Source organism: Variovorax sp. AB1(2024), from assembly GCF_037482385.2.
Taxonomy (GTDB): Bacteria; Pseudomonadota; Gammaproteobacteria; order Burkholderiales; family Burkholderiaceae_C; genus Variovorax.
This window is the reverse complement of sequence record NZ_JBBHKP020000001.1, coordinates 1070001-1126868: the sequence shown is the minus strand read 5'-3', so window position 1 is coordinate 1126868 and position 56868 is coordinate 1070001. Positions and strand designations below refer to the sequence as shown.

The following is a 56868-nucleotide window of genomic DNA, read 5'->3' as shown; positions in this document are numbered from 1 at the left end:
TGCACCTGGTGCTCCACGCCCGCCGGGTTGATCATCAAGCCCGCGTCATGCCCCACCACCACGCGGCGCACATGCACCTCGCCGGTCTTGCGGTTGACCTCCACGTCGGCCACCCATGCGGCCCACGCCGCGCCGAAGCCCGGCCACTTGCTGTGGATGTAGCGCGCATAGGCAAAGCCCTGGCCGAACAGGATGTCGCCGCCCTCGCCCAGCCCGCCGTCGGCGTTCTCCTGAGGCCCGGTGCGCATGCGCCAGCCGGCCTTCTGCGCGGTGGCCTGCACCAGCTCGGTCGCGCGCGGGTCCTGCAGGTAGCGCAGGCGGAACTGCACCGGGTCGACACCCGCCGCCGTGGCAAGCTCGTCGATGTACGACTCGTGCGCGAACGAGCTCGGCAATGCCGACACGCCGCGCAGCCATGAGGCGCGCACGATCGGCGCCATGTCGTTCACCTTCACGCGCAGGTTGTCGTAGCTGTACGGCGGGCGCGCGGTGCGGTCGCCCATCTCGTAGGCCTGCGCCACCGGCTCGATGGTCCGCGTGAGCAGCAGCGCCAGCGTGGGCGCGCCGTTCGACGGATACGAAGTCTCGAAGTCGTAGGCGGCAACGCGCCCGTCGGCCATGAGGCCGCCGTCGATCTCCATCAGCTGCGCGGCGCCCTTGGGCTCCCACACATGCTCCTGCTCGCGCGTGAGCTGCACCCGCACGGGCGCACCCACGGCGCGCGCGAGCAGCGCGGCATCGGCGGCCACGTCGTCGGCGCCGTTGCGGCCGTAGCAGCCGGCCGCCTCCATGCGGACCACGTCGACCTGGACGTCTTCCACTCCCATGAGCTTCGCGAGATCGGCGCGCAGCACGTGCGGGTTCTGCGAACCGGCCCAGCAGCGCAGCTGCATGCCGCTGCCGTCGGCGGGCTGCCACTCGGCCAGCGCGCACGACGGGCCGATGGACGCGTGCATCTGGTACGGCCACACGTAGGTGCGGTGCATCGGCTGCGCGGCGGCGGCGATGGCGCCATCGACATCGCCTTCGTCGACCAGCAGCCGCTGCGTCGATGGGTTGTCGCGCAGCGCCTGCGCCACGTCGCCCAGGTCGGGCATGCCGGGCCACGGCTTCCAGGTGACGCGCAGCTCGCGCAGTGCCTGTTCGGCATGCTCTTCGCGCTCGGCCACGATGCCGACGAAGTCGCGGATGACCACCACCGCGCGGATGCCGGGGATGTGCCCGATCGACGACTCGTCGACCGCCTCCAGCGTGTTGCCGATGAACTCGCCGTGGTCCGCGCCCGCGTAGGGCGGGCGCACCACGCGGCCGTGCAGCATGCCCGGCACGCGCATGTCGTGCACGAACACCGGCTCGCCGGCAAGCTTGGCCGGAATGTCGACGCGCGCCTGCCGCGTGCCGACCACGCGATAGTCGGCGGGGTCCTTGGGCTGTGCCTTGGCATCGAGCCGCAACACGGTGCGCTCGCCCGCGACGAGATCGGCGTAGCCGACGTGGCGGTCCGGCGCTTCGGCGACACGCACGATGCCGTTGCGCACCTGCAGCGCATCGGCAGGCACGCCGAGCCGTTCGGCGGCGCGCGCCAGCAGCCATGCGCGCGCCTGCGCGGCCGCAAGGCGCAACGGCTGCGCATGGATCTGGATCGACGCGCTGGCGATGGTCGCGCCCTGGTTGGGCGCGCGCGCGGTGTCGCCGAGCATCATGCGCACGCAGGGCATGCCGAGGTCGAGCTCCTCGGCCACGATCTGCGCGAGCGCGGTCTGGATGCCGGTGCCCAGGTCGACGTGGCCGTTGAGCGCCGAGGCGCTGCCGTCGTCCCACACGGCGAGCAGCACCTCGTCGCCTTCGACGGGGTTGCTGGCGATGAAGGCGGGCTGGCCCTTGGCCGGTGGCGGCGGTGGCGGCGTCTCGCGCAGCACCAGCAGCACGCCGCTGGCAGCGAGGAACTCGGCGCGCGTCCGAGGCAGGTCGGCGCGCCGCGTCATGGCGCTTGCCCGATGCGCATGCGCAGCGCCGCGCGCTGCACGGCATCGAGGATCTCGATGTGCGTGCCGCAGCGGCACAGGTTGCCCGACAGCTCGCCGCGGATGCGCGCCTCGCTCGCGTGCGGATCGCGCGCCAGCAGCGCCGCGGCCTGCATGACCATGCCATTGAGGCAGTAGCCGCACTGCGCGGCCTGCGCGTCTTCGAAGGCGGCCTGCACCGGATGCCAGGCGCCGCGCGAGCCCAGCCCTTCGAGCGTGGTGACGGCACGGCCCGCCACGCCGTGGGCGGGAATCACGCATGAACGCGCGGCCACGCCGTCGACGTGAACGGTGCAGGCACCGCACTGCCCCAGTCCGCAGCCGTACTTGGGGCCGTTCAGCCCCAGGTCGTTGCGCAGCAGGTGCAGCAGCGTCGCCTCGCGCGGCAAGCCTTCGATCGACTGCGCCTGGCCGTTGACCAGCAGGTGCAGCGGCTCAGCGCCGCAACTGGCCGTCACGGGTGTACATCTCCAGGTCCACGAAGGTCGAGCCGTTGTGGTTCTTCGCGCTGTATTCGACGGGGAAGTCGCCGAAGCGCGTGCTGCCGATGCTCTCGAGCCCCGCGATGAAGCCGTCGCGCGTGAGCGCCCTGCCCGCGCGGCGCAGGCCCTCGACCATCACGCGCGCGGCGATGTAGCCTTCCAGCGCGGTGTAGCTGTCGATCTTCTCGCCGAACTCGGCGCGGTCGTGCTGGTAATCGGCCACGATGGGCACGCGCAGCGCCTGCGGCGGCGGCACGATGCTGGCCGTGACCAGCCCCGCGAGCTTGCCGTCGAGCCGCTTGGCCGAGCCTGCCGCGTCGGTGATGCCGACCGACAGCGTGTACAGCGGAGCGCCCGCGCCGCTGGCACGGTAGTCGCGCATGAACACCTCGACCATGCGACCGGCCATGATCATCAGCACGGCGCCCGGCTTCGCATCCGCCAGGCCCGCGACGACCGGCTTCGCGTCTTCGGCGGCGATGGCCAGCGGGAAGGTCTTCACCACCTTCACCTTGTGGTCGGCCGCCAGCTCCTCGCAGGTCGCGAGGTTCGACTTGCCGAAGGCGCTGTCCTGGTAGACCACGGCGATCGACTGGATGCCGATGGTCGACAGGTGGCTGATGATCTTGCGCAGCTCGAGGTCGTAGCCCGCGCGCACATGGAACAGGTAGCGGTTGGTCTTGGTGCGGAACGACGTGGTGCCCACCAGCGGCGCGAACATCGGCACGCCGGCCTTCTCGGCGAGCGGCATCGCCGCGGCCAGGTTGCCGGTGGCCACGTAGCCGGCGAGCGCGAAGACCTTGTCCTCGTCGATCAGCTTCGCGGTGTTGACGGCGGTCTTCGCGGGGTCGTATGCGTCGTCGTAGGTGACGAGTTCGATCTTGCGGCCGTTCACGCCGCCCGACTTGTTGACGCGGTCGAAGTACAGCTTGATGCCCGCGCGGTAGTCGACGCCGAAGTCCTTGGCCGGCCCGCTGAACACGGCCGACTGGCCGATGCGGATGGCGGTGTCGCTCACACCGTTCGTGCCGTTTTCCGCGCGTGCCGGCCGCAACAGGCCGGGGCCGAGGGCCATGGCAGCGCCGCCCGCCACCATGGCGCGCCTTGAAATGGAAAGCTTCATGCGTCGTGGGTCTCGTGCTTTTGTTGTTGTTCCCGGTGCGGGCTCAGGCGGCCTGGATGTCCGCGGACTGGATGCGCTTCACGCCCTTGGCCGTCATCTGCTTCCACGCGGCGGCCAGCGAGCCGTTGAGGTCGATGCCGCGCGTGGCGTCCTCGATCACGTAGGCCTCGAAGCCGGCCTTGCGCGCGTCCATCGCGGTCCAGGCCACGCAGAAGTCGGTGGCCAGGCCGGTGACGAACACGGTCTTGATGCCGCGCGCCTTCAGGTAGCCGGCCAGGCCGGTGGCCGTCTTGTGGTCGGCTTCCTCGAAGGCGGAGTAGCTGTCCATGTCCTTGTGGAAGCCCTTGCGGATGATGAGCTGCGCGGTGGGCACCTTCAGGTCCTTGCCGAGCGCGGCGTCGTCGGTGCCCTGCACGCAGTGGTCGGGCCACAGCACCTGCGTGCCGTAGCTGAGCTTGGTGGTCTCGAAGGGCTTCTTGCCGCTGTAGGTGCTGGCGAAGGAGGCATGGCCCGCCGTGTGCCAGTCCTGCGTGACGACGATGTTCTGGAACGCGGGCGCCAGCGCGTTGATGACCGGAATGACTTCGTTGCCGCCCTTCACCGCCAGCGTGCCGCCGTCGAGGAAGCAGTTCTGCACGTCCACCACGATCAGCGCGGCCTTGTCGCCGGGCTTGATCTTGCCCGCCGCGAAGGCGTTGAAACCGACACTGCCGAGGCCGCCTGCCAGCCCGAGGGCGGCGGCGGATTTCACGAGGGTTCTGCGATGCATGGCGTGGACTCCGGGGGTTGAAGAAAAATCAGACGCTCAGGTAGGCACGGCGGACTTCGTCGTTCGCCGCCAGCTCGGCCATCGTGGCGTGATAGCGGATCTGGCCCTTCTCGAGCACATAGGCGCGGTCGGACACCAGTTCGGCGAAGTGCATGTTCTGCTCCGACAGCAGGATGCTCACGCCCTGCGCCTTGAGCTCCAGGATCATGTTGGCCATCTGCTCGACGATCACCGGCGCCACGCCTTCGGAGGGCTCGTCCAGCAGCACGAGGTAAGGGTTGCCCATGAGCGTGCGCGCCACGGTGAGCATCTGCTGCTCGCCGCCGCTCATGCGCCCGCCGGGGCGGTTGGGCATCTCGCCGAGATTGGGGAACAGCTTGAACAGGCGCTCGGGCGTCCACAGCGGCGCGTCGGTGCCGTCGGCCCAGCGGCGCGCGGGCTGCTTGCCGACCTCGAGGTTCTCCATCACCGTGAGGTCGGTGAACACGCGCCGGTCTTCGGGCACGAAGCCCAGGCCCAGGCGCGCCGCGTGGTGCGGCTCGCTCTTCGAGATGTCGTGGCCCAGGAAGCGCACCGCGCCGCGGCGCTTGGCGAGCATGCCGATCAGCGCCTTCAGCGTGGTCGACTTGCCAGCGCCGTTGCGGCCCATGAGCGCGACCACTTCGCCGCGCCGCACTTCGAGGTCCACGTCATAAAGAATCTGCGCGGCCCCGTACCAGGCGCAGAGGGCCTTGGCCTGCAGGAGGGGTTCACGGTCGCTCATGCAGCTTCTCCAACGGCCGCAGCCTTCTTCTCGAATGTCTTGCCCGTGCCGAAGTACACCTCCTGCACCTTGGGATGGTCGCGGATCTCCAGCGGCTTGCCCTGCGCGATGAGCCGGCCGCGCGCCAGCACGATCATGCGGTCGGCATATGCGAACACCACGTCCATGCTGTGCTCGGTGAAGAGTACGGCCATGCCGCGCTGGATGACCAGCTCCTTGGTCAGCGCCATGAGCGAGTTGCGCTCCTTGGGCGCCATGCCTGCTGTGGGCTCGTCCATCAGCAGCAGCTTGGGGCTGTTGGCCATGGCAATGGCGAGCTCGACGCGCTTCACGTCGCCGTACGCCAGCACGCTGCAGGGCCGGTCGGCCTGCGACTTCATGCCGACCTGGTCGAGCAGCGCCAATGCCTCGTCGCGCTTGTGGTCGGCCGCGCGGCGCCACATCGAGAACAGCTTGCGGTCATGCGAGAGCAGCGCCATCTGCACGTTCTCGACCACGGTGAGCGAAGCGAAGGTCTCGGCGATCTGGAAGGTGCGGCCAACGCCCATGCGCCAGATCTCGCGCGGCTTGCGCCCGACGAGTTCCTGGCCGTCGAGCGTGATGGAGCCCTGGTCGGCCTTGAGCTGGCCGTTCACCATGTTGAAGGTAGTGGACTTGCCTGCGCCGTTGGGGCCGATGAGCGCGAGCAGTTCTCCCGGCGGCAGCTCGAAGCTGATGCCGTCCACGGCCTTGACGCCGCCGAAAGACTTGCCGAGGTTGTCGACTTTGAGGAGGCTCATGCCTTCACCTCCTCGAGCTTGGCTTTGTCGGCATCCGCGTCGTGCCGGGGTGAGCGCCAGCGTTCGGCCAGCTGCTTGATGGAACCCGCGATGCCCTGCGGGAACAGCAGCACCAGGATGAGGATGATGGCGCCGAGCATCGCGCGCCAGTAGTCGGTGTTGCGCGCCACGGTGTCGTGCAGCCAGGTGAAGGTGACGGCGCCGACCACCGGGCCCGCCAGCGTCTGGATGCCGCCCAGCAGCACCATCACGAGGCCGTCGACCGACTTGCCGACCGACAGGCTCTCGGGCGAGATGCTGCCCTTGGAGAACGCATACAGCGCGCCGGCCAGGCCCGCCACCGTGCCCGCGATGACGAACGCCGCCCACTGCATGCGCTTGACGTCGATGCCGATGGCGTCGGCGCGCAGCACCGAGTCGCGGCCCGCGCGCAGCGCATAGCCGAAGGGCGAGAACAGCACGCGCCGCAGCCACCACACGCCGGCGCCCACGAGCACCAGCGTGAGCCAGTAGTAGGCCTGCTTGTTCGACAGCCATTCCGAGGGCCACACGCCCGTGAGGCCATTGCTGCCGCCGGTAAAGCTGTCCCACTGGTAGGTGATGGCCCAGGTGATCTGCGCGAAGGCCAGCGTGAGCATGGCCAGGTACACGCCCGACAGCCGCACCGCGAACCAGCCGTAGACCAGCGCGCCGAGCGCCGCGACGACCGGCGCAACCAGCAGCGCCACTTCCATCGGCAGGTGCAGCGAACGCACCAGCAGCGCCGCGCCGTAGGCGCCGAGGCCGAAGTACGCGGCATGGCCGAACGAGTGCATGCCCGCCGGCCCCATGATGAAGTGCAGGCTGGTGGCGAACAGCGCGGCGATCAGCAGGTCGATCATCAGCACCATCGTGTAGGGCGAGTTGACGGTGAGCAGCGGCAGCGCGGCGAGCATCAGCGCGAGCACCGCCGCGGCCACGAGGTAGGCATTGCCGGGCCGGCGCAGCGGCTCTTCCTGCATGCCCACGTAGCGGCTCGGCGCCTGCGGCCGGCCGAACAGGCCCCAGGGGCGCCACACCAGCACGATGGCCATGACGAGGAAGTCGACCATCAGCGTGAGCTTGGAGAACGACACGTCGATGCCGAAGATCTGCACCACGCCGAGCCAGATGCACACCGCCTTGATCTCCGCGATGAGCAGCGCGGCCACGTAGGCGCCGGGCAGCGAGCCCATGCCGCCGACCACCACCACCACGAAGGCGGCGCCGATGGTGTTCAGGTCCATTTCGAGCGTGGCGGGTTCGCGCGGCAGCTGCAGCGCGCCGCCCAGGCCCGCAAGCAAGGCGCCGAGCGCGAACACGGCGGTGAACAGCCAGGCCTGGTTGACGCCCAGCGCGCTGACCATCTCGCGGTCTTGCGTGGCGGCGCGCACCAGCGTGCCGAAGCGCGTGCGGGTGAGCAGCAGCCACACCAGGCCCAGCACCAGCGGGCCGACGACGATCAGGAACAGGTCGTACGAAGGAAACTGCCGCCCGAGGATTTCGACCGAGCCCTTGAGGCCGGGCGCGCGCGGGCCGAGCAATTCGTCGGGCCCCCAGAGCCACAGCACCGCGTCCTTGATGACGAGCACCAGCGCGAAGGTCGCGAGCAGCTGGAACAGCTCGGGCGCCTTGTAGATGCGGCGCAGCAGCACCACCTCGATCAGCGCGCCGAGCACGCCCACCGCCACCGCCGCGATCAGCAGCGCGGGCCAGAAGCCCAGGCTCGAACCCAGCTTGTCGACGAGCGTGTACGCGACATAGATGCCCACCATGAAGAACGAACCATGGGCGAAGTTGACGATGCGCGTCACGCCGAAGATCAACGAGAGACCGGCCGCCACGAAGAAGAGCGAGGACGCGCCGGCCAACCCGTTGAGCAACTGAACAACGAAGCCTGAAAAGCTCATGAAGGACCCTGAGGAAACTGGAGACATCCGCGCCTGTCGCCGTCAATCAGCGGCGGCAGGCGCGTTGCAGGAGCCGTGCGGTCAGTCCGCAGGGCGCATCTTTTTCACTTCTTCGTCCGAAGGCTGGAACTTGGCGCCGTCGAGGTAGACATAGTCGACCATCACGCCCTTGCCGCCGTCGTTCTTGGTCTTGCCCACGTACGCGCCCATGGTGGACTGGTTGTCCTGCGCGCGGTAGTTGATCTTGCCGAAGGGCGTGTCGACCTGCAGGCCCTTGAAGGCGGCCACCAGCTTCTCGGTGTCGGTGCCGCCGGCCTTCTGGATGCCGGCCACGATCGAGTGGATGGCGCTGTAGCCCACCACCGAGCCCAGGCGCGGGTAGTCCTTGAACTTGGCCTGGTAGGCGTCGAGGAAGGCCTTGTGCTCGGGCGTCTTCACGCCGTTCCACGGGTAGCCGGTCACGATCCAGCCGTTGGGCGCCTCGTCCTTCAGCGGGTCGAGGTACTCGGGCTCGCCGGTCAGCACGCTGACGACTTCACGGTCCTTGAACAGGCCGCGCGTGTTGCCTTCGCGAACGAACTTGGAGAGGTCGGCGCCGAACAGCACGTTGAAGATGGCGTCGGGCTTGGCGTCGGCCAGCGCCTGCACCACGCTGCCGGAGTCGACCTTGCCCAGCGGCGGCGCCTGCTCGGCGACGAACTCGACGTCGGGCTGCGCGGCCTTCAGCAGCGTCTTGAAGGTGGCGACAGACGACTGGCCGTATTCGTAGTTGGGGTACACGACGGCCCAGCGCTTCTTCTTGAGCTTGGCGGCCTCGGGCACCAGCATCGCGACCTGCATGTACGTGGAGGGGCGCAGCCGGTAGGTGTACTTGTTGCCGTTGCTCCAGACGATCTTGTCGGTCAGCGGTTCGGCCGCCAGGTAGAAGAATTTCTTCTGCTTGGCGAAGTCGGCCAGCGCCAGGCCGGTGTTCGACAGGAAGGCGCCGGCCAGCACGTCGATCTTCTCGCGCGAGATGAGTTCTTCGGCCACGCGCACGGCGTCGCCGGGGTTGGCGTTGTCGTCGCGGCTGATGAGCTCGATCTTCCTGCCGTTGATGCCGCCCTTGGCGTTGACCTCGTCGACCGCGAGCTCCATGCCCTTCTTGTAGGGCTCCAGGAAGGCGGGCTGCGCCTTGTAGCTGTTGATTTCACCGATCTTGATCACGCCCTGCGCGTGCGCGGGGACGAGGGCCGTGGCCAGCGTGACGACGGAGGCGGCGCAGAAAACATGGCGCAATGGATTCATCGAGAAGCTCCTGGAAAGGACAAGAAAAACGGGGTCTTTGCGGGAAACACCGCGGAACCGGCTTTGCCGGGCCGCTGGTGTTGGCCCCGGCGAGGGGGTTGGCGAAGCGACACGCAGTGCGCGAAGACTGGGGGTGTATTCATCTGAGGCCGTCTTCGCCCTTGATCTCGGCAACCTGCAGGCCGCCGATGCGCGGCAGCGGTCGGCCGCTGTCGGTGACGGCAACCGCCACCACGATCTCGTTGGCGCGCGGCGCGTCGCTCACGCGGGCTTCCACCGCGTCGAAATGGCTGCGCACGAAGGCCGCGTCCTTGTGGCCCAGCGGCACGTCGATGGCGGTGCCCAGCGAGCCGCGCTTCTTGGCCGAAGGCACCAGCGCCGCGCCCTTCTCGACCGCCACGCGCAGCGGCGCGCCGAGCTTGGGATGCAGGATGGCGGCGGCATGCTCGAGCTCGCCGTGCTCGCCGACGATCGCGGCCTTGCCGTAGCTCTGTGCCTGGCAGGGCTCGATGCCCAGCGCCTTCACGGCCTTCTGGCCCAGCAGCGCGCCAAGCTCCTCGCCGATGGCGATCAGGTCGTCGAGGTTCTCGCTGTAGCGGCCGGCGTAGGGGTTCTCGATCACGGCGATGGCGACGGCGCGGCGCGTGGGCGGCGTGATGTCCTTGCCCATTTCGCGTCGGGTTTCATCGACCTGGACGACGAGCTTGCGGATGTTGGCAGTCATGTTCTGTGTTCCTTGTCTTGTCTCTGTATGGATGCCGCGGCTCAGCGCAGGCCGTCCCACTTGCTGATGTCCTTGGCGAGCAGGCCACCGACGCGGGCGTGCACGCGGTAGCCGGTGCTCATCGCGAGGATGAAGACGATCTCGTCGGCCGCCGGCGCGCCGGGCACGCGCACCTCGATGGCGTCGAACTGGCCGCGCACGTAGCTGGCGTTGATGTTGGTGAGCGGCACGTCGAGCGCGGCACCGGGCGGGCCGACCTTCTTGGTCGAGGGCACGATCGACAGCGCGTTGCCGGGCTGGCCCGTCTTTTCCTCGGGCTTGCCCGCGGTGTAGGCCGCGCGGTCGCCCTTCCAGCCGAGCAGTTCGCGCATGGCGTATCCGCCAGGCACATGCCACAGCGCGCCGTGCTCCAGCTCGCCGTCGGCGCCGACGATGGCACCCTTGCCGTAGGTGGCGATCTGCTCGAGCGGCACGTCCATGGCGTCGTGCAGGCGGTGCGCCATGTCGACGCCCACGGGGTCGAGCAGCGCCATCATCGGCAGGATGTCGGGCTCGTAGCGGCCCGCGAAGGGATTGGCCAGCACCGCGCCGATGGCACCGCGCACCAGCGGGGTGTCGGCGCGCGGTCCGAACTCGTGGTGGATGTGCTCGACATGGGTGAAGACGCGGCGGATTTCGATCATGAAAAAGAACCTTGCTTTTCGTTAAGCAAATACTGAACCAACTGTTCTCGGCAGCTCTGTCTCGAGCGCCTTCGAGCATAAGGGTTCGACAAGACGCCACTGCCCCTGGCAAACGAGTAGAGCGGCCCATACGAGCCCGCCTTTTTGCAGGACTTTGGCGCACACCGCGCCCGTATCGAGTGCGCTGCGCACCTGCGCGGGGGCCAGCGCGGGCACGTCGACGGTGACAAGGGTGTCGCCCAGGTCGCTGTCGTCCTTGCATTGGCTGGCGGGGCGGCGCGCGATGGCGGCGTCGTCGACATCGACCGCGTTGGCGATCACCGTGGCGGCGGCGTCGGCCTGCGCCGCGGTGGCGGCCAGCACCGTCACGCTGTCGGCGATACCCAGCGAGAAGCTGCGCCCGCGCCAGCCGCTGGTGGCGACGCCGCGCACCGGCTGCTCGGCGCGCAGTTCGAACTGGCCGTCGGTGGTGAGGATGCCGCCTGCATCGCGCAAGTCGAAGCGCGCGAGGTCGGCGTACACGCCCACGCGCGCCGACTGGCCGGGCGCGAGATGCAGCGCGATGTCGCCGCCGTTGTTGATCCATGCGCGCTCGATGCCGGGGCGCTCGTAGAACGCAATGAGCTCCTGCGCAACGGAGCCGGCCACGGCCGCCATCGGCGTGATGAACATCGGCGAGAAGGCGGCGCACGCGTCCCACATGCGGCGCGCGACCACGTTGCGCGGCCGCATCCTGTCGGTCACGGGCAAGCGCAGCAGCGGCAGTTCGCGCACCAGTTCGTCGAGCACGTGGACGAAGCGCGCCCACGCCGCGTCGTGCGCGGCGGCCACGGCGTACGGGTCGCCATGCGCCTCGGCCACGATGTCGATCGGGCCGTGGTTGAAGTGCCAGCGCCCTTCGCCGAGCGCGCTGCGTTGGGCGGTCATGGCTGGCCTCAGCCGAGCATCGGTGCGTGGCCCAGGGGCCACGGGTTGGCGTCGTCCATGGCGAGCCATTGGCGCGAGAGCGGCGCGCCGTCTTCCTGCCAAGCACCGCGCGCGAGCGCCTGCTCGAGCGAGAAGATGTGTTCCATGTGGCCGCCGAGCGCCTCGTAGTCGTCGCGCCGCATGCTGAATTCGATGGGCGCGACGATGGCCGGCGTGGGCACGGTGCCGAAGCTGTTGTCGGGCATGCGCATGACGTCGGCCATCACGGTGATGCCGCCGCCGGGCCACACATAGGCCGGCGCGCCGCCGCAGGTGACGTTGACCAGCGCGCGCTTGATGGCGCGCGTGAGCAGCACCGGGTTCTCGGTGACGCCGGCGCGCAGGCTGCCGCCCGCACCGCCGAGGAACAGCACGGTGCACAGGGAAGGCTCGCAGTTCTCGCCGATGCGCTCGACGATGCGCCGCACCTCGGGCGGCATCGGCTGCTCGACGGGCTGGAGCGCGTCGTCGAGCACGTACCACTGCGCGTGCTCACCGGTGGTCGAGGTCATGAGCAGGCGCAGGCCGGGCCGGGCCACGCCCTCTTCCCAGCCTTCGATGATCGCGAGCGGATCGGCGATGTCGGTGCCGCCCCAGCCGTTGCCAGGATTCGCCACCTGGAAGTAGCGCCCCGGCGTCGACTTGCGCCCCAGCATCTGGATGCCCGAAGGCGCCATGTCGAGGCAGCGGCCGGCCTGGTGCTCGGTGAGCACGCCGGTGATGTGGTCGTCGACCACCACCACCTCGTCGGCCACGCCGGCGAACTGCCGCGCGAAGATGCCCACCGCTGCGGAGCCGCAGCCCACGCGCATGCGCTGCTCTTCCACACCGTTGACGATGGGCGCCTTGCCGGCCTGGATGACGAGCGTGGAGCCGCCGTCGATGGTGCATTCCACCGCCTTCTTGTTGCCCAGCAGCTGCATCAGCTCGGCCGTCATGCGGCCTTCCTTCTTGCTGCCGCCGGTGAGGTGGTGCACGCCGCCCAGCGACAGCATCTGCGAGCCGTACTCGGCCGTGGTGACGTGGCCGACCACCTCGCCGCGGTAGCGCACGTTGGCCTGCTCCGAGCCGAGGAAGCGGTCGGTGTCGATCTTCACCTTGAAGCTGCAGTAGCTGAAGATGCCTTCGGTGACGACGGTGACCATGTCGACGCCCTTGGCCTTGGAAGCCACGATGAAGGGCGCGGGCTTGTAGTCGGGGTAGGTGGTGGAGGAACCCACGCCGGTGACGAATACTTCGTCGGCGTGCAGCAGGTCGCCGTTCCAGTCGGGCTCGGCCGGGGCCTCGGCGGGCGTTGCCCCGGGGCGGTCGAAGGGCACCAGCACCGGAGCCTCGCTTTCGACCGCGCGGCGCAGCAGCACCACGGGGTCGACGCGCACCAGCACGCCTTCTCGGTTGGCGTAGCGGTCGCAGGCGCCGGTGCGGCCGTCGGAAATCTGGCACAGCACGGGGCAGGCGTTGCACTCGACCTTGGCCGTGCTCATGCGTTCGTTGCGCGGAGGCGCCTTGCCGAAGGCGCCGCTGCCGGCGTCGGCCACCACGGGCATGTCGATGCCGGGCAGTCCGTCTGTCTTGGTGTGTTCTGTCATCGGGGCGATCTCGTGGGCGTGTCGGTCGTGTGCGAAGGTGCAAACCAGGAAGCCGGTCTTTGCAACAAACGTGCCGTCCGCCCGCTTGTGCGCCGAGTTCCGTTTGTGTAGCATTCCCTACACTTTCATGTTGCGTTCACTACATTCGAGGGCAATGTAGCAAACAGGCCCGATGCTTGCAATGGTGTTTTCTCGCGATGTTCATCGGGGTTTTTCCGACCAACGACAATGGAGGGTTCGAAGCCGGCCGACGGCCGCATGCCCCACAGGCGTGCATTTCGGCTCAGCCACCTTCCTCCGTCCCAACCAACTCTTGAGTTTCGTATGAGTGCATTCAGCGAAGAACGCGTCCTGAGCGTCCACCACTGGACCGACCGCCTGTTCACCTTCACCACCACGCGCGACCCGTCGCTGCGCTTCTCGAACGGTCATTTCACGATGATCGGCCTGAAGGTCAACAACAAGCCCCTGCTGCGTGCCTACAGCATCGTGAGCGCGAACTACGAGGAGCATCTCGAGTTCCTGAGCATCAAGGTGGAAGACGGCCCGCTCACCTCGAAGCTGCAGCACATCCAGGTGGGCGACACCATCATCGTGGGCCGCAAGCCCACCGGCACGCTGCTGATCGACTACACGCTGCCGGGCAAGCGCCTGTACCTGTTCGGCACCGGCACCGGCCTCGCACCGTTCATGAGCATCATCCGCGACCCGGAGACCTACGAGAAGTTCGAGCAGGTCATTCTGGTGCACGGCGTGCGCCAGGTCGACGAACTGGCGTACCACGACCTGGTGACCGACCACCTGCCCAAGCACGAGATCCTGGGCGAGATGATCGCCAACCAGCTGCTGTACTACCCCACCGTCACGCGCGAGGAGTTCCGCAACCAGGGCCGCATCACCGACCTGATCGAAAGCAACAAGCTCACCGACGACCTCGGCCTGCCGCCGCTCAACGTCGAGGAAGACCGCGTCATGCTGTGCGGCAGCCCGGGCCTGCTGGTCGACCTGAAGCACATCCTGGAAAAGCGCGGCTTCAAGGAAGGCAACACCAGCACGCCGGGCGACTTCGTCGTCGAACGCGCCTTCGCCGAAAAGTAGGCAGGACGTCGCGCGCACGATGGCCGACAGCCGCTCCACCGCCAAGCCCAAGCCGCAGCGCCGCACGGGCGTGCGCGAGGCGGCCGCGCAGGCCACGCGCGACAGCATCCTGAAGTCGGCGACCAAGGTGTTCGCCAAGTACGGCTACGACGGCGGCAGCGTGGAGAAGATCTCCAAGGCCGCCAAGTCGTACGACCGCATGATCTATTACTACTTCGGCAGCAAGGAAGGCCTCTTCATCGCGGTGCTCGAAGGCATCTACCAGCGGATGGACGACGCCGAGGCCGCCATTGCGCTCGACGCTTCGCGGCCGGTGGAGGCGCTCACCGAAGTCATCCGCTTCGTGCTGGGCTACTACCGCAAGAACCCCGAGTTCGTCACGCTGCTGAACACCGAGAACCTGCACAAGGGCCGGCACATCTCCAAGTCGCTGCGCGCTCGCGAGTATTCGTCGCGCGCGGTGGCGATCATTGCGGAAATCCTGGCCAGCGGCGCCGCGCAGGGCCTGTTCCGCAAGGACCTTGTGGCGCGCGACATCTACCTGCTGATCGCGTCCACCGGCTATTTCTACACCTCCAACCGGCACACGCTCACCGCCTTCCTCGGCGAGCCGCTGGAGTCGCCGGAGGCGATCACGCACTGGGAAGACTTCGTGATCGAGACCGTGCTGCGCACCGTGCGCGCGGACGACGTACAAGACAACACCCCACCCCACGAGGAAAACACGAAATGGCAGAAATCGCAGCCGGCGGCAAGTCGGGCAAGGTCGTCATAAAGAACATCGGGCTGCTGCTCTCGGGCGACATCGACAAGCCCATCCTCGATGCCGACACCATCGTGGTGAACGACGGCCTGATCGTCGCGGTCGGCAAGGAGAAAGACTGCGACCTCGAAGGCGCGAAGACCGTCATCGACGCGAAGAAGACCTGCGTCGCGCCCGGCCTGATCGACAGCCACGTGCACCCGGTGTTCGGCGACTGGACGCCGCGCCAGGGCCAGCTCGGCTGGATCGACTCGACCATGCACGGTGGCGTGACGACCATGATTTCCGCCGGCGAAGTGCACCTGCCCGGCCGCCCGAAAGACATCGTCGGCCTGAAGGCCCTGGCCATCACGGCGCAGCGCGCGTTCGACAACTTCCGCCCCGGCGGCGTGAAGGTGCTGGCCGGCGCGCCGGTCATCGAGAAGGGCATGGTCGAGAGCGACTTCAAGGAACTCGCCGAAGCCGGCGTGGGCCTGCTCGGCGAAGTGGGCCTGGGCTCGGTCAAGGCCGGCTATGAAGCGAAGGAGATGGTGGCCTGGGCACGCAAGTACGGCATCCAGAGCACCATCCACACCGGCGGCCCGTCGATTCCCGGCTCGGGCCTGATCGACAAGGACGTGGTGCTCGAAGCCGACGCCGACATCATCGGCCACATCAACGGCGGCCACACCTCGCTGCCCGAGGCGCACGTGTGCGAGCTGTGCGAGAAGAGCTCGCGCGCCATCGAGATCGTGCACAACGGCAACGAGAAGGTGGCCATCGCCGCGGCCAAGGCAGCACTCGAGCTCAAGTGCCCGCACCGCGTGATCCTCGGCACCGACGGGCCCGCGGGCTCCGGCGTGCAGCCGCTGGGCATCCTGCGCATGGTGGCAATGCTGTCGTCCATCGCGAACATCCCGGCCGAACTGGTGTTCTGCTTCGCCACCGGCAACACCGCGAAGATCCGCAAGCTCAACTGCGGGCTGGTCGAGGTGGGCCGCGACGCCGACTTCGTCTTCATGGACCGCGCGCAGCATTCGCCCGCGCCGGGCCTGCTCGAAAGCGTGCAGCTCGGCGACATTCCGGGCGTGGGCATGGTGATGATCGACGGCATCGTGCGCTGCGGCCGCAGCCGCAACACGCCGCCTGCGACCGAGATCCCGGTGGTGGTTTCAGGCGCGCACTGACCGGCGGCCTCAGCCGCCGCGGTGCGAGCGAAACACCAGGTAGCGCGCCGACAGGAAATTGGCGCTCATCCCGGCAAGGCTGCCCATGGCCACGCCGAGCGCGGCGGCCCAGCGGCCTTCGACCCAGTGCAGGGTCAGCACGTAGGCGCCGTAGTTCAGCACCGCGCCGGCGGTCATGGTGGCGAGATAGCCGAAGTACTCACGCCAGATGGAACGGCTGGCCGCCGCGCCGGCCGCGAAGGTGTAGCGGCGGTTGAAGGCCCAGGTGGTGGTCGCCGCCGCCAGGAACGACACCACGCGCGCGACGTACCAGCCCAGCAGCGGCGCCAGCAGGTACAGCACCACCACGTCGACGACGAGCCCGATCACGCCGATCAAGGCGAACGACAGGAACTCCCGGCCGATCTTCATCGGTGGACAGCCGCGCGCACGCCCGGTATCGCTAGGTAGCGCAGCCGCTTGGCCTCCCGCCGCCCGAGCGTGATGGCGTGCATCACGATGCCGCAGACGAAGGACAGCATCGCGGCCAGCATGGCACCCGTCACCAGCACCGCCGTGGGAAGGCGCGGCACGAGGCCGGTGTGCATGTAGGTCATGAAGAGCGGCACCGCCAGCACGACCGACAGGGCCACCAGGAAGGCCCCGATGATCGAGAAGAACTGTAGCGGCCGTTCGCTCACGAACAGCTTGCAGATGGTCTTGAGGATGCGCCAGCCGTCGCGGTAGGTCGAGAGCTTGCTCTCGGAGCCTTCGGGCCGCGTGCTGTAGGCGGTGCTTTCCTCGGCGTAGGGCATGCGCAGCTCGAGCGCGTGCACGGTGAGTTCGGTCTCGATCTCGAAGCCGCGCGACAGCGCCGGGAACGACTTGGCGTAGCGCCGCGAGAACACGCGATAGCCCGAGAGCATGTCGGTCAGGCCGCCGCCGAAGAGCTGCACCACGGCGCCGGTCAGCAGCCGGTTGCCGAAGCGGTGGCCCGCACGGTAGGTGAGCGCGTTCCGGCCGTCGTCGACGCGGTTGCCGACCACCATGTCGAGGTTGCCCTCCACCAGCCGGTCGATCAGCCGGCGCGCGGCGGCGGCGTCGTAGGTGGCGTCGCCGTCGGCCATGACGTACACGTCGGCCTCGACGTCGGCGAACATGCGCCGCACCACGTTGCCCTTGCCGCGCGCGGCCACGTGCGTGACGACGGCGCCGGCCGCGCGCGCGACGGCGGCGGTGCCGTCGCTGGAGTTGTTGTCGAAGACGTGGACTTCGGCCTCGGGCAGCGCTGCGCGGAAGCCCTCGACCACCTGCGCGATGGCCAGCGCCTCGTTGTAGCAGGGGATGACGACTGCGATGCGCAAGGGATGGCGGGCGTGGGCGTGGGGGTCGGCGTCGGTCATGGTGCGACGGGGAGGATACGGTAGACGCGGCTGCCGTCCTGTTCGAACTGCACGGCGAAGTACTTGTCGAAGTCGACCCGGGCGCTGAACACGGGCACGACGGAGTCCGGCAGCACCACGGCGACGAAGCCCAGCCCCGTGAGCTTGCGCGCGAGGTCGCCGCCCGACAGCTTGCCGAAGTCGGTGTAGCGCCAAGGGCCGAGGGTGTCGCCCCAGATCGGGTTGGGGCCGTAGTAGATCGCCTCGTTCAGCGCGACCTGGTAGACCCGGCCGGTGGCGTTGCGGCGCAGGTAGTCCATGGCGGCATAGCCCGGCACGTGCTTGCGCAGGAAGGCTTCGCGCGTCTCGGGCGTGACGGAGATCATGCCGACCTTGACCGCGGTCTGGCGCACCGCCACGGCCGCCAGCACGGCCAGCAGCAGCACGGCCACCCAGTCGCCCATGCGGGCGCCGGCGCGGGCGGTGTCGCGGCTCATGGCGCCTGTCGCGACCGCAGCACCGGCCTCGCGCTCGTCCTTGCGGCCGAACAAGCGGCGCAGGCCCGACGAGATCCATCCGAACAGCACCTGCCAGCCGACGGCCGAGACCAGGGCCAGCAGCGGGAACGACGCCATCAGGTAGCGCGGGTAGCGCGAGGTCACGACCCACACGGCCACCGAGTAGAGGCAGAACCAGCCCGCCGCGCGCACGGCGGCAGAGCGCTTCCACAGCACGCCGAAGGGCGCGAGGAAGAACGACCAGATCAGCGCATTGGGCATCTCGGCGTGCACGCGCACGTCGGCCACCTGCTGCACGTAGTCGGCCGGCGTCCATTCGGTGAAACCGAACACACGCGCGCCGATGGGATTGAAGGGATCGCCCGTCATGACGAAGTTGCGCGCGTACCAGTAGATGCACGGCAGCAGGAAGCACACCAGCGCCAGCGCCCAGGCCTTGGGGCTGCGCTCCTGGCGCACCACGAACAGCGCCACCAGCGGCATGAAGACCAGCGCCTGGTACTTGGAGCCGGCGGCCACGCCGAGGAAGAAGGCCGCGAGCCCCAGCCAGCGCATGCCGCCGTGCACCGGCCTGCCGGGCTGCGACTCGCGCCACCACCACAGCGCCACGCACGCCGACAGCACGAACAGCGCGACGCCCATGTCGATGAGCGCGTTGGAGTAGTCGCCGAGCCCCAGCCAGATGGCCGCGCCGATGCAGGCGGTGAGCCGGTTGGCATGCTGCATGCCGAGGCGGTAGAGCATCACCACCGACAGCGCACCCGCCAGGGCGTTGAGGAAGTGCGGCAGCACGTCGTCGCCCAGCTGCAGCGCGGCGGCATACAGCAGGTTGTAGTTGTACGGGAACCAGGGGTAGCGCAGCCAGTCGTGGATGCCCAGCGTGCCCTGCTGCGCGACCTGCCGCGCATAGGGCAGGTGGTACATCAGCTCGTCGAAGGCGAAGGGCGGCGCGAGCGGCGCCACCAGGGCGGGCAGCGCGACCAGCGCCAGCGCGATGGCGGCGATGCGCTCATAACGGGTCCAGGGCGCCGCGGCCTCGCCGGAACGCATGGCACGCCGCTCGCGCAGCCAGCCGCGCAACTGGATCGCGGCGGCCGCCACGCCCGCCAGCACCAGTGCCAGCGTGGCCCCGGGCCGGAAGGCACCAAAGATGGCCAGCGCCTGGAACGCGCAGATGAAGAGCCCCATGCCCAGGGCCACGGCCATCGCGGCCTCCAGCCAGGCGTCACGCCGGGGCGGCGGAGCCAGGCGGCCGAGCAATGCGCGGCCGAAACCCCAGCTGCTGGTGATGAAGACCGCCAGTGCCGCGTAGTGCGCGGCCGCGAATATCAATTTCTGAATAGCAACTCCCGGTGCCGGTCGGCTGGGGACCGGCCGGCGGGTTCAAAGATTGGGTGCCAGCAGGCGCTCCAGGTCGGCCTCGCTCTCCTTGCGCCGCGCGGCCTGGTCCTGCAACTGGTCATGCCCGATCTTGCCGACGTTGAAGTAGGTGGAATCGGGGTGACTTAAGTAAAAACCACTCACGCTGGCGGCGGGCATCATAGCGAGGCTTTCCGTCAGGGTCATTCCAATGTCCGCGCAACCCAGAAGGTCGAACATCGGCCGCTTCACGCTGTGGTCGGGGCAGGCGGGATAGCCGGGCGCGGGGCGGATGCCGCGGTATTTCTCGGCAATCATGTCGTCGTTGCTCAGGCTTTCGTCGCTCGCGTAGCCCCAGAGGTCGGTGCGCGCGCGGTGGTGCAGCGACTCGGCGAAGGCCTCGGCCAACCGGTCGGCCAGGGCCTTGAGCATGATGGCGGAGTAGTCGTCGAGGTCGTCGATGAAGTACTTCTCTTTTTTCTCCACGCCCAGGCCGGCCGTCACGGCGAACACGCCCACGTAGTCCTTCAGGCCGCTCGCCTTGGGCGCGACGAAGTCGGCCAGGCAGCGGCTCGGGCGCATCACGCCGTCGATCACCTGCTTCTCGGTCTGCTGGCGCATGCCGTACCAGGTGAGCGCGACCTCGCTGCGCGTCTCGTCGGTGTAGAGCTCGATGTCGTCGTCGTTCACCGTGTTGGCGGGCCAGAAGCCGACGATGCCGCTCGCGCTGAGCCAGCGGCCTTCGATCAGGCGCTTGAGCATGCGCTGGCCGTCGGCGTACACGCGCACGGCCTCGGTGCCGACGATCTCGTCCTTCAGGATGGCGGGGAACGGGCCGGCCAGGTCCCAGGTCTGGAAGAACGGGCCCCAGTCGATGTACTTGGCAAGCTCGGTCAGGTCGAAGTTCCTGAACACGCGCCGGCCGATGAACTTGGGTACCGGCGGCGTGTAGCTCGACCAGTCGATCGGCGTCTTGTTGGCGCGCACCTTGGCCAGCGGCCACAGCGGCACTTGCTTCTTGTTGGCGTGCTGCTGGCGCACCTTCTCGTAGTCGGCGTTGATCTCGTCGATGTACGCGGTCGCCTGGTCGCTCAGCAGGCTTTGCGCCACGCTCACGCTGCGCGAGGCATCGGGCACGTAGACCACCGGGCCTTCGTAGTGCGGCGCGATCTTCACGGCCGTGTGCACGCGGCTGGTGGTGGCGCCGCCGATGAGCAGCGGGATCTTCCTGATGCGGAAGTGGTCGTCCTTCTGCATCTCGCCGGCCACGTACTGCATCTCTTCGAGGCTGGGCGTGATCAGGCCCGACAGGCCCACGATGTCCGCGCCCTCGACCTTCGCCTTGGCAAGAATTTCGTGGCACGGGACCATCACGCCCATGTTCACCACTTCGAAGTTGTTGCACTGGAGCACGACGGTGACGATGTTCTTGCCGATGTCGTGCACGTCGCCCTTCACGGTGGCGATGATGATCTTGCCCTTGGTGCGCACGTCGCGGCCCGCGGCCTCGTCCTGGCGCTTTTCTTCCTCGATGTAGGGAATGAGGTGGGCCACGGCCGACTTCATGACGCGCGCCGACTTCACCACCTGCGGCAGGAACATCTTGCCCTGGCCGAACAGGTCGCCCACGATGTTCATGCCGTCCATCAGCGGGCCTTCGATCACGTGCAGCGGGCGGCCGCCCTTGGCGAGGATCTGCTGGTAGGCCTCTTCGGTGTCCTCGACGATGAAGTCGGTGATGCCGTGCACCATCGCGTGCGACAGGCGCTGGTTGACGTGCACCGGGTTCTCGGGCGTGCCGCGCCATTCGAGCTTCTTGCTGTCGTCCTTCGCGCCGCTCTTGGCGGTTTCGGCCACCTCGACGAGGCGCTCGCCGGCGTCGGGGCGGCGGTTGAGCACCACGTCTTCCACGCGCTCGCGCAGCGTCGGCTCCAGGTCGTCGTACACGCCCACCATGCCGGCGTTGACGATGCCCATGTCCATGCCGGCCTTGATGGCGTGGTACAGGAACACGGTGTGGATCGCCTCGCGCACCGGGTCGTTGCCGCGGAAGCTGAAGCTCACGTTGCTTACGCCGCCCGACACCTTGGCGCCCGGCAGGTTCTCCTTGATCCAGCGCACGGCGTTGATGAAGTCGACCGCGTAGTTGTCGTGTTCCTCGATGCCGGTGGCAATGGCGAAGATGTTCGGGTCGAAGATGATGTCTTCCGGCGGGAAGCCCACCTCGTCGACCAGGATGCGGTAGGCCCGCTCGCAGATCTCGACCTTGCGTGCGTAGGTGTCGGCCTGGCCCTTCTCGTCGAAGGCCATGACCACGGCGGCGGCGCCGTAGCGCTTGACCAGCTTGGCCTCGTGCTTGAACTTGTCGACGCCCTCCTTCATGGAGATGGAGTTGACGATGCCCTTGCCCTGGATGCAGCGCAGGCCCGCCTCGATGACCTCCCACTTCGAGCTGTCGACCATCACCGGCACGCGCGCGATGTCGGGCTCGCTGGCAATGAGGTTCAGGAAGCGCACCATGGCGGCCTTGCTGTCGAGCATGGCCTCGTCCATGTTGATGTCGATCACCTGCGCGCCGTTCTCGACCTGCTGGCGCGCCACGGCCAGCGCCTCTTCGAACTGGCCGTTCAGGATCATCCGCGCAAAGGCCTTGGAGCCGGTGACGTTGGTGCGCTCGCCGATATTGACGAACAGCGTGCCTTCGCCGATGGCGACCGGCTCGAGGCCGGACAGCTTCATGGGCGGGGGTGCCAGGGGGGCGGAATCGGGGGTAGCTGGAGCGGGAATCTGGGACATGGCCTCACCTGCGGAAGAGTCGAACAGGCGAGCGTCGTTGTCGCCCCAAGCCTGACGGCCGGCCGCTGTGGCCCGCCGCTGCAACGCTCCTTGGGAAGGCGAGCATTTTAGGGCGATTCAACCCGCCACGGGGAAAACCCCAGTTTCCATTCCCGCCCGCATCCACAGAATGCGGCCACCGTTTCCGAACGAACGTTCGTTTTTTCCAACCGACGTCAGGGAGTGCCGGATGGCCATGAAGTGCAATGTGGTTCTTTGCTGCGGGCTTGCCGCGGCGGCGATGGCAATGACCCCCATGGCCCGCGCGGCCGCCAGCGGCGGCTCGACGCTGGTGACGGCCCGAGCGGCCTCCGACGAGGCGAAGACCAGATACCCCATCGTGCTGGTCCACGGTCTTCTGGGCTTCGACAACCTGCTGGGCGTCGACTACTTCTACGGCATTCCCGACAAGCTGGCCGGCGCCGGCGCGCGGGTCTACGTGGCGCAGGTCTCGGGTACCAACACCTCGGAGATCCGCGGCGAGCAGCTGCTGCAGGAGCTCAAGACCATCCGCGCACTGGAAAAGAACCCGACGCTCAAGTTCAACCTGATCGGCCATTCCCAAGGCGCGCCCACGGTGCGCTATGTGGCGGCGGTGGCGCCCGACATGGTGGCGTCGGTCACCTCGGTGGGCGGCGCGAACGGCGGCTCCAAGGTGGCCGACCTGCTCGCCAGGCTGCCCGAGGGCGGCATCGCGCAAGGCGTGGTCGTCAAGGCCGTGGGGCTGCTGACCAGCGTGATCGGCTTCCTCTCGGGCAAGGACCCGAGCCAGCTGCCGGAAGTCCCGCTGAACGCGCTGGCCTCGCTGACCACGGCCGGTGGCGCGGCCTTCGACGCCAAGTTCCCGCAGGGACGGCCCGCGCAGGGCTCGTCGTGCAGCGTGAAGAGCGGCGCGGCAGTGGTGAACGGCGTGCGCTACTACTCGTGGTCGGGCGTGTCGACCGGCTTCAGCCTGTTCGACCCGAGCGACGCGCCGCTGTCGGCGCTGGGCACCCTCGCCTTCTTCGGCGAGGACAACGACGGCCTGCTCGCGACCTGCACCACGCGGCTCGGCACCCACCTGGGCGACTACCGCCAGAACCACCTCGACGAGGTCAACCAGGTGCTGGGCAACACCTACGGCAGCCAGTTCCCGTACTACGAGAAGAAGGTGCCGGAGATCTTCAAGGACCAGGCCGCGCGGCTGAAGAGCGCGGGACTCTGAGGCGCCGGCCGTGGGAATGCGGTGGGTGCCCTGGGCGGCGGGCGGCGCGGTGCTGATCGCGGTCGGCGGCGGCTGGCTCGCGAGCCTTCCGGACGAAGACGGCCCCTTCGCCGCAGAACGCGGGCCTGCCGCGGCGACCACCGCCACGGCAGGCCCCGAGCCACGACCCGCGCACACCGCAACGGCAGCCGCCGTACCCGACGCCCTGCTGAACAGCTCGCTCATCTCCATCTTCGACCAAGTGCTGTCCGAGGCGCAGGCCGACAACAAGGCCGCCTTCATGGCCAAGGCCCCCGCCCTGCTGGCCAAGTACCTGCGCGAAGACTGGCGCGTGCGCGCGCTCGGACTGCTCGAACGCTATGTCGACATGCAGGAGGCCCTGACGTCGATGCCGCCGCCCGCGCCCGGCGACCCCGCGCAACTGCGCCGCGCCCTGCAGGCGCGCGAGGCGATGCGCCGGCGCTACTTCGCGCCCGAGGAAATCGAAGGCTTGTTCGGCGACCAGATCCGCCAGGACAACTTCATGGCCGACAAGCTGGAACTGCTCGCCAACACCGCCCTGACGCCCGAGCAGCGCACCGCTGCCTTGAAGCAAAGCGAGCAGGCATGGCTGTCGCCGGAACAGCGCGAAGTGCGCCGGGAAGCCGTCGCCCATGCCGACGTGATGCAGCAGACCGCCGCGCTCGAGGCGCGAGGCGCGAGCCCGCAGGAGCGCTTTGCCGCGCGCAGCGAAGCCTACGGCTACGAAGTGGCCCGCAACCTCGCGGCACTCGACCAGGAAAACCAGGACTGGAATGCGCGCCTCGACCGCTACGCGGCGGCGTCCGAAGCCGAACAGGCCCGGTTGCGCGAAACGCTCTTCAACGAAACCGAGCGCCTGCGCTTGAGCGGCGCGCTGGCGATGCGCTCGGCCGCGGCGCGCAAACCCGTCGCGCCGCCGGGCGGGCAGTAGGCACCTGGCGCCTCAGGCCGGCTGCGCCTTGCCCATCGCCGAGGCCGGCAGGCCGAAGATGCGGTCGAAGGCCCAGTTGAAGACGAAGGTGTAGACCAGGAAGAACACCACCAGCCCCAGGTCCATCACCAGCGCCTGCCAGAGCGACACGCCCAGGCCCCAGGCGAACATCGGCACCAGGAACGCGACCAGCCCGCCCTCGAAGCCGATGGCATGGGCGATGCGGCGGCGCACGCTGCGCCCGCGCACCGCCTGGCGCGACTCCCAGCGCTCGAACAAGGCGTTGAAAGCCAGGTTCCAGAGCACCGCGATCACCGATGCAGCCACCGCCAGCGCGCCGGAATGGCCCAGGCCGGCGTCGGTCATCAATGCCAGGCCGGCGCTGGCGGCGACGATGGCGATCCCTTCGTAAAGGGAGATGTAGACAACACGACGGCGAAGCCCCTGCATGATTTTTCCTCTTGCGTTCTGGATGAATGAAATGCGATGGGTGGACTTTATGTGTCTATTGCTGATATAAAAAGTTAACTTATTTCAGTTTTACTGATAGATCGACCCGAAAGCGCAAGCCAATGGCCTTCACCAGCGAGAACGTCGAAGTCTTCCTGGCCGTGATCGACCACGGCTCCTTTTCGGCCGCGGCCCGGGTGCTGCGCCGGGTGCCTTCGGCCGTGAGCATGGCCATCGCCAACCTCGAGGCCGAGCTCGATCTGCCGCTGTTCGACCGCAAGGGCCGCGAGCCCCAGCCCACCGCCGCCGCGCGCTCGCTGGAGCCGCAGGCGCGCATGTTGGCGACCCAGCTCAAGCAGTTGCAGGTGCAGGCCCTCGCGCTGACCCAGGGCCTGGAAGACCGGCTCACGCTGGCCATCGCACCCGAGCTGCTGGCCGCGCCGTGGAGCGGCCCGCTGGCCACGCTGGCGCAGGAATACCCGCTGCTGCAGGTCGAGGTGCTGGCCGCCCCGCAGGCCGATGCGCTCGAACTGCTGCACAGCGGCCGCGCGCAACTGGCGCTGGTGTTCGAGCGCCCCAGCCTCGACGGCCGCGAAGGCTTCCAGGAAGTCGGCAGCGACCTCATGGTGGCGGTGATGGCGCCCGACCACCCGGTGCTGCTCGCCGCCCCCGGCGGCAAGCTGCGCGAGGACCACCTGACGAACACCCGGCAGATCGTCGTCGCCGGGCGCGACCTTGCCACCAGCGACCCGCGCTTCGTGTTCGCTCGCCATGTCTGGCGCACCGACAACGCGCTGGCCGCGCTGAGCCTGATCACCGCCGGGCTGGGCTGGGGCTGGCTGCAGCGCAACTTCGCGCGGCCTCACGTGGCGGCAGGCGCGCTGGTGGAAATTCCGTTCGAAAACCTCAGCAACGGGCTCGACCTGTGGGTCGACGTGGTGTGGTCACGCGAGCGCCCGCTCGGCCTGGGGGCGCAGCGCTTCGTGTCGCTGATCGGGCAGGATCGCCGGCCCCCCGGCGAATGCGGCCCCAAGACCGGCGGCGAAGGCTGACGGCCGGTCAGGGCCGGTGTCCACCGCCCCCGTGGTGTCCACCACCGCCTGGATGCGGCATACCGGGAGGCGGCCCGGGCCGGAACCCCGGATGCGGCCGCGGCGGCCGGAAGCCGGGGTCGACCGGAGGCCGGATACCGGGCGGGGGCGGTGGACGCACGCCCGGCCCCGGCGGCCGGAAGCCCGGTCCCGGCCAGGGGCGGGGCTGCCATCCCGGCCGGATCGGCGGCGGTGGCTGCCAGCCGGCCACCGGCGGCGGCGGCCTGCCGCCCCACCAGCGCCGGTCGCCGTACCACGGCCGGTCGCGGTAATAGTTGCCCCAGTAGCTGCCGATCGCGAAGCCGACGATCGGCACGCCGATCACCGCGCCGTAGGTGGCCAGCGGCACGCGCTGCTCCTGGTAGGCGTAGTCGAGGTTCCGCGCCCAGACCCAGCCGCGCCCGCCGTCTGGCAGCAGCACGTCGCACCAGCCGTAGCCGCTGGTGCAGCCCACCACATCGAGCGGCTGCCCGGGCGCCAGGCGCGCCACCAGTGGATAGTCGCCCGACGGGCCAGCCCGCAGGTTCACTGCGCCGCGCGTGAAGGCCTGCTGCGCCGCCGCCGAAAGCGGCAGCACCAGGGCGACCGCGGCGATGCCGGCCCAGCGTCGTGGGAATGAGTTCATGGCAAGGCTCCTTGCGCCCAGCCTATGCCGGGACCCCCAGCCCGTCAATCGGCGCGGGGCCGATTCAGTGAACACCGAGGAACCGGCTCAGCCGGGCCTCAGGTGTTGCCCCAGGCAGGGGGAAGGCGCAGCGATACGAAGTGCGCGAAGCCTGGGGGCGAGCCTCTTTATGCCGCTTCGCGGTAGAAGCCGGCACTGTGGGCGCCCAGCGCGCGGCCCGGCATCGGTGCCACGGCCTGGCCGATGGCGGCGATGTGGTCCGGCGTGGTGCCGCAGCAGCCGCCCACGATGTTCACCAGCCCCTCGGCCGCGAACTCGTGCAGCAGGCGCGATGTGACGTCCGGCGTCTCGTCGAAACCCGTGTCGCTCATCGGGTTGGGCAGGCCGGCGTTCGGGTAGCAGCTGATGAAGGTGTCGCCGGCCACGCGCGCCAGCTCCTGGATGTACGGGCGCATCAGCGCAGCGCCCAGCGCGCAGTTCAGGCCGATGGCCAGCGGCTGCGCATGGCGCACGCTGTGCCAGAAGGCGGTGACGGTCTGCCCGCTCAGGATGCGGCCCGAGGCGTCGGTCACCGTGCCGCTGATGATCAGCGGCAGGCGGTTGCCGCTGTTGTCGAAATACTCGTCCACCGCGAACAGCGCGGCCTTGGCGTTGAGCGTGTCGAAGATGGTCTCGACCAGGATCACGTCGGCGCCGCCCTCGACCAGCGCTTCGGTCTGCTCGTAGTAGGCCGCGCGCAGCTCCTCGAAATTGACGTTGCGCGCGCCCGGGTCGTTCACGTCGGGGCTGATGCTCGCCGTCTTGGGCGTCGGGCCGAGGGCGCCGGCCACGAAGCGCGGCTTGTCCGGCGTGCTGAACTTGTCGCAGGCCGCGCGCGCCAGCCGGGCGGATTCGAGGTTCATCTCGCGCGCCAGGTGGGCCATCTTGTAGTCCTCCTGCGCGATGGTGGTCGCGCCGAAGGTGTTGGTCTCGATCAGGTCGGCGCCGGCCGCGAGGTAACCCTCGTGGATGTCACGGATCACGTCGGGCCGCGTGAGCGACAGCAGTTCGTTGTTGCCCTTGACGTCGCGATCGAAGTCCTTGAAGCGCTCGCCGCGGTACTGCTCCTCGGTGAGCTTGAAGCGCTGGATCATCGTGCCCATGGCACCGTCGAGGATGGCGATGCGCTTGGCGAGGATGCCGGGCAGGGCCTGGCCGTGGGTGTAGATGACGGGCTTCATAGCCTCCGATTGTAGAAAGCGGGCCCGCCCCTGGCGGGCGTCAGCCCTTTCGGCGGCTCTCCACGAAATCCAGCACCGCCTCGATCATGCGCCGCACATGCGGCTGCACGCCTGCCGCCACCTCGGGCAGGTAGTCGAACGGCAGCTTCTCCTGCATGTAGCTCGACTGCGTCATCTCCAGTTGCACCGCGTGCACGTTCTGCGCCGGGTTGCCGTAGTTGCGCGTGATGTAGCCGCCGGTGAAGCGGCCGTTGAGCACGCCCGTGTAGCCGGTGGCGCTTTCGGCGATGCCCAGCAGCGTCTGCGCCAGCGCCGGATCGCAGCTGACGCCCTTGCCGGTGCCCAGGTTCAGGTCGGGCAGCTTGCCTTCGAAGAAACGCGGCAGCACCGAGCGGATCGAGTGGGCGTCCCACAGCGCGGCCACGCCGTGCTGCGCGCGGATGCGGGCGAGTTCTTCGGCCAGCTTGGCGTGGTAGGGCTGCCAGATGGCGTCGCGGCGCTCGGCGGTTTCCTCGTCGCCCGGCAGGTCGCGGGGGTCGGCATACACCGGCGTGTCGTCGAAGGTGTCGACCGGGCACAGGCCGGTGACGCTCTGGCCGGGATACAGGCTCGCGCCGTCCGGCGGACGGTTCAGGTCGATCACGTAGCGCGAGTGCGTGGCCACGAGCACCGAGGCGCCGAGTTCGTCGGCAAAGTCGTAGAGCCTTTCGAGGTGCCAGTCGGTGTCGGGCACGTGGCGCGCCTCTTCCGTGAAGCGCTCGGCAAGCGCCGGCGGCACGTGCGTGCCGACGTGCGGCATCGAAATGAGCAGCGCTCGCGTGCCCTGGCGAAAACGGAATGGCGGTTCGGCGGTGGTGAAGGCCATGGTGGGGTCAGTCCTTGAGTAGTTGGGTGCGCGCGGCCACGAAGGCGGCCGCGGCTTCGTCGTGCAGCGCGTGGCGGCCGGCCGACACGCGCGGGCGGCCCGCCACCCAGACGCTGTCGATGGCCGAGGTGCGGTGGCTCGCGAAGACGTGGGCCGAGAGCATATCGGGCGCCGGCAGCCCCTGCAGCGCGAGGTGCGACGCGTCGAGCACGGCGAAGTCGGCCTGCTGCCCCGCCGCAAGTCCGCCGACCGCGCGGCCCGCGGCCTGCGCACCGCCCTGGACCGCTTCGAGCGTGAGCGCGGTCGCGACATGCGGCTGCGCCGCGCTGGCGCCGACGTTGCGCTGGCGCCTGGCCAGGCGCTGGCTGTATTCGAGCATCAGCAGCTCTTCGGCCGCGTTCACGCTGGCGTGGCTGTCCGAGCCCACGCCCCATGCGCCGCCGTGGCTGCGCCACTTGGCGAAGTCGAAGATGCCGTCGCCCAGGTTGGCTTCGGTGGTCGGGCACAGGCCCGCGACCGCGCCGCTGCGGGCCGCGTATTCGTACTCCGCGTCGTTCATGTGCGTGGCGTGCACCAGGCACCAGCGCGCATCGACCGGCGCGTGGTCGAGCAGCCACTCCACGGGGCGCAGCCCGCTCCAGGCCACGCAGTCGTCCACTTCCTTCGTCTGCTCGGCGATGTGGATGTGGATGGGCGCGCTGCGGTCGATGGCTTCGAGCCCCGCGATCGCATCGCGCAGGCCTTCGGGCGGCACGGCGCGCAGCGAGTGCGGCGCGAGGCCGAGGCGCGCGCCCTGCGCGTCGCAAGCCGGCTTGAGCGCTTCGAGCAGGCGCAGCATCGAATCGGTCGAGCGGATGAAGCGGCGCTGCCCCTCGGTGGGCGGCAGGTCGCCGAAGCCGCCGGTCTGGTAGAGCACGGGCAGCAGCGTGAAGCCGATGCCGGCCTTCTTCGCCGCGCGCAGCAGGGCCAGGCTCAGCGTGGCGTCGTCGGCATACGGGCGGCCGTCCACGTCGTGGTGCACGTACTGGAACTCGCACACGCTGGTGTAGCCCGCTTCGAGCATCTCGGCGTAAAGCCAGGTCGCGATGGCTTCCATGTGCTGCGGGCCGAGGCGCGCGGCAAAGCGGTACATCAGCGTGCGCCAGCTCCAGAAGCTGTCCTGCTGCTCGGCGCGGTGCTCGGTGAGGCCGGCAAAGGCGCGCTGGAAGGCGTGCGAATGCAGGTTGGGCATGCCGGGAATCACGGGGCCGGTGGCGGCTTGCGTGTCCGCCGGACGTTGCGCACCGGACTGAACCTGCGTGAGCTGGCCCGCATCGTTCCACGCCAGCAGGACGTTCCTGGCCCAGCCTTCGGGCAGCAGCGCGTCGGCCGCGAAAAGAGTGTTTGTCATGCGTTGGCTCCGATGGCGATGCGGCCCTGGCGCACCACGGTGCGCACGGGCTGCTGGCCGAACCAGTAGGCCAGTTCGGCCGCTTCGCGCACGTTCCACAGCACGAAGTTGGCGGGCATGCCGGGCGCGATGGCGCCGTGCGTGTCTTGCAGGCCGAGCGCGCGTGCCGCGTGCACGGTGACGCCGTCCAGCGCCTCGGGCACCGTCAGGCGGAACAGCGTGCAGGCCATGTTCACCATCAGCAGCAGGCTCAGCGCCGGCGAGGTGCCGGGGTTGTGATCTGTAGAAACCGCCATCGGCACGCCCGCGGCGCGCAGCGCGCCGATGGGCGGCAGGTGCGTGTCGCGCAGCGTGTAGTAGGCGCCGGGCAGCAGCACGGCCACGGTGCCTGATTGGCGCATCGCCTCGATGCCCTGGGCCGACAGGTGCTCGATGTGGTCGCACGAGAGCGCGCCGTAGCGCGCGGCCAGCGCGGCGCCGCCCATGTCCGACAGCTGCTCCGCATGCAGTTTCACCGGCAAGCCCAGCGCCTTGGCGGCCTTGAAGACCTGCTCGGTCTCCCCGAGCGTGAAGGCGATGCGCTCGCAGAACACGTCGACCGCGTCGACCAGCCCTTCGGCCGCCAGCGCGGGCAGCATTCCGTTGCAGACGAGGTCGATGTAGTCGCCGCTGCGGCCCGCGTATTCAGGAGGCAGCGCGTGCGCGCCGAGGAATGTGGTGCGCACCGTCACGCCATAGGCCTCGCCCAGGCGCCGCGCCACGCGCAGTTGCTTGCGCTCGTGCTCCAGCGAGAGGCCGTAGCCCGACTTGATCTCGACGGCGCACACGCCGTCTGCCAGCAACTGTTCGAGCCGCGACGCGGCCTGCGCGAACAGCGTGTCTTCGTCGGCCTCGCGCGTGGCGCGCACCGAAGACACGATGCCGCCGCCGGCCTTGGCCACTTCTTCGTAGCTCGCGCCGGCGAGGCGCATCGCGAATTCGTTGGCACGCTGGCCGCCGTAGACCAGGTGCGTATGGCAATCGACCAGCCCCGGCGTGACCAGCGCGCCGCCGCCGCCGTGCTGCTTGAGCCCGGCGAATTCCGCCGGCAGTGCGCTGCGTGCGCCGACCCAGCGGACCGCGCCCTGCGCCACGACGATGGCGCCCTCCACCGTGGCATCGGTGGCGAGGCGAAGACCGGTCCAGAGGCCGTCGGCGGAAGGAAATTCGTTGGCGGGTTTCATCGTCTTTCTTCTCGTTGGCTTTGCGGGTCAGGCAGGCAGGATGCGCACCGCGAGCAGCCGTGCGTCGGCGCCCTCCGGCAGCGCCTGCCAGGCCTGCGTGGCGTCGGCCCACTGCAGGCCCTCGCCTTCGCGGCACGCTTCATCATTCAGGCGCCACGCGCCGCGCAACGCGAGCAGCACGCCGTGCGGCGCGGCGCCGATGGCCGATGCGCTGTCGAGAACCCGCACCTCGGCGCGCCACTGTCCGCGTCGCGTCATCACGTTGAAGTCGTTGGACGCACCGCCGAGCAGCGTGCAGTCGATGGCCTCGTCGCCGCTGAAGGCGAAGGGCCGGTGCGGCACGTCGAGGCGATGGTCGATGCGCCCGTCGTGCGTGAAGAGGCGCACGCCGTCGCCTTCCAGCAGCGTGATGCTGCGGTCGACGCCTGCGAATACCGAGAACGGCCCCGCCGCCGCGATGGTTGCGATGCTCACGCGCCAGCCGAAGTTGTCGAGCCCCGCGCCCTGCGGCCAGCTCATGATTTGCTGCGTGGTGCCGCCGCCGTTTTTCCAGGGCGTGACGGGAAGCGAGGTGCGCGAGAAGCGCTGCGCGCCGCTCATTGCCGAGCCTCTTGCTCCTTCCCCCTCTGGGGGAAGGCGGGGATGGGGGCGGCGCCCGATGAGCGTTGCGACTGGGTCGAGGCCGTCGTGCCCCCACCCCTGCCCTCCCCCAGCGGGGGAGGGAGAAATGCGCATACGGAAGCCACGCTCATCGCATCAACCCGCCCTGGCGCAGCTTCTGCTCGAAGTGCCTCAGGATCAGCGTCATGGTGCCCGTGAGCACGAAGTACACGACCGCGATCGCCAGGTACACCTCCAGCGAACGGTAAGACACGCTGATGATCTTCTGCCCCTCGTGCATCACGTCGTGGATTGTCAGGAGCGACACCAGCGCCGAGTTCTTGATGAGCGCGATGAACTCGTTGCCCAGCGGCGGGATCATGCGCACCACCGCCTGCGGCAGCACGATCTGGCGCATGGCCACCCCGGGCGTCATGCCCAGCGACTGCGCCGCCAGCGTCTGGCCCTTGTCGATCGACTGGATCGCGCCGCGCACGATCTCCGACACGTATGCGCCCGAATACACGCCGAGCCCCAGCACGCCGCACACGAAGGCCGGCAGCAGGATGCCGAAATGCGGCAGGCCGAAGAACAGGATGAACAGCTGCACCAGCAGCGGCGTGCCGCGGATGGCGGCCACGTAAGCGGTGCACGCGCCGTAGATCCAGCGCCGCTTCGGGTTCAGCCGGCCGATGCCGACCAGCAGGCCCAGCACGCAGCCCAGGGCCAGCGCGCAGGCGGTGATCTCCACCGTGACCAGCGCGCCGCGCAGCAGGTCGGGCCAGCCCTGCCAGACCGGCGAGAAATCGAGATCCATGGCCTGCTTACTTGGCGTTGGCGCTGAACCACTTCTTCACGATCTGGTCGTAGGTGCCGTCCGCTTTCAGCTTCTCGATGGCGCCGTTCACCGCCTTGGTCAGCTCGGGCGTGTCCTTGCGGATCGCCATGCCGTACTCCTCGGTCGTGATCTGCTCGGGCAGCACCTTCAGGCCGCCGCGCGTGCGCACGTACTGGTAGGCGGCGGGCTTGCCGGTCACGGCGGCGTCGGCGCGGCCGATGTCGACGAGGTTGAACATCTCCTGGTTCTTCTCGACCTCCATCAGCTGCACCTGCGGGAATTTCTCCTTGGTGTAGCTCACCGACTTGGTGCCCACCTGCACGCTGACCTTCTTGCCGTTGATGTCGGCCGGCGTCTTGATGGCGGTGTTGCCGTCCTTCACCATCACCACCAGGCCGCCCGCGTAGTAGGGCACGGTGAAGTCGACGACCTTCTTGCGCTCGTCGGTGATGTAGATGCCCGAGACGGCCATGTCGAAGCGCTTGGAAATGAGGCCCGGCACGAGGCCCTTGAAGTCGATGTCGATCCACTCGATCTTGCGGCCCAGCGTCTTGCCGATGGCCTCGACCAGTTCCACGTCGAAGCCGGTGCGCTTGCCGTTCTCCACGAATTCCATCGGCGGGAAGGTGGCGTCGGTGGCCACGCGCAGCGGCTCGCCTTGCGCCTGGGCGGCGCCGGCGAAGCCGAAGAGAGCGAGGCCGGAGAGTGCGGCGGCGGCAACGGAAATGAGGGAGCGGCGGGTGTTCATGGTGAAAGGCTTCCGTGGGAATGAAAAAGAAAAAGCAGCGCGCGACTACTGCAGGGCGCGAGAGATGCGGGCCGCCGTGACGACGGTCATGTGGAGCAATGCAGCTTCCATGCCCTCGACCCGCGTGAGCGGCGCCATGAGCGTGATCGCGCCGCGCAGCCGGCGGCCCGAGGCCAGCACCGGCGCGCTCGCGCCCCACACGCCGGCATCGACCTCGCCGTGGGTCACGGCATGGCCGGCTTCGCGGATGGCATCGAGTTCGGCGGCGCGTTCGGCGCGGCGTTCGGGGCTCTCGCCGAGCCCGTCGAGCAGCGCGTCGCGCTGGTCCGGCGGCATGTGGGCCAGCAGGCACTTGGCGCTGGCGCCGTCGCGCGCGGGCACGCTGCGGCCGCGGTCGAAGGAGCAGCGCAGCGACTGCTCGCTGTCGATCATCTCCAGGCAGACCACGCGGTCGTTCACCGCCGTGACCAGCGCCACGCTTTCATGCGTCTGCCGGGCCAGCTCGCGCATGTCGGTGCGCGCCGCCATCACGAGGTCGGAGTTGCCGTCGAAGCCGGTGGCGAGCTGCACGCTCACCGGGCCCGGCGAGTAGCGGCCTTCCGACTCCATCACGAAGCCCCAGCGGCGCAACGTGGCGATCTGCCGGTACAGCGTGCTCTGCGACAGGCCGGTGGCCTGCACCAGCTCGGCCGCCGTCATCGCCGACTTGCTCTGCGCCAGCACCGACAGCACGAACAGGGCGCGGTCGTTGTGGGCGGGAGCGTCGGTCGGAGACGTCATCGGAGGCAGTCGCTGGCGGTCGAAAGTGGATGAAGCGGCGTGCAGTATCTTGCTCGCCGTTCTCACTTCCAAGCCTTGATTCCCATTCGATGGGAATGAGCGCGTTTTTTCTTTCTACCTTCGTCTTACCGTCACTTCACCATCGGCAGCTTCAGGCCCTGCTTCTTCGCGGTGGCCACGGCGATGTCGTAGCCGGCGTCGGCATGGCGCATGACGCCGGTGGCCGGGTCGTTCCACAGCACGCGCTCGATGCGCTTGGCCGCGGCGTCGGTGCCGTCGCACACGATCACCACGCCCGAGTGCTGCGAGTAGCCCATGCCCACGCCGCCGCCGTGGTGCAGGCTGACCCAGGTGGCGCCGCCTGCCGTGTTGAGCAGCGCGTTGAGCAGCGGCCAGTCGGACACGGCATCGGTGCCGTCCTTCATGGCCTCGGTCTCGCGGTTGGGGCTGGCGACCGAGCCGGTGTCCAGGTGGTCGCGGCCGATGACGATGGGCGCCTTCAGCTCGCCGTTCTTCACCATCTCGTTGAAGGCCAGTCCCGCGATGTGGCGCTCGCCCAGGCCGAGCCAGCAGATGCGCGCCGGCAGGCCCTGGAAGCTGATGCGCTCGCGCGCCATGTCGAGCCAGCGGTGGGTGTGCTTGTTCTCGGGGAACAGCTCCTTGATCTTGGCGTCGGTCTTGTAGATGTCTTCCGGGTCGCCCGAAAGCGCCACCCAGCGGAACGGGCCCTTGCCTTCGCAGAACAGCGGGCGGATGTAGGCGGGCACGAAGCCGGGGAAGTCGAAGGCGTTCTTCACGCCTTCGTCGAAGGCCACCTGGCGGATGTTGTTGCCGTAGTCGACCGTGGGGATGCCCATGGCCTGGAAGTCGAGCATGGCCTGCACGTGCACGGCGCACGACCTGGCGGCGGCCTTCTTGAGCGCGTCGTGCTGCGAGGCGTCCTTCATGGCGGCCTGCCATTGCGGCACGCTCCAGCCCGAAGGCAGGTAGCCGTTGATCAGGTCGTGCGCGGAGGTCTGGTCGGTCACGAGGTCGGGCTTCAGTCCACCGGCCTTCGCGCGCTTGACCAGCTCGGGGAGGATGTCCGCCGCGTTGCCCAGCAGCGCGATCGACACGGCTTCCTTCGCGTCGCAGTGCTGCTTGATCAGCTCGAAGGCATGGTCGATGTCGCGCGCCTGCTTGTCGACGTAGCGCGTGCGCAGGCGGAAGTCGATGCTCGACTGCTGGCACTCGATGTTCAGCGACACCGCACCGGCCAGCGTGGCCGCCAGAGGCTGCGCGCCGCCCATGCCGCCCAGGCCGGCCGTGAGGATCCACTTGCCCGCGAGGCTGTTGTCGTAGTGCTGGCGGCCGGCTTCGACGAAGGTCTCGAAGGTGCCCTGCACGATGCCCTGGCTGCCGATGTAGATCCAGCTGCCGGCCGTCATCTGGCCGTACATGAAGAGGCCCTGGCGGTCGAGCTCGTTGAAGTGTTCCCAGTTGGCCCACTTCGGCACCAGGTTCGAATTGGCGAGCAGCACGCGCGGTGCGTTCTCGTGCGTCTTGAACACGCCTACGGGCTTGCCAGACTGGATGAGCAGCGTCTCGTCGTCGTTCAGTTCCTTCAGCGACGCGAGGATCTGGTCGTAGCAGGCCCAGTTGCGCGCGGCACGGCCGATGCCGCCGTACACCACCAGGTCTTGCGGGCGCTCGGCCACCTCGGCGTCGAGGTTGTTCTGCAGCATGCGGAACGGGGCTTCGGTGAGCCAGCTCTTGCAGTTGAGCTCGCTGCCGCGCGGGGCGCGGATCACGCGCGTCGGGTCATGGCGCGGGTCGGTTGCGTCGGGGTTGTTCAGGGCGAATTTCTCGGGAGCGTTCATGGCGTGGTTCTCCTATCTGTCGGATGTGTTTCAAGAGTGGCTGGGCAGGATGTCGAGCAGCGCGGCCGGCAGCTCGGCCTTCAGCGCCCACTGGCGCATGGCTTCGATGTCGGGGGCGAGGTAGCGGTCGCGTTCGAGGAAGGCGACCTTCTGGCGGATGGCAGCGAATTCGGCTTCCACCAGCGGCGAGCTCTTGAGCTTGCGCTTGAGCTCGATGCCTTGCGCGGCGGCCATGGCTTCGACGCCGACGACCACGGCCGTGTTGTCGACCATGTCGGCCAGGCGGCGGCCCGCGAAGGTGGCCATCGACACGTGGTCTTCCTGGTTGGCCGAGGTGGGCAGGCTGTCGACGCTGGCGGGGTGCGCGAGCGACTTGTTCTCCGAGGCCAGCGCCGCGGCCGTGACCTGCGCGATCATGAAACCCGAGTTGAGGCCGCCGTCGCGCACCAGGAACGGCGGCAGGCCCGACAAGCCGCTGTCGAGCAGCAGCGCAAGCCGGCGCTCGGCGATCGCGCCGACTTCGCTGACGGCCAGCGCAATGATGTCGGCCGCGAAGGCGACGGGCTCGGCGTGGAAGTTGCCGCCCGAGATGACCTCGCCCGTGTCGGTGAAGACCAGCGGGTTGTCCGATGCGGCGTTGGCTTCGATCACCAGCACGCGCGCGGCATGCGCGAGGTTGTCGAGGCACGCGCCCATGACCTGCGGAATGCAGCGCACGGAGTACGGGTCTTGCACGCGGCCGCAGTCGGCGTGCGACGGCACGATCTCGCTGCCCTCGAGCAGCGTGCGCACCGCAGCAGCTACAGCGATCTGGCCCGGCTGGCCGCGCGCGGCGTGGATGCGTGCATCGAAGGGCTTGATCGAACCCTGGATGGCCTCGAGCGACAGCGCGCCCGACATCAGCGCCGAGGCGAACACGTCTTCCGCGCCGAACAGGCCGGCCAGCGCCAGCGCGGTCGACACCTGCGTGCCGTTGAGCAGCGCCAGGCCTTCCTTGGGGCCGAGCACGAACGGTTCGAGGCCGATGCTGCGCATGGCTTCCGCGCCGCCGACCAGCTTGCCGTCGGCCAGCGTCGCCTGGCCTTCGCCGATCAGCACGCAGGCCATGTGCGCGAGCGGCGCGAGGTCGCCGGACGCACCGACCGAGCCCTTGCACGGAATGCTCGGCGTGACGCCCGCGTTGAACAGGGCCAGCAGCGCATCGACCAGCGCGGGCCGCACGCCCGAATGGCCGCGCGCCAGGCTCACCGCCTTGGTCGCAAGGATCATGCGCACGACGGGCGCAGCCAGCGGCTCGCCCGTGCCCACGCTGTGCGACAGCACCAGGTTGCGCTGCAGCTCGGCCAGGTGGTCGTTGCCGATGCGCGTGCTCGCGAGCTTGCCGAAGCCGGTGTTGATGCCGTAGACGACCTGGTCGTTCTCGACGATGTGGCGCACGGCGGCCTCTGCACGCAGCATGCCGTCGCGCACCGACGGGTCGAGCGCAAGCCGCACGCCGCCGGCCTGGATGCGACGCAGCGTCGCAAGGTCGACCTTGCCGGGCGTGAGGGTCAAGGTGGCATCTGGATGGGCGGTGTGTTTGCTTGGCATGTAAACCTGTCTATACAAGTGGTTGCGAGAGAAAACGTAGGTCTTCGAGGACGAAAAAAAACTAGCCGAAGCTCGGGTTGCCGTCGGCCTTGAAGCGGCTGCCCAGGCTGTAGCGCGAGGCGGGATGCAGGCAGCGCACCCAGGTCACGGGGGTGTTGCGTATCCAGGTGCGGCGCGTCAGCAGCAGGCAGGGGTCGGTGGGCGCCATCGCGAGCCGCTGCGCCTGCTCCAGGTTGGGCAGCACGGCGTCGACGACGTGTTCGATCTGGTCGAAGGGCACGTTGCGCACCAGGTACTCGCTGGGCGGGATGGCGCTGAAGTCCTGCTCGAGGTAGTCGGGCACGACCTGCGGATTGACGTAGCGCTCTTCGAGCTGCACCGGCGTTTCGTTCTCCAGGTGCAGGCAGGCGCTGTGGAACACCGAGTCCCCCGCGCGCAGGTCGAGCCATGCGGCCACGTCCGGAGAGGCGGCGATGCGTTCGACCTCGATCATTTCGCAGCGGTAGTCGTGCCCGCGCTGGCGGATTTCGCTGGCGATGTTGGCGATCTGCAGCAGCGTGGACTGCGGCTTGTTCTCGGCCACGAAGCTGCCGACGCCGGCCACGCGCACGATGCGGCCCTGCTCCACCAGCTCGCGCAGCGCGCGGTTCACCGTCATGCGCGCCATGCCGAACTGCGCGACCAGCTCATGCTCCGAAGGCAGGCGGTGGCCGGGCGGCCAGGTGCCGTCCTGGATCTTGCGGGAGATGTGATCCTTGACTTGCGCGTAGAGCGCGAGGGTTGGGAGGTCGCGCTTCATCTTTGCGCTTTCGGCTGCTGTTCGGGGCGTGTGCACAGGGCGCGGCTCTGTTGCCGGCCGATCAACGACGGCTCTGAACGATCACGACGATGGGGTGCCTTGCGCAGCGAAATAAAGGAGGAGCCCGAAGGGCGGGGGACATTCGCGGAGCAAGGTACCCCGTCGGCGTGAGCGCACCCCGAACGGCGCACCTCATGCACAACACGAAGAACAGAAGCGCAAGCGATCATCAATGCTCCGCCGCAGCCATCGACTCGGCGCGGATCTCTTCCGTCAGCCGCGCCTTGATTTCCATGAACTCCGGCGACGTCTTGATCGTGTAGCTGCGCGGATGCGGAAAGTCGACCGCGATCTCCGTCTTGATGCGCCCCGGCCGCGCGCTGAACACCGCCACGCGGTTGGCCATGAAGATGGCTTCGTCGATGTCGTGCGTGACGAACAGCACCGTCTTCTGCGCCGACTCCCAGATGCCCAGCAGCAACTCCTGCATCAGCACGCGCGTCTGGTTGTCGAGCGCGCCGAAAGGCTCGTCGAGCAGCAGCATCTTGGGGTCGTTGGCCAGCGCGCGCGCAATCGCCGTGCGCTGCTGCATGCCGCCCGAAAGCTGCTTCGGAAAATGGTGCTCGAAGCCGCGCAGCCCGACCTTGGCGATGAAGAACTCGCTGCGCTCCTTCTGCTCGGCCTCGCTCATGCCGCGCTCGCGCAGGCCGAAGCGGATGTTCTGCGCCACCGTGAGCCACGGGAACAGCGTGTAGCTCTGGAACACCACGCCGCGATCGGCGCCAGGGCCTTCGATGCGCTGGCCGTCGAGCAGCACCTGGCCGGTGGTCGGGAAGTCGAGCCCCGCCACAATGCGCAGCAGCGTCGACTTGCCGCAGCCCGAGGGGCCGAGGATGGTGACGAAGTCGTTCTCCTTCACCTCGAAGTCGATAGGCTGCAGCGCCTGCGTGCGCTGGCCCTTGCTGCCGGTGAAGACGCGCGAGACGCCCTGGATGAAAAGTTGGTTCTTCACAGTGCGGCCCATGCGAACAGACGGCGGTTCAATGCCTTGAAGGCGAAGTCGGACAACAGGCCGATGACGCCGATCACGATGATCCCGAAGATGATCTGGCCGGTGTTCAGCAGCGCCTGGCTGTCGGTGATCATGTGGCCGATGCCCGACGAGGAGCCGATCAGCTCCGCCACGATCACGTAGGTCCACGCCCAGCCCAGCACCAGGCGCAGCGTTTCCGCGATGCCCGGCGCGGCGCCCGGAATGAGCACGCGCGCCACGATGCCTCGGCTGTTGGCGCCCAGCGTGTAGGCCGCTTCGACGAGGTCGCGCCGCGCGCCACCCACGGTGACCGCCACCATCAGCACGATCTGGAAGAACGAGCCGATGAAGATCACCAGCAGCTTCTGCATTTCGCCCAGGCCCGCCCACAGGATGAGCAGCGGAATGAAGGCCGAGGCCGGCAGGTAGCGGCAGAACGAGACGAAGGGCTCGAAGAAGGCTTCCACCGTTTTCCATGTGCCCATGGCAATGCCCAGCGGCACCGCGAACACGGCCGCCAGCAGGAAGCCGCCGAACACGCGCCACACGCTCATGCCGATGTCGCCGATGAAGCCGTACTCGGTGAAGAGCAGCCAGCCTTCCTTGACCATGGTCGGCGGGCTCGCCAGGAAGGTCGGCGGCACGAAGCCGCCGAGCGTGGCCACGGCCCACACCAGCACGAAGACGACGAAGAACGCGAGCCCCAGCAGCACGCGCGCACGCGTGCCGATGGGTTCGAGCGGCGCGAGCGCGCGGCGGCGCGCGGGCACCGGCACGGCGGCGGACGGCGCCTGCGCCATCTGCGGCATGGCCTTACTTGACGAAGCTTGCATCGAAGGTCACGGAAAGATCTTCAGGCGCCTTGCGGATCACGCCGGCTTCCAGAAGGATGGGCGTGGCCTCCTTCATGAAGCTGGTGAGCTCGCCCGCAAAGAACTTCTGGTTGGCCGCCTTGTCCTGCCAGCGCAGGAAGGCCGACGACTTGGCGAATTGCTCGCCGCTCTGCTTCACGGCGGAGCCCATGAGTTCGTTCGACTTCTCGGGCTCTGCCTTGATCATGTCCAGCGCGTCGAAGTACGACTTGGTGAGCGCGGCGGCGGCCTTGGCATTGGCCTTGAGCCAGGTGGGCGCGCAGCCGACGGTGTCCATCACCATCGGGTAGTCGAGCGTGGTGGCCAGGATCTTGCCGGCGGCGGGGTTGGCGCGCACGGTCGAGAGGTACGGCTCGTAGGTCATGGCGGCGTCGTTCTGGCCGGCCACGAAGGCCTGGGCCGAAGCCTGCGGCGACAGCGTGGTGGTCTTCACGTCCTTCAGCGTCATGCCGTTCTTGCTGAGCATCCAGGCCAGGCCGAAGTAGGGCGCGGTGCCGGGCGCGTCCACGCCGATGGTCTTGCCCTTGAGGTCGGAGAACTTGCTGACGTCGCCGCGCACCGCGAGGCCGTCGGCGCCGTAGGACTTGTCCATCTGGAAGATCTGCACGATGGGCACGCCGTTGGCGTTCCAGGCCACGTGCGTCTCCACCGTGGTGGCCGCGCACTGGATGGCGCCGGAGGCCAGCGCCAGGTGGCGGTCCTTCTGCGGGATCATCTTGAGTTCGACGTCGAGCCCGTTCTTCTTGAAGATGCCGGCCTTGTCGGCCAGCGAGAGCGGCGCGAAGCCGGTCCAGCCCGACATGCCGAGCGCAATCTTCGTTTCCTGGGCGGCGGCCGTTCCGGCCATGCCCGCTGCACATGCACCTGCTGCCAGCAGCGAAGCGACTTTCACAACTACCGTCTTCTTGACCATGGGTACTCCTGGGTCTGTTCTTTGGAAAAAGGCTCGGCGGCGGGCCGGATGACCGGGCTGCGCGCGCCTCGCATTGTTGCCAAGCGCCCCAACTTGTATATACAGGATAACCCGGAAGGTCATTTTTGGTGCATTTCCTTGGGAAATGCACCGATTTGCTGTCTAGACAAGAAAGAGCGCGGGACGGGGGCGACCATTGCAAACCTCGTGCCACGGCCACTCGGGTGCCACTGGGGGACAATCGACGGCCCGCGCCCCTCAGCCACTTTCCGCCCCTCACTCCCCCGCCTGTGTCCTCTCTCGCTCCCCGCCCCATCGACGCCTCCGGCAGCAGCGCTCCCGCCGACATCCTCCACGAGGTCTTCGGCTATTCGCAGTTCCGGGGGGCCCAGCAGGACATCGTCGACCACGTGGTGGGCGGCGGCGACGCGCTGGTGCTGATGCCCACCGGCGGCGGCAAGTCGCTGTGCTACCAGATTCCCGCCATCGCCAGGCAGCGCGCGGGGCAAGGCGTGGCGATCGTGGTGTCGCCGCTGATCGCGCTGATGCACGACCAGGTGGGCGCGCTGCACGAGGCCGGCGTGAGCGCGGCCTTTCTCAATTCCACGCTCGACTGGGAAGAAACGCAGGACGTGGAGCGCCGCATGCTGCGCGGCGAGATCACGCTGCTGTACGCGGCACCCGAGCGGGTGAACACGCCGCGCTTCCTGTCGCAGCTCGATTCGCTCAAGGAGCGCGGCAAGCTGTCGCTCTTCGCCATCGACGAGGCGCATTGCGTGAGCCAGTGGGGCCACGACTTCCGCCCCGAGTACCGCGCGCTCACCGTGCTGCACGAGCGCTATGCGGGCGTGCCGCGCATCGCGCTCACGGCCACGGCCGACGCGCTCACGCGGGCCGACATCGTCGAGCGGCTGCAGCTGGAAGAGGCGCGCCAGTTCGTCTCCAGCTTCGACCGGCCGAACATCCGCTACACCATCGTCGAGAAGAAAGACGCCACCACGCAGCTGCTGCGCTTCATCGAGCGCGAGCACGAAGGCGACGCCGGCGTGGTCTATTGCCAGTCGCGCAAGCGGGTGGAAGACGTGGCGGTGACGCTGCGCGACGCAGGCATCAACGCCCTGCCCTATCACGCGGGCCTGGACGCGGCGGTGCGCCAGAAGCACCAGGACCGCTTCCTGCGCGAGGAAGGCATCGTGATGGTCGCGACCATCGCCTTCGGCATGGGCATCGACAAGCCCGACGTGCGCTTCGTCGGGCACCTCGACATGCCGAAGAACATCGAGGGCTACTACCAGGAAACCGGCCGCGCCGGCCGCGACGGCGGCCCGGCCGACGCCTGGATGGCCTACGGCCTGCAGGACGTGGTGAACCAGCGCCGCATGATCGACGAGAGCCCCGCCGGCGAAGAGTTCAAGCAGGTGATGCGCGGCAAGCTCGACGCGCTGCTCTCGCTGGCCGAGGCCAGCGACTGCCGCCGCGTGCGCCTGCTGGGCTACTTCGGCGAGAAGAGCACGCCCTGCGGCAACTGCGACAACTGCCTGAACCCGCCGCAGGTGTGGGACGGCACCGATGCCGCGCGCAAGCTGCTGAGCACCATCTACCGCGTGCAGCAGCTGAGCGGCATCAGCTTCGGCGCGGGGCACATCATGGACATCCTGCGCGGCAAGGCCACCGAGAAGGTCAAGCAGTTCGGGCACGAGCGGGTCAGCACCTTCGGCATCGGCGCGGAGTTCAGCGAGGTGCAGTTGCGCGGCGTGCTGCGCCAGCTGATCGCCACCGGCGCGCTGGCGGTGGACGCGGAAGCGTTCAACACGCTGAAGCTCACCGAAGGCTCGCGCGCCGTTCTCAAGGGCGAGGCGCAGGTGACGCTGCGCGAATCGGTGTCGTCGCCGGCGGAGCGCAAGTCCCGGCGCGAGAAGACCGTCAAGGGCGCGCCCTCGCCGGCCGCCGCCAAGCTCGACGACACCGGCAAGAAGCGCTTCGAGGCGCTCAAGGCCTGGCGTGCCGAGGTGGCGAAGGAACACAACCTGCCGGCCTACGTGATCTTCCACGACGCCACGCTGGCGGCCATTGCCGAGCGCGCGCCGGCGACGCTCGAAGACCTGCAGGGCATCAGCGGGATCGGCACCAAGAAGCTCGAGGCCTACGGGTCCGAAGTGCTGCGGGTCTGCGAAGCCTTCTGACGAAAAAAGAGAGCGCGGCCTTGGACACCCGGCAGATGCGCTGCGTCGTCGCGATTGCCGAGGCCGGCAGTCTCACCAAGGCCGCCGAGCGGCTGGGCCTGGCACAGCCGGCACTCACGCAGACGCTGAACCGGCTGGAGCAGGAACTCGGCACGCGGCTGTTCACGCGCTCGCGCCGCGGCGCCGCGCTGACCGATGCGGGCCTGGCCGTCATCGACGACATGCGCGCCAGCCTGGCCTACGGCGACACGGCCGCCGAGCGCGCCCGCGCAATGGGCGCCGGGCGCGCGGGCCGGCTCACGATCGGCTTCGTGACGCACGCCGTCTACGAGGTGCTGCCGAACGCGCTGCGCCGGCTGCGCGCCGGGCATCCGCAGCTCGACGTGGTGCTGCGCGAGATGAGCAATGCCGAGCAGGTGGCGGCGCTGGAGGGCGGGCGCATCGACATCGCGCTGCTGCATCCGCCGGTGTCGGTGTCGGCCCGGGTGCACGAGCTGCGACTGGGCGAGGAGTCGCTGATCGCCGCGCTGCCGGCCGCATGGCCGCTGGAGGCGGACGGCTGCGTGTCGCTCGCCGACATCGCGCGGCACGGGCTGGTGTGGTTCCCGGAGCAGCAGATCCCCGCCCTGCGCGCGCAGCTGCTGGGCGCGCTGCGCCGCGCCGGCCACGAGACGCTGGTGGTGCAGGACGCCAACCGCACGCTGACGGTGCTGTCATGCGTGGCGGCGGGCCTGGGCTGGTCGCTGCTGCCGCGCTCGGTGCGCGCGCTGCGGCACGAGGGCGTGCGCTATGCCGAGGTGCGCGATGGCGCGGGCTTGCCGCCCTTCGAACTGTCGGCGCTGTGGCTGGCGCGCTCGCGCCCGACCTTTGCCGATGCGTTCGCGGCGATGCTGCGCGGCTGACGTCAATCCATCTGGATCCTGTTGTCCTTCGCGAGCTTGGTCCACTTGGCGATCTCGGCGCGGCGGAAGCCGTCGAGTTCGGCGGGGCTGGAGCCGATCACCTCGGCACCCAGCGCTTCGAGCCGGCCGCGCACCTCGGGGTCCTTGAGCGTGGCCGCGAACTCCTTCGAGAGCCGTTCGGCCACAGGCGCGGGCGTGCCGGCCGGCACGAACACCGCGTTCCATTCGTAGACCTCGTAGCCGGGCAGGCCGGCCTCCGCCACGGTGGGCAGCTGCGGCAGGGCCGGCGCGCGCGCCTTGCCGGTCACGGCCAGCGGGCGCAGCTTGCCGTCCTTGATGAAGGGCAGGCTCGAAGCCAGGCTGGCGAAGAACACCGGCACATGCCCCGACATCACGTCGGTGAGCGCGGGACCGCCGCCCTTGTAGGCCACGTGCGTCATCTGCACGCCGGCCATCGAGGTGAACAGCTCGCCCGCCAGGTGCTGCGCCGAGCCGTTGCCCGACGAGGCGTAGTTGATGGCGCCCGGCTTCGCCCTGGCCTGCGCGATCAGGTCGGCCACGCTCTTGATCGGCGCCGACGGATTCACCACCAGCACGTTGGGCACCCTCACCAGCAGCGACACCGGCGCCAGTTCGCGCAGGGTGTCGAAGGGCATCTTGCGCAGCGCCGGGTTCTGCGCGTGGTTGGAGGCGTCGAGCAGCACGGTGTAGCCGTCGGGCGCGCTCTTGGCGACGAGGTCGCCGCCGATGGCGCCACCGGCGCCGCCGCGGTTGTCGATCACCACCGGCTGGCCCAGCTTCACCGACAGCTTGGGCGCGACGATGCGCGCCACCGCGTCGACCGTGCCGCCCGGCGGATAGCTGACGACCAGCCGCACCGGCTTGGAAGGCCATGTCTCGGCATGGGCGCAGAAACCGCTCAGCAGCAGGGCCGCGCCCGCGAGGGCGAGGGGAATGGCGCGCAGCAGTCGCGCGCGCGGAATTTCGTTGGTCATTTGTCGATGTCTCCTGTCTTGAACTTGAACAACCTGGCGGGCGTCTCGACCAGGATGCGGCGCCGCGCGGCGGCGTCGGGCACCCAGTCGGCCAGCGCCGCATGGGCGGCGGCATAGTCGGCAATCTCGCGGTGCTGGGTGTGCGGCCAGTCGCTGCCCCACACCAGGCGATCGGGGCCGAAGGCCTTCAGCAGCGCCTGGGCGGCGTCGCGCGCGGCGGCGGCTTCGGAGGCCACGGGCCAGTTGCGGTAGGCGGCCGAGAGCTTCACCCAGACGCGCCCGCAGGCCGCGGCATCGAGCAGCCAGGCAAAGCCTTCGTCGGAAGATGCAGGCGCCGATGCGGGCCGGCCGAAGTGGTCCACCACCAGCGCGCAGCCGGCGTCGAGCACGGCTTGCGCGGCCAGCGGAAGGTCGCGCGATTCGCGGTGCAGCTCCACATGCCAGTCCAATGCGCGCACGCGGGCGAAGAGCTGCCGCCAGCCGGGCTGCGAGAAATCGGGCAGCGGCATGCCCACGAGGTTGAGGCGGATGCCGCAGACACCGGCGACGGCCATCGCCTGCAGCGTGGCGTCATCCACCCCGGGGTCGACCACGGCAACGCCGCGCAGGCGCTGTGGGCAGGCGCGCAGCGCGTCGATCAGGAAGCGGTTGTCGGTGCCGAGAAAGCTGGGCTGCACCAGCACGCCGTGCGAGACGCCGTGCCCATCGAGAAGCCCGAGATATTCATCCAGCGTGGCGTCGTAGTCGGGCGCATGCCGGCGCGTCGCCGCCAGGGGCAGGCCGCGCACGAACACATGGGCATGGCTGTCGACGGCGGTGATGGCGGCGGAGGGCACGGCGTTGTCTCTGGCGGAATCGTTGTGCGTCCGCGAGGTTGCGGACGTGGGCGAGTATCCGAAGGACGGCGCCTGCCTGGAAGGTATCTCCCGGTTGTGTTTGGATAAGCGTGGCTTATGGAACCGTTCAGTTCGCAGCCGGCAGAGTGATGGGTACCGGCCGCGTCAGCAGGTCGACATAGAGCTCGAAGAAGCGCGCGTTGTCGAACTTCTTCACCACCGTCATCTTCTGCAGGGTGGGGCCGGAGGGCTGCGAGGAATAGCCGATGGAGCGCCCGTTGTCGGGCGCGCCGGGCCTGGCGATCACGTCGACGTAGCGGTCGACGGTCTGGGTGGCGTAGCTCGGGTCGATCAGGTAGGCCAGCGTGAGGGTGTCCCAGATGTTCTGGGTGTAGTTCGGGTTGGTCTCGAAGCCGTTCTTGCCGTCGAAGCCATAGCCGTTGAGCTTCTGGAACACGTCGGTCACGGCCGTAGGCTTGGCCGGGTGCGCGATGCGGTCGTAGATGGGCTTGGTGAGGAACACGGTGTCGGTCACGTCCAGCGGCACCACCACCTGCGGGATCGGCAGGCGCACCACGAACTGCGCGGCGTCGGGGTCGAACCACCAGTTGAATTCCGCCGCCTTGGTGGTGTTGCCCGGCACGTCGATGGCGCCGCCCATGTAGATGATCTGCTTGATGAGCGGCACGATCTCGGGGTTCTGCTTGACCGCGAGCGCGATGTTGGTGAGCGGGCCGATGGCCAGGATGGTGATCTCGCCGGGGTTGGCCTTCACCGTGTCGACGATGAAATCGACCGCGCCCTTGCGCTGCGCCACGGTGTGGGTGGCAAAGCCGTCGGGCGAGGGCTTGAGGTCGACGTCGGTCCTGGGCTCCGGTCCGCCCCAGGCGCCCAGGTAGCCGTCGCCGCCGGCACCCGCGGCCAGCTCGGCCTGCACGTCGGCATAGGTGTGGTTGAGCGCGTAGTTGGCTCCCACGTAGACGCCGATGCGGTCGCCCACGCCGAGCCGCTCGACCGACTTCAGCGCATCGGCCACCCCCTGCCTGAGCCACTGGTTGCCCGAAACCACGCTGATGCCCATGACCTGCACCTTGCCTTGCGCCTGCAGCTGCGCGGCCATGACGCCGAGCTGCCCGTCGTCGCTCATGGTGTTGTAGTCGCTGTCGATGATGATCTTCTGCGCGGTGGCCGCGGGCGTGCCGCCGAAGCCCGGGCCGAGGCCGATGCCTCCGCCTCCCCCGCCGCCGCCACCGCAACCAGCCAGCACCGCGATGACGACGATGAACATCGTCCCGATCCATTTGCGCATCTGCTTCTCCTAAGCGTTTGGTTTTCAGTCGAGAAAATCTGAAATACAAACGTTTCGCAAAGGTTTGCGCAAACGTTTGCCAAACTTTAGGGCGCAAGCCGGCAGCGTGGCAAGCGCTCCGGCTCAGGGTTTTCCGCGAGGCGGGATCGAAGGGTCAGCCCGGGCTGGGGGCGAAGTCGAGCAGGCGGTTGCGGCGCAGCGGCGACTGGTCGATCAGGAAAGGCGTCTCGGCTTCGGCCGGCTCGGCCTTCTCCAGGCCGCGCGCCATGGCCTTGGCCATCGGCACGGGGCAGGAGGCTCCGCTGCGCAGCGCGAGGGCCGCGGCCAGCCGAGCTTCGTTCGGGTCGCCGAGCTGGTGGTCGTAGTCGTCGGCCACGGCGCAGTTGGGCGCGAAGCCGTCGCCGTAGTCGCCGAAGCCCTGCTGGTTCACGCCCTTGACCTGGATCGCGAAGTAGGTGGTGCCGCAGTTGTCCTGCGGGTAGAAGCCGTAGGGCTTGCCGCAGGTGGTGCCGCCGACGAGGTTGACCGTCACACCCACGCCGCGCAGGCTGTTGATGACCGACTCGCTGGCCGAGCAGGTGTCGGGGCTGGTCAGCACGGTCACACGCGGCAGGCCGAGCGAAGGCAGCGCCGCGCCGGTGCGGCTGGTGCTGTAGAACGGCATCAGGCTCTGCGCCACCGAGAGGCGGAACGGGTTCTTGTCGTTGAAGGTCAGCAGCTCGAAGGTCTTGCCCGCCGTGGCCGACGGCGCGGCGATCATGTAGGCCAGCCGGCTGGCAATGGCGAGCTGGCCGCCGCCGTTGTAGCGCATGTCGAGCACGAGGTCCTGGATGCCGCCGGGGCTGGACTTGAAGGTGTTCACCGCATCGATGAGCTTCTGCTCGGAAGTCGTGATGTGGTCGTTGAACAGCAGGTAGCCCACCTTGGTGCCGCCACCCACGTCGAGGACCGTGACGTTCTGCACGGGCGTGCTCGTGACGTTGGCCGCCGCCAGGGAAAAGGAAGTGGCAGGATCGCTGCCCAGCTTGAACGTGAAGCTGTGCGACTCGCCCACCGTCTTCGGCGAGAGCGCGTTGTTGATCGTGGCGGCGTTGGCGGCTCCGGTCGCATTGACGAAATCGACGCCGTCCACGCTCAGCAGCCTGGCGCCGCGCTTGAGCCCGGCGAGGTCGGCAGGCGAGCCGGGCTCGACGAGGACCACGCGCAGTTCGCGCGGCGGGCTGGTGGCGATGGAAACGAACTCCGCGCCGTAGCTGACCGACACGCCGGCCTGCGAGAGCTGGCGGTATGCCTCGGTGTCGTACACGAAGTGGAAGCGGTCCTTGGGCCTGCCCGACGACGTGGTGAGCGGCGTCTTGAGCACGTTGAACCATGCGACGGGCGTGGCGTAGTCGGAAGCCTTGAGCGTGGCCGGCACCTCGCTGTACCAGAGGTAGGTCTCGTCGATCCAGGCGCGCACCCAGCTCTTCTCGTTGTCCAGGGAGCCGGCGCTGTCGGGATAGGCCCGGCCGGTCTCCGGATTGGTGCCGGTGCGCGGCGCGGCGCAGAGGCCGGCGACCGATGACGATGGCACGATGCCCGTGCTGTTGCTGGCGGGCGGCGTGGTGACGGGGGGCGTGGCAGCGGGCACGAGACCGATCGGCAAGCCGCCGCCGCCACCACCTCCTCCGCCTCCCCCGCCGCAGGCCGCCACGAGGCAAGCCGCTGCAAGCGCCGCACATGCCGCCCACGCCCCTGACCGCGGCGAGCGCCGCACGTCGACCTTGCGAAATTCCATCTGCTGCTCCTCCTCCTCGTGTCCGCGCCGGCGGACGGGTGTTCCGCTTGGAGGGAGAAGGCTCGCCTTCCAAGCGCTCCTGCGGGTTTCGAACCCGGTTCTTCTATCTGCCGTCCGCGGCTACTGCAGGAAGCCCATGCCGCGTGACTCGCGCACTTCGGGCTTGATGCGGTGCTCGGCCTCGAGCTGGTCGAGGAATTCGTCCGCCGAGAACTCGGTCGCGAGAATATCGGTCTGCCGTTTCACGGCCGCGAAATCCCCTGGGCACAGCTGTGTCAATTGCGCGAGCCGCGCCTGCATGGCACCCGTGATGCGCCCGGCATCGCCCGCCAGCGCCTCGGTCACGAACATGCGTTCGCGCTGCGCGGAGGTAAGCGGCATGAACTTGATCTTGAAGGTGAAGCGCCGCAGCGCCGCCTGGTCGAGCCGCTCGAGCAGGTTGGTGGTGCAGACGAAAACGCCGTTGAAGCGCTCCATGCCCTGCAGCATCTCGTTGACCTCGGTGACCTCGTAGGTGCGCTGCGCGCCTCGGCGGTCCTGCAGGAAGCTGTCGGCCTCGTCGAGCAGCAGCACGGCCTTTTCGTTCTCGGCCTCGCGGAACATGGCGGCCATGTTCTGCTCGGTCTCGCCGACGTACTTGCTCATGAGGTCGCTGGCCTGCTTGATGATGAGCGGGCGGGCCAGGGCCTTGGCGATGTGCTCGGCCAGCGCGGTCTTGCCGGTGCCGGGCGCGCCGTAGAAGCACAGCGTGCCGTGGCCGCGCGCCTTCAGCGCCTGGACGATGCGCGGTATCTCGAAGCGCGTTTCGACATTGAGCATGTCGAGGTCGTAGGTGGTGACGCTGCGGCGCTCGCCGCGGCCGGTGTCGAGCGTGCCCAGTGCGAGGTCGGCATTGCGCAGCTGGCGTTCGATGAGCGCCTCGACGGAGGCGTCGTCGGTCTTCGCGAGCCCTGCGAAGCGCACGGCGGTGCGGATCTGCGCGGGCGTGAGGCCCTTGCGCTCCGCCAGCTTGGCCGTGAAGGCCTCGGACACGACCACGCCTTCGAGCGTCTTCTTCACGAGCTGCTCGCGCGCGCCGGGCGGCGGCGACTTGAGTTCGAGGTGGTAGGCAAAGCGGCGGCGGAAGGCCGGATCGATCTGCTCGATGCGGTTGGTGACCCACAGCGTGGGCACGGGGTTGGCCTCGAGGATCTGGTTGACCCAGGCCTTGCCGCTGACGCTGCCGCTGGTGGGCGCGGGAATCTGCTCGGCGCGCGCCATGAACTGCGCAGCCTCCGTGCTGATGGGCGGGAAGACGTCCTCGACCTCGTCGAACAGCAAGGCGGCCTGCGCGCTGCCCTTGAGGAACACCTGCGCGATCTGCAGCGAGCGGTAGCGGTCGCGCCCGCTGAGCGAGTTGCCGTCGCGGTCCGCGTATTCGACTTCGAAGAGCTCCAGCCCCGCCGCTTGCGCGACGACCTTGGCCAGCTCGGTCTTGCCGGTGCCAGGCGGCCCGTAGAGCAGCACGTTGACGCCGGGCTCCTTGCGCGCGACGGCCGCGCGCAACAGGGTGACGAGCATCTGCGCGTCTTCCTGCACGAACGAGAAGTCGTGCGGCGTGAGCGCGCTCTTGGCCGAGGGCCGCGTGAACACGGCCATCAGCTCGTTGTGGTCGCGGTATTCGCGCATGAGCACCGGCGGCAGCTTCTCGCTGACCTTCATGAGGTCGGCGAGATCGGTGATGTTGTGCTCTGAGATGAGGTTCTCGACGAGGCCGATGCGTTCGAGCCGCGAACCCGCGCGCAGCGCCTCGCCGACTTCGCTCGCATTCACGCCCGCGATGTCGGCGATGGCGGCATAGGCCTCGGGTGCGTTGTTGACCTTGAACTCGACCAGCAGCGAACGCAGGTCGCGCTGGTAGCGCGCGAGCGTGCCGTACAGCAGCAGCGCGCGCTCTGCCTTGTTGAGCTGGAGCAGGCCCGCGAGCGCGTCGATGTTCTTCTCGACCAATGTCGACTGCTTGCGCAGTGCATGCGTGAGCCAGTCGCGCGTGACGGCCAGCACCGAGAGCAGGTCCTTGGGCTGGTCCTTGGCGTATTCGTCAAGGTAGAAGAACAACGTGCCCTCTTCGTACGGGCCGCGCCACACGCCGTGGCGTTCCAGCAGCGTGCGGCCGTCGAAGTCTTCGACGCCCTTCCATGCCTCGTTGCCGGCGCAGCGGCGCCCGAGGAATTCGCGCAGCCGCTGCAGCACTGCCGCGGGCCACACCAGGTGCCGGCCAGTGAGCGACAGCAGGCCGTTGATGTCGCGCCGCACGTTGAAGCGCGGCCCCTGCTTGGCAGCGAGCGTCAGCACGAAGTGCGAGCACATGAGCTCGAGCACCGGCGCCTCCTTGAGGCCGGGCGACGGCAATGCCTGCCCGCGCACCGCAGCAGCCACCACATCGACACCCGCACGCTTCGCCATCAGGCAACCTCCAACGAGGAAAATCTCGGAGAGACCATAACGCAGACTTTTGGCTTCGGGAAGACCAGCAAACGGTAAAAACCCTCATGGTGCGATTCCAGCCACAATGCGCGCCATGGTCGGAATCGAAGAAATCCAGCGCGCCGCGGCGCGCCTGCAAGGCCAGGTGCTCGATACGCCCTGCGTCGAATCGCGCACGCTGTCGGAGATCGTCGGCGCCCAGGTGTTCCTGAAGTTCGAGAACCTGCAGTTCACATCGTCGTTCAAGGAACGTGGTGCGTGCAACAAGCTGGTCGATCTTTCCGAGAACGGTACACGGGGAGTGATCGCCATGTCTGCCGGCAACCATGCGCAGGGTGTGGCCTATCACGCGCAGCGGCTCGGCCTGCGCGCGCTTATCGTGATGCCGCGCTTCACTCCCGGCGTGAAGATCGAGCGCACGCGCGGCTTCGGGGCGGAGGTGGTTCTTCACGGCGACACCCTCGATGCGGCCCGAGCCCATGCCCTGGAGCTTGCGGCGCGCGAAGGACTGACCTTCGTCCATCCCTACGACGACGAGGCGATCATCGCGGGCCAAGGCACCGTGGCGCTCGAGATGCTCGACGCGGTGCCCGATCTCGACACCCTGGTGGTGGCCGTCGGCGGCGGCGGGCTGATCGCCGGCATGGCGGTGGCGGCACGCGAGCGCAAGCCCGGCATCGAGATCGTCGGCGTGCAGACCACGCGTTTTCCGGCCATGGTCAACGCGGTCAAGGGTACGCATCATGCGCAGGGCAAGAGCACGATCGCCGAGGGCATCGCGGTCGGCACGCCGGGTGTGCTGACCCGGGAAATCATCGCAAGCAAGGTCGACGACCTGCTGCTGGTGGACGAGGGCGACATCGAGCAGGGCGTCCTGATGCTGCTGGAGATCGAAAAGACGCTGGTCGAGGGGGCCGGCGCGGCGGGGCTGGCGGCGCTGATCCGGCATCCGGAGCGCTTCAAGGGCAAGCGCGTGGGGCTGGTGCTGTCCGGCGGCAACATCGATCCGCTGCTGCTCGCAGCCATCATCGAACGAGGCATGGTCCGGGCCGGGCGGCTGGCGCGCGTGCGCGTGAGCGCGCGCGACGTGCCCGGCTCGCTGGCCCAGATCACGGCCACTGTGGCAGAAGCGGGCGCTAACGTCGACGAGGTTCATCACCAGCGCGCATTCACGATGCTGGCGGCCCAGAACGTCGACATCGAGCTGGTGCTGCAGACCCGTGGACGCGCGCACTTGGCAAGCGTGCTCACAGCGCTGAGGGATGCGGGCTTCGAGGCGGAGGAGCAGCATTGACCCTCGCCCGGCAAGAACAGCGGTGGGGGCTCGGAAGCCCCTAGAGCCGTTCAGGGCGACCCGCCGGTAAAATGCCCCTCAGTCTGTCAATTCGAGTCTTCGAGGTACTTCCCGATGTCCAACCCAACTCCCGTCGAGCCCAGCCACAGCGCTGCCGTCGAAAAGGACGCCGTCGAATCGGTCGTTCACCTGATGCCGCTGGTGCTTCCGCTGGCCGGCGGCGTGCTGATGCTGCTGCTGGCGTCTATCGCGGTGTACATGGCCTGACGCTGACAGTCATCGCCGCTTTTGTCCGCGGGCGGTGCGGCCCGCGTTGACGCAGTCTCCCGAAGCGAAACGTTTTCTCAAACGGACCTCCGTGCCTGAGCAGGTACGGCGCCCCGTTCGGAAAGACGATTTTTCAACTTAGGAGATTTTCCGATGAACGCACCCACGATGAAGGGCCTCACCATTCAGGCGCCCTCATACGTCAAGAACGCCAAGCTGATCGCCTGGGTGGCCGATATGGCCGCGCTTTGCAAACCCGAAGCCATCCATTGGTGCGACGGCAGCAAGGAAGAGTACGACCGCCTCTGCCAGCAGCTGGTCGATGCAGGCACGTTCAAGAAGCTCAATCCGGTCAAGCGCCCCAACTCGTTCCTCGCGATCTCGGATCCGAGCGACGTGGCGCGCGTCGAAGATCGGACCTACATCTGCTCCGCGCAGAAAGAGAATGCCGGCCCGACCAACAACTGGATGGCGCCCGCCGAGATGCGCGCGACTCTTCAACCGCTGTTCGACGGCTGCATGAAGGGCCGCACGATGTATGTCGTGCCGTTCAGCATGGGGCCGCTGGGCTCGCCCATTGCGCACATCGGCATCGAGCTGTCCGACTCGCCCTATGTGGCGGTCAACATGCGCATCATGACCCGCATGGGCAAGGCCGTTTACGACGTGCTGGGCACCGACGGTGAATTCGTGCCTTGCGTGCACACCGTCGGCGCACCGCTTGAAGCTGGCCAGAAGGATGTCTCCTGGCCCTGCAACAAGACCAAGTACATCGTCCACTACCCCGAGACGCGCGAGATCTGGAGCTACGGCTCCGGCTACGGCGGCAACGCACTTCTGGGCAAGAAGTGCTTCGCGCTGCGCATCGCCTCGAACATGGGCCGCGACGAGGGCTGGCTGGCCGAACACATGCTGATCCTTGGCGTGACCAATCCCGAGGGCAAGAAATACCACGTGGCGGCCGCGTTCCCGAGCGCGTGCGGCAAGACGAATTTCTCGATGCTCGTGCCCCCGGCCGGCTTCGAAGGCTGGAAGGTCACGACCATCGGCGACGACATCGCCTGGATCAAGCCGCAAGCCGATGGCTCGCTGCGTGCCATCAATCCGGAAGCTGGCTATTTCGGCGTTGCCCCCGGCACCAACATGCTGACGAACCCGAATTGCATGCGCAGCCTGGACGACGGCGTGATCTTCACCAACGTCGCGCTGACGGACGACGGCGACGTGTGGTGGGAAGGCATGGAGCAGGACGCACCGGGCAAGGCGCTGCCGGCGCACCTGATCGACTGGCAGGGCAAGGACTGGACGCCGCAGATCGCCAGGGAAACCGGCGCCAAGGCCGCTCATCCGAACGCTCGCTTCACCGTGGCGGCCACCAACAATCCCGCGCTCGACGAGGCCTGGGACGATCCGAAGGGCGTGACCATCGACGCCTTCATCTTCGGCGGCCGCCGCTCGACCACCGTGCCTCTGGTCACCGAGGCCCGCAACTGGGTCGAGGGCGTGTACATGGCAGCGACCATGGGCTCGGAAACGACCGCCGCCGCCGCCGGCCAGCAAGGCGTCGTGCGCCGCGACCCCTTCGCGATGCTGCCGTTCATGGGCTACAACATGAGCGACTACTTCCAGCACTGGCTCGACCTGGGCAAGAAGCTGGAAGCCTCTGGCGCAAAGTTGCCCAAGATCTACACGACCAACTGGTTCCGCAAGGGTGCGGACGGCAAGTTCGTGTGGCCCGGTTATGGCGAGAACATGCGCGTCCTGAAGTGGATGATCGATCGCGTCGAAGGCAACAAGCAGGACGGTGTCGAGCACATCACCGGCGTGAGCCCGCGCTATGAAGATCTGAACTGGACGGGACTGGACTTCAGTGCTGAGCAGTTTGCGACGGTGACCAGCATCGACAAGGCAGCTTGGGAAGCCGAGTTGAAGTTGCATTCCGAGCTGTTCAAGCAGCTGGAACATCATCTGCCGAAGGAATTGCCGCAGACGAAGGCTGCGATCGAGCAGCGCCTGGCGGCCTGATTAGCATCAGCGCTTAAATAAGAAAGCCCGATGGATGCGAGTCCATCGGGCTTTTTTGTTTCTGCTTATTTTGCGGTTGCCGCTCGCATAAAGCAAAAAACCCCAGTCATGACTGACTGGGGTTTTCTGGGCTGTAAGAGCCTGACGATGACCTACTTTCACACGGGAACCCGCACTATCATCGGCGCTGAGTCGTTTCACTGTCCTGTTCGGGATGGGAAGGAGTGGTACCAACTCGCTATGGTCATCAGGCATAAAGGGTTGTCTGGTTGATCGGGAGATCAACCGGACGAATTCATAGAGTTTGGAATCAGCTTTTGGCGAATTGTTTTGAATGCGTCAACTTGGCATAACACCTTGATCTGTATTTTGATCAAAGTTATAGGGTCAAGCCGCACGAGCAATTAGTATCAGTTAGCTTAACGCATTACTGCGCTTCCACACCTGACCTATCAACGTCCTGGTCTTGAACGACTCTTCAGGGGGCTCAAGGCCCCGGCAGATCTCATCTTGAAACGAGTTTCCCGCTTAGATGCTTTCAGCGGTTATCTCTTCCACACTTAGCTACTCGGCAATGCCACTGGCGTGACAACCGATACACCAGAGGTGTGTCCACTCCGGTCCTCTCGTACTAGGAGCAGGCTTCCTCAAATCTGCAGCGCCCACGGAAGATAGGGACCAAACTGTCTCACGACGTTTTAAACCCAGCTCACGTACCTCTTTAAATGGCGAACAGCCATACCCTTGGGACCGGCTACAGCCCCAGGATGAGATGAGCCGACATCGAGGTGCCAAACACCGCCGTCGATATGAACTCTTGGGCGGTATCAGCCTGTTATCCCCAGAGTACCTTTTATCCGTTGAGCGATGGCCCTTCCATACAGAACCACCGGATCACTATGTCCTGCTTTCGCATCTGCTCGACTTGTCAGTCTCGCAGTTAAGCACGCTTATGCCATTGCACTATCGTCACGATGTCCGACCGTAACTAGCGTACCTTCGAACTCCTCCGTTACGCTTTGGGAGGAGACCGCCCCAGTCAAACTGCCTACCATGCACTGTCCCCGATCCAGATAATGGACCTAGGTTAGAACCTCAAACACACCAGGGTGGTATTTCAACGTTGGCTCCACAAGATCTAGCGACCCTGCTTCAAAGCCTCCCACCTATCCTACACAGATCTGTTCAAAGTCCAATACAAAGCTACAGTAAAGGTTCATGGGGTCTTTCCGTCTTTCCGCGGGGAGATTGCATCATCACAAACATTTCAACTTCGCTGAGTCTCAGGAGGAGACAGTGTGGCCATCGTTACGCCATTCGTGCAGGTCGGAACTTACCCGACAAGGAATTTCGCTACCTTAGGACCGTTATAGTTACGGCCGCCGTTTACTGGGACTTCAATCAAGAGCTTGCACCCCATCATTTAATCTTCCAGCACCGGGCAGGCGTCACACCCTATACGTCCACTTTCGTGTTTGCAGAGTGCTGTGTTTTTAATAAACAGTCGCAGCCACCGATTTTTTGCAACCCATTCATGCTCCGTTG

48 protein-coding genes, 2 rRNA genes and 1 riboswitch (2 of these 51 running past the window's edge) are annotated in these 56868 nt (G+C 67.9%); of the genes, 11 read left to right on the top strand and 39 right to left on the bottom strand.

Annotation, left to right across the window (positions count from 1 at the left end; genetic code table 11):
- From WIX39_RS05460 to WIX39_RS05405, 12 genes are all read right to left on the bottom strand, one after another.
- Nucleotides 1-1985 carry the 5' portion of a molybdopterin cofactor-binding domain-containing protein gene (locus WIX39_RS05460; RefSeq protein WP_409194624.1) on the bottom strand. 1786 nt of this gene lie to the left of the window's left edge, so 1985 of the gene's 3771 nt are visible here — the first part of the coding sequence; the start codon lies at nt 1983-1985; the stop codon falls past the left edge of the window.
- Nucleotides 1982-2482: a (2Fe-2S)-binding protein gene (locus tag WIX39_RS05455; protein WP_409194623.1), complete on the bottom strand. Its 501-nt coding sequence runs from the start codon at nt 2480-2482 to the stop codon at nt 1982-1984. Before WIX39_RS05455 ends, WIX39_RS05460 begins: the two co-directional genes overlap by 4 nt.
- Nucleotides 2460-3629, bottom strand: coding sequence for an ABC transporter substrate-binding protein (locus tag WIX39_RS05450; protein ID WP_234382151.1), 1170 nt, complete (start codon nt 3627-3629; stop codon nt 2460-2462). Before WIX39_RS05450 ends, WIX39_RS05455 begins: the two co-directional genes overlap by 23 nt.
- A gap of 43 nt (nt 3630-3672) precedes the next feature.
- On the bottom strand, nt 3673-4398 hold the full coding sequence (gene pncA / locus WIX39_RS05445) for a bifunctional nicotinamidase/pyrazinamidase (protein WP_081268103.1): 726 nt from the start codon (nt 4396-4398) through the stop codon (nt 3673-3675).
- Between the two features lie 28 nt (nt 4399-4426).
- Entirely contained in the window at nt 4427-5161 is a 735-nt protein-coding gene (locus tag WIX39_RS05440) for an ABC transporter ATP-binding protein (RefSeq protein ID WP_081268102.1), read from the bottom strand.
- Nucleotides 5158-5940, bottom strand: coding sequence for an ABC transporter ATP-binding protein (locus tag WIX39_RS05435; protein ID WP_081268101.1), 783 nt, complete (start codon nt 5938-5940; stop codon nt 5158-5160). Before WIX39_RS05435 ends, WIX39_RS05440 begins: the two co-directional genes overlap by 4 nt.
- On the bottom strand, nt 5937-7868 hold the full coding sequence (locus WIX39_RS05430) for an ABC transporter permease (RefSeq protein WP_081268100.1): 1932 nt from the start codon (nt 7866-7868) through the stop codon (nt 5937-5939). The genes WIX39_RS05435 and WIX39_RS05430 overlap by 4 nt, the downstream gene beginning before the upstream one ends.
- An 81-nt stretch (nt 7869-7949) precedes the next feature.
- Nucleotides 7950-9155 carry an ABC transporter substrate-binding protein gene (locus tag WIX39_RS05425; RefSeq protein ID WP_081268099.1) on the bottom strand — a complete coding sequence of 402 codons (1206 nt, stop codon included), beginning with the start codon at nt 9153-9155 and terminating at the stop codon, nt 7950-7952.
- A gap of 139 nt (nt 9156-9294) precedes the next feature.
- On the bottom strand, nt 9295-9879 hold the full coding sequence (locus WIX39_RS05420) for an amino acid synthesis family protein (RefSeq protein ID WP_409194622.1): 585 nt from the start codon (nt 9877-9879) through the stop codon (nt 9295-9297).
- A 41-nt stretch (nt 9880-9920) separates the two neighbouring features.
- Nucleotides 9921-10562: an amino acid synthesis family protein gene (locus tag WIX39_RS05415; protein WP_409194621.1), complete on the bottom strand. Its 642-nt coding sequence runs from the start codon at nt 10560-10562 to the stop codon at nt 9921-9923.
- A 21-nt stretch (nt 10563-10583) separates the two neighbouring features.
- Entirely contained in the window at nt 10584-11489 is a 906-nt protein-coding gene (locus WIX39_RS05410) for a UPF0280 family protein (RefSeq protein ID WP_409194620.1), read from the bottom strand.
- Nucleotides 11490-11497: 8 nt separating this feature from the next.
- On the bottom strand, nt 11498-13117 hold the full coding sequence (locus WIX39_RS05405) for a 6-hydroxynicotinate reductase (protein ID WP_409194619.1): 1620 nt from the start codon (nt 13115-13117) through the stop codon (nt 11498-11500).
- 324 nt (nt 13118-13441) lie between these two features.
- Between WIX39_RS05405 and WIX39_RS05400 the strand changes: the two genes are divergently transcribed.
- From WIX39_RS05400 to WIX39_RS05390, 3 genes are read left to right on the top strand one after another with little or no spacing between them, the layout of a single operon-like run.
- Nucleotides 13442-14215 carry a ferredoxin--NADP reductase gene (locus tag WIX39_RS05400; protein WP_081268094.1) on the top strand — a complete coding sequence of 258 codons (774 nt, stop codon included), beginning with the start codon at nt 13442-13444 and terminating at the stop codon, nt 14213-14215.
- Between the two features lie 19 nt (nt 14216-14234).
- Nucleotides 14235-14990, top strand: a complete 756-nt coding sequence (locus tag WIX39_RS05395; protein ID WP_081268093.1) for a TetR family transcriptional regulator — start codon at nt 14235-14237, stop codon at nt 14988-14990.
- Nucleotides 14945-16144: an amidohydrolase family protein gene (locus WIX39_RS05390; protein WP_106936149.1), complete on the top strand. Its 1200-nt coding sequence runs from the start codon at nt 14945-14947 to the stop codon at nt 16142-16144. Before WIX39_RS05395 ends, WIX39_RS05390 begins: the two co-directional genes overlap by 46 nt.
- A gap of 9 nt (nt 16145-16153) precedes the next feature.
- On the opposite strand, the gene WIX39_RS05385 is transcribed toward WIX39_RS05390, so the two are convergent.
- The 4 genes from WIX39_RS05385 to metH are packed head-to-tail and all read right to left on the bottom strand — an operon-like array spanning nt 16154 to nt 22121.
- Complete coding sequence (locus WIX39_RS05385; RefSeq protein WP_081268091.1) at nt 16154-16555, bottom strand: GtrA family protein; 402 nt, start codon at nt 16553-16555, stop codon at nt 16154-16156.
- On the bottom strand, nt 16552-17526 hold the full coding sequence (locus WIX39_RS05380) for a glycosyltransferase (RefSeq protein ID WP_106936150.1): 975 nt from the start codon (nt 17524-17526) through the stop codon (nt 16552-16554). The genes WIX39_RS05385 and WIX39_RS05380 overlap by 4 nt, the downstream gene beginning before the upstream one ends.
- Nucleotides 17523-19352 (bottom strand): ArnT family glycosyltransferase, encoded by a 1830-nt coding sequence (locus WIX39_RS05375; RefSeq protein ID WP_409196321.1) that lies wholly within the window; start codon nt 19350-19352, stop codon nt 17523-17525. The genes WIX39_RS05380 and WIX39_RS05375 overlap by 4 nt, the downstream gene beginning before the upstream one ends.
- 54 nt (nt 19353-19406) lie before the next feature.
- The gene (gene metH, locus WIX39_RS05370) at nt 19407-22121 is read right to left on the bottom strand and encodes a methionine synthase (protein WP_409194618.1); all 2715 of its coding nucleotides are present in this window, start codon (nt 22119-22121) and stop codon (nt 19407-19409) included.
- Between the two features lie 79 nt (nt 22122-22200).
- A riboswitch (S-adenosyl-L-homocysteine riboswitch) is annotated at nt 22201-22276 on the bottom strand.
- 188 nt (nt 22277-22464) lie between these two features.
- On the opposite strand from metH, the gene WIX39_RS05365 reads away from it, so the two are divergent.
- Together WIX39_RS05365 and WIX39_RS05360 are read left to right on the top strand one after the other, a co-directional pair.
- Complete coding sequence (locus WIX39_RS05365) at nt 22465-23421, top strand: esterase/lipase family protein (RefSeq protein ID WP_409194617.1); 957 nt, start codon at nt 22465-22467, stop codon at nt 23419-23421.
- A 16-nt stretch (nt 23422-23437) separates the two neighbouring features.
- Entirely contained in the window at nt 23438-24373 is a 936-nt protein-coding gene (locus WIX39_RS05360; protein ID WP_409196320.1) for a lipase secretion chaperone, read from the top strand.
- A 12-nt stretch (nt 24374-24385) separates the two neighbouring features.
- On the opposite strand, the gene WIX39_RS05355 is transcribed toward WIX39_RS05360, so the two are convergent.
- Entirely contained in the window at nt 24386-24823 is a 438-nt protein-coding gene (locus tag WIX39_RS05355) for a PACE efflux transporter (protein ID WP_285411658.1), read from the bottom strand.
- Between the two features lie 122 nt (nt 24824-24945).
- Between WIX39_RS05355 and WIX39_RS05350 the strand changes: the two genes are divergently transcribed.
- Entirely contained in the window at nt 24946-25875 is a 930-nt protein-coding gene (locus WIX39_RS05350; RefSeq protein WP_081268085.1) for a LysR family transcriptional regulator, read from the top strand.
- A 7-nt stretch (nt 25876-25882) separates the two neighbouring features.
- Here the strand turns inward: WIX39_RS05350 and WIX39_RS05345 are convergent, their stop codons facing one another.
- From WIX39_RS05345 to WIX39_RS05275, 15 genes are all read right to left on the bottom strand, one after another.
- Complete coding sequence (locus WIX39_RS05345; protein ID WP_409194616.1) at nt 25883-26539, bottom strand: SH3 domain-containing protein; 657 nt, start codon at nt 26537-26539, stop codon at nt 25883-25885.
- A gap of 167 nt (nt 26540-26706) precedes the next feature.
- A complete protein-coding gene (locus WIX39_RS05340; RefSeq protein ID WP_081271405.1) occupies nt 26707-27759 on the bottom strand; it encodes a homocysteine S-methyltransferase family protein in 1053 nt (350 codons plus the stop codon).
- Nucleotides 27760-27799: 40 nt separating this feature from the next.
- Entirely contained in the window at nt 27800-28624 is an 825-nt protein-coding gene (gene hutG, locus WIX39_RS05335) for an N-formylglutamate deformylase (RefSeq protein WP_106936156.1), read from the bottom strand.
- 7 nt (nt 28625-28631) lie between these two features.
- Nucleotides 28632-30014: a formimidoylglutamate deiminase gene (locus WIX39_RS05330; protein ID WP_409194615.1), complete on the bottom strand. Its 1383-nt coding sequence runs from the start codon at nt 30012-30014 to the stop codon at nt 28632-28634.
- On the bottom strand, nt 30011-31237 hold the full coding sequence (gene hutI / locus WIX39_RS05325; RefSeq protein ID WP_409194614.1) for an imidazolonepropionase: 1227 nt from the start codon (nt 31235-31237) through the stop codon (nt 30011-30013). The genes WIX39_RS05330 and hutI overlap by 4 nt, the downstream gene beginning before the upstream one ends.
- Nucleotides 31238-31264: 27 nt before the next feature.
- Nucleotides 31265-31837: a HutD/Ves family protein gene (locus WIX39_RS05320; protein WP_409194613.1), complete on the bottom strand. Its 573-nt coding sequence runs from the start codon at nt 31835-31837 to the stop codon at nt 31265-31267.
- Nucleotides 31838-31985: 148 nt separating this feature from the next.
- Nucleotides 31986-32654, bottom strand: coding sequence for an amino acid ABC transporter permease (locus WIX39_RS05315; protein ID WP_081271409.1), 669 nt, complete (start codon nt 32652-32654; stop codon nt 31986-31988).
- Nucleotides 32655-32661: 7 nt separating this feature from the next.
- Nucleotides 32662-33423, bottom strand: a complete 762-nt coding sequence (locus tag WIX39_RS05310; protein ID WP_106936160.1) for a transporter substrate-binding domain-containing protein — start codon at nt 33421-33423, stop codon at nt 32662-32664.
- A gap of 45 nt (nt 33424-33468) precedes the next feature.
- Nucleotides 33469-34203 (bottom strand): IclR family transcriptional regulator, encoded by a 735-nt coding sequence (locus WIX39_RS05305; protein ID WP_106936161.1) that lies wholly within the window; start codon nt 34201-34203, stop codon nt 33469-33471.
- Between the two features lie 131 nt (nt 34204-34334).
- Complete coding sequence (hutU, locus tag WIX39_RS05300; RefSeq protein ID WP_106936162.1) at nt 34335-36062, bottom strand: urocanate hydratase; 1728 nt, start codon at nt 36060-36062, stop codon at nt 34335-34337.
- A 30-nt stretch (nt 36063-36092) separates the two neighbouring features.
- Entirely contained in the window at nt 36093-37652 is a 1560-nt protein-coding gene (hutH, locus tag WIX39_RS05295; RefSeq protein WP_106936163.1) for a histidine ammonia-lyase, read from the bottom strand.
- A gap of 61 nt (nt 37653-37713) precedes the next feature.
- Nucleotides 37714-38451 (bottom strand): histidine utilization repressor, encoded by a 738-nt coding sequence (gene hutC, locus WIX39_RS05290; RefSeq protein ID WP_106936164.1) that lies wholly within the window; start codon nt 38449-38451, stop codon nt 37714-37716.
- Between the two features lie 229 nt (nt 38452-38680).
- Nucleotides 38681-39475 (bottom strand): ABC transporter ATP-binding protein, encoded by a 795-nt coding sequence (locus WIX39_RS05285; RefSeq protein ID WP_106936165.1) that lies wholly within the window; start codon nt 39473-39475, stop codon nt 38681-38683.
- A complete protein-coding gene (locus WIX39_RS05280; protein WP_409194612.1) occupies nt 39460-40317 on the bottom strand; it encodes an ABC transporter permease in 858 nt (285 codons plus the stop codon). The genes WIX39_RS05285 and WIX39_RS05280 overlap by 16 nt, the downstream gene beginning before the upstream one ends.
- Nucleotides 40298-41269: an ABC transporter substrate-binding protein gene (locus tag WIX39_RS05275; RefSeq protein WP_081271417.1), complete on the bottom strand. Its 972-nt coding sequence runs from the start codon at nt 41267-41269 to the stop codon at nt 40298-40300. The genes WIX39_RS05280 and WIX39_RS05275 overlap by 20 nt, the downstream gene beginning before the upstream one ends.
- A 290-nt stretch (nt 41270-41559) precedes the next feature.
- Between WIX39_RS05275 and recQ the strand changes: the two genes are divergently transcribed.
- Nucleotides 41560-43452, top strand: coding sequence for a DNA helicase RecQ (gene recQ, locus WIX39_RS05270; RefSeq protein WP_081271418.1), 1893 nt, complete (start codon nt 41560-41562; stop codon nt 43450-43452).
- A 20-nt stretch (nt 43453-43472) separates the two neighbouring features.
- On the top strand, nt 43473-44354 hold the full coding sequence (locus tag WIX39_RS05265; protein WP_409194611.1) for a LysR family transcriptional regulator: 882 nt from the start codon (nt 43473-43475) through the stop codon (nt 44352-44354).
- Between the two features lie 2 nt (nt 44355-44356).
- Here WIX39_RS05265 and WIX39_RS05260 read toward each other — a convergent pair whose 3' ends face one another.
- From WIX39_RS05260 to WIX39_RS05240, 5 genes are all read right to left on the bottom strand, one after another.
- Entirely contained in the window at nt 44357-45349 is a 993-nt protein-coding gene (locus WIX39_RS05260) for a tripartite tricarboxylate transporter substrate binding protein (RefSeq protein WP_106936166.1), read from the bottom strand.
- Complete coding sequence (locus tag WIX39_RS05255; RefSeq protein WP_409194610.1) at nt 45346-46185, bottom strand: amidohydrolase family protein; 840 nt, start codon at nt 46183-46185, stop codon at nt 45346-45348. Before WIX39_RS05255 ends, WIX39_RS05260 begins: the two co-directional genes overlap by 4 nt.
- Nucleotides 46186-46312: 127 nt before the next feature.
- The gene (locus WIX39_RS05250) at nt 46313-47494 is read right to left on the bottom strand and encodes a nucleoside hydrolase (RefSeq protein ID WP_409194609.1); all 1182 of its coding nucleotides are present in this window, start codon (nt 47492-47494) and stop codon (nt 46313-46315) included.
- Between the two features lie 154 nt (nt 47495-47648).
- On the bottom strand, nt 47649-49271 hold the full coding sequence (locus WIX39_RS05245) for a S41 family peptidase (RefSeq protein ID WP_409194608.1): 1623 nt from the start codon (nt 49269-49271) through the stop codon (nt 47649-47651).
- A gap of 120 nt (nt 49272-49391) precedes the next feature.
- Nucleotides 49392-51716, bottom strand: coding sequence for an ATP-binding protein (locus WIX39_RS05240; protein WP_081271423.1), 2325 nt, complete (start codon nt 51714-51716; stop codon nt 49392-49394).
- A gap of 115 nt (nt 51717-51831) precedes the next feature.
- On the opposite strand from WIX39_RS05240, the gene WIX39_RS05235 reads away from it, so the two are divergent.
- From WIX39_RS05235 to WIX39_RS05225, 3 genes are all read left to right on the top strand, one after another.
- The gene (locus tag WIX39_RS05235; RefSeq protein WP_199851866.1) at nt 51832-53031 is read left to right on the top strand and encodes a threonine ammonia-lyase; all 1200 of its coding nucleotides are present in this window, start codon (nt 51832-51834) and stop codon (nt 53029-53031) included.
- Between the two features lie 114 nt (nt 53032-53145).
- On the top strand, nt 53146-53298 hold the full coding sequence (locus WIX39_RS05230) for a hypothetical protein (RefSeq protein ID WP_172839973.1): 153 nt from the start codon (nt 53146-53148) through the stop codon (nt 53296-53298).
- 153 nt (nt 53299-53451) lie between these two features.
- A complete protein-coding gene (locus WIX39_RS05225; protein WP_409194607.1) occupies nt 53452-55323 on the top strand; it encodes a phosphoenolpyruvate carboxykinase (GTP) in 1872 nt (623 codons plus the stop codon).
- A 139-nt stretch (nt 55324-55462) separates the two neighbouring features.
- Here the strand turns inward: WIX39_RS05225 and rrf are convergent.
- Both rrf and WIX39_RS05215 read right to left on the bottom strand, forming a co-directional pair.
- A 5S ribosomal RNA gene (rrf, locus tag WIX39_RS05220) occupies nt 55463-55575 on the bottom strand.
- A 131-nt stretch (nt 55576-55706) separates the two neighbouring features.
- Nucleotides 55707-56868: ribosomal RNA gene (locus tag WIX39_RS05215) — 23S ribosomal RNA — on the bottom strand; it runs 1709 nt beyond the window's last position.

What these genes read in the sequence shown, in the direction of transcription:
- WIX39_RS05225 (WP_409194607.1), top strand. Translation starts at nt 53,452, where the DNA reads ATGAACGCACCCACGATGAAGGGCCTCACCATTCAGGCGCCCTCATAC.
- hutH (WP_106936163.1), bottom strand. Translation starts at nt 37,652, where the DNA reads ATGCCAAGCAAACACACCGCCCATCCAGATGCCACCTTGACCCTCACG.
- WIX39_RS05245 (WP_409194608.1), bottom strand. Translation starts at nt 49,271, where the DNA reads ATGGAATTTCGCAAGGTCGACGTGCGGCGCTCGCCGCGGTCAGGGGCG.
- WIX39_RS05330 (WP_409194615.1), bottom strand. Translation starts at nt 30,014, where the DNA reads ATGACAAACACTCTTTTCGCGGCCGACGCGCTGCTGCCCGAAGGCTGG.
- WIX39_RS05450 (WP_234382151.1), bottom strand. Translation starts at nt 3,629, where the DNA reads ATGAAGCTTTCCATTTCAAGGCGCGCCATGGTGGCGGGCGGCGCTGCC.
- WIX39_RS05405 (WP_409194619.1), bottom strand. Translation starts at nt 13,117, where the DNA reads ATGACAGAACACACCAAGACAGACGGACTGCCCGGCATCGACATGCCC.
- hutC (WP_106936164.1), bottom strand. Translation starts at nt 38,451, where the DNA reads ATGAAGCGCGACCTCCCAACCCTCGCGCTCTACGCGCAAGTCAAGGAT.
- WIX39_RS05390 (WP_106936149.1), top strand. Translation starts at nt 14,945, where the DNA reads ATGGCAGAAATCGCAGCCGGCGGCAAGTCGGGCAAGGTCGTCATAAAG.
- WIX39_RS05415 (WP_409194621.1), bottom strand. Translation starts at nt 10,562, where the DNA reads ATGATCGAAATCCGCCGCGTCTTCACCCATGTCGAGCACATCCACCAC.
- WIX39_RS05440 (WP_081268102.1), bottom strand. Translation starts at nt 5,161, where the DNA reads ATGAGCGACCGTGAACCCCTCCTGCAGGCCAAGGCCCTCTGCGCCTGG.
- WIX39_RS05260 (WP_106936166.1), bottom strand. Translation starts at nt 45,349, where the DNA reads ATGACCAACGAAATTCCGCGCGCGCGACTGCTGCGCGCCATTCCCCTC.
- WIX39_RS05280 (WP_409194612.1), bottom strand. Translation starts at nt 40,317, where the DNA reads ATGCAAGCTTCGTCAAGTAAGGCCATGCCGCAGATGGCGCAGGCGCCG.
- WIX39_RS05425 (WP_081268099.1), bottom strand. Translation starts at nt 9,155, where the DNA reads ATGAATCCATTGCGCCATGTTTTCTGCGCCGCCTCCGTCGTCACGCTG.
- WIX39_RS05315 (WP_081271409.1), bottom strand. Translation starts at nt 32,654, where the DNA reads ATGGATCTCGATTTCTCGCCGGTCTGGCAGGGCTGGCCCGACCTGCTG.
- WIX39_RS05340 (WP_081271405.1), bottom strand. Translation starts at nt 27,759, where the DNA reads ATGAAGCCCGTCATCTACACCCACGGCCAGGCCCTGCCCGGCATCCTC.
- WIX39_RS05410 (WP_409194620.1), bottom strand. Translation starts at nt 11,489, where the DNA reads ATGACCGCCCAACGCAGCGCGCTCGGCGAAGGGCGCTGGCACTTCAAC.
- hutI (WP_409194614.1), bottom strand. Translation starts at nt 31,237, where the DNA reads ATGAAACCCGCCAACGAATTTCCTTCCGCCGACGGCCTCTGGACCGGT.
- WIX39_RS05380 (WP_106936150.1), bottom strand. Translation starts at nt 17,526, where the DNA reads ATGACCGACGCCGACCCCCACGCCCACGCCCGCCATCCCTTGCGCATC.
- WIX39_RS05250 (WP_409194609.1), bottom strand. Translation starts at nt 47,494, where the DNA reads ATGCGCAAATGGATCGGGACGATGTTCATCGTCGTCATCGCGGTGCTG.
- WIX39_RS05355 (WP_285411658.1), bottom strand. Translation starts at nt 24,823, where the DNA reads ATGCAGGGGCTTCGCCGTCGTGTTGTCTACATCTCCCTTTACGAAGGG.
- pncA (WP_081268103.1), bottom strand. Translation starts at nt 4,398, where the DNA reads ATGCATCGCAGAACCCTCGTGAAATCCGCCGCCGCCCTCGGGCTGGCA.
- WIX39_RS05275 (WP_081271417.1), bottom strand. Translation starts at nt 41,269, where the DNA reads ATGGTCAAGAAGACGGTAGTTGTGAAAGTCGCTTCGCTGCTGGCAGCA.
- WIX39_RS05350 (WP_081268085.1), top strand. Translation starts at nt 24,946, where the DNA reads ATGGCCTTCACCAGCGAGAACGTCGAAGTCTTCCTGGCCGTGATCGAC.
- WIX39_RS05435 (WP_081268101.1), bottom strand. Translation starts at nt 5,940, where the DNA reads ATGAGCCTCCTCAAAGTCGACAACCTCGGCAAGTCTTTCGGCGGCGTC.
- WIX39_RS05305 (WP_106936161.1), bottom strand. Translation starts at nt 34,203, where the DNA reads ATGACGTCTCCGACCGACGCTCCCGCCCACAACGACCGCGCCCTGTTC.
- WIX39_RS05345 (WP_409194616.1), bottom strand. Translation starts at nt 26,539, where the DNA reads ATGAACTCATTCCCACGACGCTGGGCCGGCATCGCCGCGGTCGCCCTG.
- WIX39_RS05400 (WP_081268094.1), top strand. Translation starts at nt 13,442, where the DNA reads ATGAGTGCATTCAGCGAAGAACGCGTCCTGAGCGTCCACCACTGGACC.
- WIX39_RS05230 (WP_172839973.1), top strand. Translation starts at nt 53,146, where the DNA reads ATGTCCAACCCAACTCCCGTCGAGCCCAGCCACAGCGCTGCCGTCGAA.
- hutU (WP_106936162.1), bottom strand. Translation starts at nt 36,062, where the DNA reads ATGAACGCTCCCGAGAAATTCGCCCTGAACAACCCCGACGCAACCGAC.
- WIX39_RS05285 (WP_106936165.1), bottom strand. Translation starts at nt 39,475, where the DNA reads ATGGGCCGCACTGTGAAGAACCAACTTTTCATCCAGGGCGTCTCGCGC.
- WIX39_RS05235 (WP_199851866.1), top strand. Translation starts at nt 51,832, where the DNA reads ATGGTCGGAATCGAAGAAATCCAGCGCGCCGCGGCGCGCCTGCAAGGC.
- WIX39_RS05420 (WP_409194622.1), bottom strand. Translation starts at nt 9,879, where the DNA reads ATGACTGCCAACATCCGCAAGCTCGTCGTCCAGGTCGATGAAACCCGA.
- WIX39_RS05360 (WP_409196320.1), top strand. Translation starts at nt 23,438, where the DNA reads ATGCGGTGGGTGCCCTGGGCGGCGGGCGGCGCGGTGCTGATCGCGGTC.
- WIX39_RS05385 (WP_081268091.1), bottom strand. Translation starts at nt 16,555, where the DNA reads ATGAAGATCGGCCGGGAGTTCCTGTCGTTCGCCTTGATCGGCGTGATC.
- WIX39_RS05430 (WP_081268100.1), bottom strand. Translation starts at nt 7,868, where the DNA reads ATGAGCTTTTCAGGCTTCGTTGTTCAGTTGCTCAACGGGTTGGCCGGC.
- WIX39_RS05365 (WP_409194617.1), top strand. Translation starts at nt 22,465, where the DNA reads ATGACCCCCATGGCCCGCGCGGCCGCCAGCGGCGGCTCGACGCTGGTG.
- hutG (WP_106936156.1), bottom strand. Translation starts at nt 28,624, where the DNA reads ATGGCCTTCACCACCGCCGAACCGCCATTCCGTTTTCGCCAGGGCACG.
- WIX39_RS05320 (WP_409194613.1), bottom strand. Translation starts at nt 31,837, where the DNA reads ATGAGCGGCGCGCAGCGCTTCTCGCGCACCTCGCTTCCCGTCACGCCC.
- WIX39_RS05240 (WP_081271423.1), bottom strand. Translation starts at nt 51,716, where the DNA reads ATGGCGAAGCGTGCGGGTGTCGATGTGGTGGCTGCTGCGGTGCGCGGG.
- WIX39_RS05310 (WP_106936160.1), bottom strand. Translation starts at nt 33,423, where the DNA reads ATGAACACCCGCCGCTCCCTCATTTCCGTTGCCGCCGCCGCACTCTCC.
- WIX39_RS05395 (WP_081268093.1), top strand. Translation starts at nt 14,235, where the DNA reads ATGGCCGACAGCCGCTCCACCGCCAAGCCCAAGCCGCAGCGCCGCACG.
- metH (WP_409194618.1), bottom strand. Translation starts at nt 22,121, where the DNA reads ATGAAGCTGTCCGGCCTCGAGCCGGTCGCCATCGGCGAAGGCACGCTG.